This is a genomic window from Stenotrophomonas sp. HMSC10F07, from assembly GCF_001807895.1.
In the GTDB taxonomy this organism is placed as follows: domain Bacteria; phylum Pseudomonadota; class Gammaproteobacteria; order Xanthomonadales; family Xanthomonadaceae; genus Stenotrophomonas; species Stenotrophomonas sepilia.
The window spans coordinates 3,514-51,211 of sequence record NZ_KV791326.1; the positions used below are offsets into that span (position 1 = coordinate 3,514).

The following is a 47,698-nucleotide window of genomic DNA, read 5'->3' on the forward strand; positions in this document are numbered from 1 at the left end:
CGGCAGTAGATCCACGCCATGCGTGGATGCTTTGGCTTCCGGGCACGATCATCCACGCATGGCGTGGATCTACCGAGTCCCGATCAGCCGTTGTCGCGCAGGAACCGCGCCATCGAGGAAACGCCCGGCACGCGCGGCTCGAACTCGCCGGCCACGTCGATGAAGCCACGCATCACCGCGATCTCGCGCGGGCTGCGATTGAGGCTGTCGCGCGCTTCAGGATCGGCGCCGGCGCGCAGCAGGCGCTGCACCAGCAGCGGCAGGCCATGCAGCGCGGCCAGATGCAGCGGGCCGAAGCCACGCGGATCGCGTACGTCCAGGCTTACGTCCTCGTCCAGCAGGCGCTCCACTGCGGCCATCACCACCTGCTCGTCGCAGGCGGTACCCGGCTCGGCGCGCGCGCCCAGCAGCAGCAGCAGCGGCGTGACAGAACCAGCGGCGGCCTGGTCCGGTTCGGCACCGGCCAGCAGCAGGGTGTCGAGCAGCGCCAGCAGGCGCGAGCGGTCGCGGGCACTGAAACCGTACAGCGCGGCACAGTGCAGCGGACCCAGCTGCTGCGCGTCACCGGCATGCACGTCGGCACCCGCCGTGAGCAGGCGCGCGACGATGTCCGGAAGGCCCAGCGCGGAGGCCAGCATCAGCACCGTCACGCCACCCGGCAGGCGGTGTTCCAGCTTGGCGCCAGCGTCGAGCAGGGCCGAAACGATGTCCACCTGGCGCATGCTGACCGCCGCCGACAGCGGCGTCGCGCCACTGGCCGCCGCGTGCTGCGGATCGGCGCCGCGCGCCAGCAGCAGGTCGGTTACCGCCAGGTGGCCGCCACCGGCAGCACGCAGCAGCGCGGTGCAGCCCTGTGCGTCGACGGCGTCGACGGCGAAGCCCAGATCGATCAGGCGGCGCACGGCATCGACGTCACCGGCCATTGCGGCGGCCGGCAGATCGGCCTCGCGCAGGGTGCGGCGCGGCAACGGCCACACCCGCCAATCGAGCCAGTCGGCCAGATCGCGGCGACCGATCGACAGCGCCACGCCCAGCGGTGTCTGGCCGTCGGCGGCACGTGCTTCCGGCGAGGCACCATGCTGCACCAGCAGCTTAAGCGCGCCTTCGCGGGCCAATGCGGTGGCCAGGTGCAGTGCGGTCATGCCGTGGCTGTCGCGTGCTTCGCGATCAACGCCGGCCTTGAGCAGGGCCTGCTGCAGCCGCAGCCACCCCAGGCGCACCGCCAGCGACAGCGGCGGATCGCCCGCCGGCGAGGCGGCGAACGGATCGGCGCCACGCTCAAGCAGTTCCAGTGCCAGCTGTTCCAGGCCACGCGCGGCCTGGTCGTGCTGTGCGCAGGCAGCAAGGAAGCGCGCCAGGCCACCGCGGCCGGCCGGCGACAGGCCACGCTGCAGCATCACCTGCAACGCCGGCACTGCATCGATGCCGCGCGACAACAGCGCGAACATCGGCGTATCGGAGCAGGCATCACGCACATAGGGATCGGCGCCGTGGCCCAGCAGCCAGTCCACCGCACGCGGTTCCAGCGCCAACTCCGGATCGAGCAGCAGCCCGCCCAGTTCCTCCGGTTGGCACAGCCTGGCCAGCGCCGCCATGCCGTCGGTGTTGCCGAAGCCCAGGGCCTCGCGCAGCAGGGTCAGCGGCGGACGGTCCGGCAGCAGGCCGCTGGCACTGGCTGCTTCGCCACGATCGGCCAGGCCATCACTGACCGCAGCCGGCAACGGATAGGACGGGTCCAGCAGGGCTACGATCGCCCAGCGGCCGGCCTCGGCGGCGTAGTCCACCGCACGGCGGCCGACCGGATCGGTGGCATCGGCCGCGATGCCCAGTTCGACCAGGCGCTTGATCAGCAGCGGCGAGACATCCTCGGCCATCGCCGCCAGCTGCACCGCATTGCGGCCTTCGCCGTCCACCGCGACCAGGTCCGGCTTGTGCGGCAGCAGGTGTTCGATCACGGCGGCGCGACCGGCACGGGCCGCTTCCAGCCACGGCGTACGCCCCAGTGCATCGCGCGCCTCCAGATTGGCGCCCGCGCCGAGCAGCACGCCGATGATCTCGACATGGCCGGCCAGGGCCGCCTCATGCAACGCACTGCGGCGCTGGCGATCGCGGGCGTCGGCCCGTGCCTTGTGCTTGAGCAGCAGCTGCACGCCCGCCGGATCGTCATCCTCGGTGGCGGCGGCGGCCAGCAGCACCGGGGTGCCATCGGCCGGTTCGCAGCGTGCACCGCGTTCGAGCAGGAAGCGGGCCAGACGCCAGTTGCCCACCTGGCAGGCCACCGCCAGCGGCGACCAGCCATCACGGTTCAGCGCATCGACTTCGGCAGCGGCATCGCGCAGCAGCGCGGCCACCCCCGGGTCGGAACTGCGTGCGGCATGGTGCAGCGGGGTGTTGCCATCACTGTCGGTGGCACGCGAGTCGGCGCCGTTGGCGAGCAGGGTCATCACCGCTTCGGGGCGGCCATGCCAGCTGTCGCGGGTCGCCGCCAGCAGCGGGGTCATGCCCCGGTGCGGCGCATTCACATCGACGCCGCGGGCAATCAGTTCGCGCAGCAGGCGCAGGTCCGGCAGCACCGCGGCCAGCACCGCCAGGCTGCGCTGGTCACGCCAGTTCGGGTCCGGCAGCGCATACGGATCGGCACCGGCCTGCAGCAGCTGCAGGCCCCGGTCGATGCGGCCCTGGCGGGCGGCTTCATACAGCGCCGGTGTCAGTTCCTGCGGCGCCATCGCCTCCAGCGGCAGGGCGTCGGCCGCCGCTGCGAACATCGGTTCGGGTTCAGCGCTGGACGCCACCAACGGGCTGGAGCGCAACGACACCAGCGGCGCAGGCGCGACCCGCTGCAGCAGCAGGTGCAGCACCGGCGACAGCAGTACGACCGCCAGCGCGGCGGGCCAGCGCGCGCTTTCCGGCAACAGGCCCGGCCAGGCCGGCAGCACCACCAGCGCGGCCAGCGCAATGACCAGCGCGGCCACGCCGAGGCCACGCCAAGCAGTCAGGTCGCGCCCCGCCAGCGCCTGCCAGTGCTGGGCCAGGCTGCCATCCAGGCGTTCGACATCGTTCCACAATGGCCAGGTGCGCCAGGCCGCCAGCAGGCCGGCACTGACCAGTACGCTCAGGCCAAGCACTGCCGCCAGGCTGCCGCTGTCACGCAGCGCTGCGAGCGGCCAGGCCAGCAGCAGCGCCAGCAACAGCGGGGCGGCTGCCCACAATGCCAGCAGCGCCGGCAGGTCCTGGCGTGCGACCACCTTCAGCGGCAGCAGCGCGCGGCTGCGGCGCCACCACGATATCGCCAACGCGAACGCGGGCTGCGCCAGTGCGGCAAGGACCGCACCCGGAACGCCGCCCACGGCGGCGCCCAGCGCCAGTACCGCGCCCGCGGCGAAGGCAATTGACAGAATGCGCGGACGGGAGGCGTCAGTCATAGTGGCGCGGCATCAGGCTGGCCACCGTCGGCGGCACCTGCAGGTAGAACCCGCGCTCGCTCATTTCGCTGCGGACCTTTTCCGGGTCAGCCTGCGCCAGGCGGCGCTGGGCATCCAGGACCACCTCCAGCACGAAGGCGAGCGTCCCCAGCGAGGTGAGCAGCGGCGCGGGCAGCGCGCTGAAATCATCGCGTCGGGGAACGTAGACGTAGGTGTCCGGCTTGAGTTGGCTTTTATAGACGTAGGCGTGCATGTCCGCGGGACGATAACCCGGGAAGAGCCATGATTGTGTCGGAAAGCCGACACCGGGGAAAGCCGTCAGCCGACGATGGCGGCGCGATCGGCGGTGTTTCGCCTGCGGGGTTCAGCAATGTGGCGGCGACGTTCAGGCTGCGCCGCCGCCACACGGGCGCTTACTTGACCTTGGCGTAGGTGCCCTTCAGCGCGACACCCGCAAGGATGGCACCGGCGTAGCACTCGTAGTTGGTGCTGCTCTTGAACTCGTTCTTCTTGTAATAGCTGACGATGTCGACCACGGCGTTGGCGCCGCGCGACTTGGCACCGTCCTGCAGCGCGCGCAGTGCCGACAGCGCAACCCAGCGGCAGGCCTCGGCATCGCTCTTGTTGGCGGCGTTGGTCTTCTTGTTGGTCACGTCTTCGCCCAGGCGCTGCTGCACGCTGACCGGCTGGCCGGCCAGATAGAAACGCACGCTGCCGTCGATGCCGGCGTCCTTGGCGGCCTGCGAATTGACCAGTTCCTGCAGGGACTGTTCGACACGCGTGTCGCGGGCGGAAGCGGTGGAAGTCAGGGCCAGCAGCGCGGTAGCCGTGGCGATCATGAGAGTGCGGCGCATCGGAACATCTCCTTGTCGAGGGTGCGGGGGTAACGGGAACGGTGTGTTGGCGCAGTGGATCACTCGCTCCAGCGGCGGAACACCAGCGAGGTGTTGATGCCGCCGAAGGCGAAGTTGTTGCTCATCACGTACTCGGCCTGCAGTTCGCGGCCCTGCCCGGTGATGAAGTCGAGCTGGCCACAGCGCGGGTCGACCGCGGCCAGGTTCAGGGTGGGCGCGAACCAGCCGGCACGCATCATCTGGATGCTCACCCAGGCCTCGAACGCGCCACAGGCACCCAGCATGTGGCCGACGTAGCTCTTCAGCGAGCTGATCGGCACGCGGCTGCCGAACACCTGTGCGGTGGCCTGGGTCTCGGCGATGTCGCCGTGGTCGGTGGCGGTGCCATGGGCGTTGACGTAGTCGATCTGCGCCGCGTCCAGGCCCGCGTCCTCCAATGCCAGGCGCATGGCCTGGGCCATGGTGTCGGCACTGGGCTGGGTGACGTGCTGGCCATCGCTGTTGGTGCCGTAGCCGACCACCTCGGCAAGGATGGTGGCGCCGCGCGCCTGCGCGTGCTCCAGGTCTTCCAGGATCAGCGTGCAGGCGCCCTCGCCCAGCACCAGGCCATCGCGGCCGGCATCGAACGGGCGAGGCGTGGTCTGCGGCGCGTCGTTGCGCACGCTGGTGGCGAACAGCGTGTCGAACACCGCTGCAGCGGTGGCATCGAGCTGCTCGGCACCGCCGGCCACCATCACCGTCTGCTTGCCGCTGCGGATGGCTTCATAGGCCGCGCCCACACCCTGGCTGCCCGACGTGCAGGCGCTGGAGGTGGTGTACACGCGCCCGGACAGGCCGAAGAACACGCCGATGTTGACCGGCGCGGTGTGGCTCATCATCTTCAGATAGGTCGTGGCGCTGATGCCATCGGTGGTGAATTCGTTGAGCATGCGCCCGAATTCGCCGGTAGCCTCGTGGCTGCCGGACGAGGAGCCATAGGCCACGCCGGTACGGCCACTGCGCAGCACCGGATGCTCATTCAGGCCGGCCTCGCGCAGCGCCACCTCGGTGGCGCGCACCGACATGATCGCGACCTTGCCCATCGAGCGGGTGGTCTTGCGGTTGTAGTTCGGCGGCAGCTCGAAGTCCTGCGCCGGCGCGGCCAGCTTGGTGTTGAGCCCGGCATAGACATCCCACTCGGGCATCGCACGCACCGCGTTGCGGCAGCTGCGCAGGTGCGCTTCGATGGTCGGCCAGTCGTGGCCGAGTGGACTGATGGCAGCGGCGCCGGTAACCACCACGCGACGATCGGCGGCCATCAGAGCATGCCTCCGTTCACCGAGATCACCTGGCGGGTGATGTAGCCAGCCGGTTCGGACAGCAGGAACGCCACGGTAGCCGCCACTTCGTCCGGGCGGCCAACGCGGCCGGCGGGAATCAGCTTGAGCGCGTGTTCAACCACTTCGTCGTTGAGCATTTCGGTCTCGATCAGGCCCGGGGCCACGCAGTTGACGGTGATCTGGCGGCTGGCCAGTTCCAGCGCCAGGGCCTTGGTGGCGCCGATGATGCCGGCCTTGGCGGCACTGTAGTTGACCTGCCCGCGGTTGCCGGCCAGTCCGGAGACCGACGACAGGGTGACGATGCGGCCCGGCTTGCGCCGCCGCACCATCGGCATGATCAGCGGATGCAGCACGTTGTAGAAGCCATCCAGGTTGGTGTGGATGACCTGGTCCCAATCGTCCGCTGACAGCGCCGGGAAGGCGCCATCGCGGGCGATGCCGGCATTGCAGACCACGCCGTAGTAAGCGCCGTGCGCTTCGACATCGGCCTCCAGAGCGGCCCGCGCAGACGCGCGGTCGGCCACGTCGAACACCAGCACGCGGGCCTGCTGGCCCAGTGCCTGGATCTCGGCGACCACCGCCTGTGCTTCATCCACGCGGCTGCGGCAATGCACCACCACGTCGAAGCCATCGCGCGCGATGCGCAGCGCGATGGCCCGGCCGATGCCCCGGCTGGCGCCGGTCACCAGCACGCTTCGATTCCCTGTCATGCCTGTCCACTCTCCAGATAGGCCATCGCGTCGGCCGGTTCGAACACCGACACGTTGGCTGTCGCCCATTCTTCCTCGCCTGCCAGGATGCGGCAGGCGAACATCCCCAATCCATTGTCACCCAACAGCTCGCAGCGCGCCTGTACGCGCAGCCGCGAACCGCTGGGGAAGCTGCTGCGCGCGCTGCTGTAGCGGCGGCTGCCGAGCAGGAAGCCCAGCTGCGGTGGCCTGCCGGCCGCACGCGCTCGGCAACCGGCCCAGGCCGCGATGGCCTGCGCCATGTACTCGATGCCGACCCATGCCGGCACCTGGTCATCCTCGACGAACAGGCCGGCCTCGGGCACCACCAGTTCGGCCTCGATGGCGTCCTGGTCCCACTGCGTGATGCGCTCCAGCAGGCACATGTCCTGGCGGTGCGGCACCACGTCTTCGATCGCGTACAGCGTGTTCATCGACGCTCCAGTGCCAGCACGGCATTGCTGCCGCCGAAGGCGAACGAATTGCTCAGCACCCGCCGTGGCGGCTGCGCAAGGCGCGTGCCCGGTGCGACCAGCGGCAGCACCGGCAGTGCCGGGTCGGCCACGCCGTCCCACCAGTGCGGCGGCAGCAGCTGCTGCGGGTTCTCGGCCAGCACGATCCAGCACAGCGCCGCCTCGATGGCACCCGAGGCACCCAGCGTATGGCCGGTCAACGGCTTGGTCGAACTGGCCGGCACGTGGCTGCCGAGCACCTGCGACACGGCCAGGCTTTCCATCGCATCGTTGTGGCCGGTCGCGGTCCCATGCAGGTTCACATAGTCCACTTCGCCGGCGGCCCAGCCAGCACGCTGCAGCGCCTGCTGCAGGGCGTCGATGGCGCCCAGGCCCTGCGGGTCCGGGGCGGACATGTGGTGGGCGTCGGCCGACTCGCCCCACCCCGCCAGGCATACCGGGCCGGGTTCGCGGGTGAGCAGGAACAGCGCGGCGCCTTCGCCGATGTTGATACCCGTACGATGCTGCGAGAACGGATTGCAACGTTGGGCCGAGACCGATTCCAGCGCGCTGAAGCCGGCCACGGTGAAGCGGCACAGCGAATCGGCGCCACCGGCGATCACCGCATCGACGATGCCGGCGCGCAGCATGCGTGCGGCCGACATCAGCGCCTTGGCACTGGACGAGCAGGCAGTGGACAGGGTCCATGCCGGCCCCTGTGCGCCACTGCGCTGGCGCACGAACTGCGCGGCGGTGCCCATTTCCTGCTGGGCGTAATCAAAGCCCTGCGGCCACTGGCCCTGTTCGGCATGGCTGCGCAATGCCTGCTCGGATTCACCAATGCCCGAGGTGCTGGTGCCCAGCACCACCGCTACGCGCTCGGCGCCATGGCGGGCGATCGCCGCGGCCACTGCCGGCGCGATCTGAGCCAATGCCACGTCCAGCAGGGCATTGTTGCGCCCGCGCAGGGCCACCGGCAGGTCATCCAGCGCCGGCAGCGGCGTGCGTACTTCTCCCAGCGCCAGGGTGTGCCCCGGCAACAGGCTCTCGTTGTCGCTGAGCCCGCCCGGCGCGTCGGCGAACAGTGCCGACGTCACGGCGGCGCGGCCAGCGCCGAGTGCACAGACCACACCCAGGTCGTTCAGGTAGATCGGTGCGCTCATCGGTCCGGCCCGGCCATGTCGATCGATTCGATGCGCAGCGCATAGCCTTCGGCGCGGTTGTCCAGCTGCACGCTGCCATCGTCCAGCCGCTGCAGGTGCAGCCACACGGTGCCCTCACGCGACAGGCTGCGCTGATGGCCATCATCACTGACCTGCCAGCCCGCCGGCAGCACGGCGGCAATGGCCGCGGTCGGCCACAGCGCGAACTGCAGGTCATCCAGCACGCGCTCGGCGCGCACCTGCGGTGGCAGCCATGGCGCGCGCTGCTGGGTCAGCTGCTGGCCGTCCCATTGCAGGCGCACGCCGGTCTGGCCCATCGCCTGCACGGCCAGCTGCACCTGCTGGGCGTCGGCTTCCAGCAGCGCGTCGAGATCGCGCTCATGCGTGCCGAAGCGGAAATGCAGCTGCTGCTGCAGCGCCAGCGGCGCCGGCAAGCTGGCCGGCGACAGGCGCAGCGGCGGCAGCTCCACCTGTGGCTTGGGCATGCGCCCGGCACAGGCGGCCAGCAGCAGGCACAGCAGCAGGGCCGCAGTACGGAAGATCAGGCGCTGCACAGCTGCTCCAGCACGCGCATGCGGCGACCACTTTCATCGGCCACATAGGGGTTGTTGGTGTCCCAGGCATATCCGGCCAGGATGGAACTGATCATGTTGCGCACTTCGGGCTGCTGCTGCGGGTGGTAGATGATCTTCTGGAAGCCGCCTTCGTACCAGCTTTCCACGAAGCGACGGAAGGTCTTCACGCCGGCACGCAGCGGGATCGAGAACTCGGCCTCCCAGTCCACGGCCTGGCCGGCATAGCGGCGCTTGAGGCATTCACTGGCCAGCTGCGCGGACTTGAAGGCAATGGTCACGCCGGAGGAGAACACCGGATCGAGGAACTCGCCGGCGTTGCCCAGCAACGCGTAGCCGGGCCCCCACAGCGAACTGACGTTGGCCGAATAACCGGTGATGCGGCGCACCGGCAGCACCGCCCATTCGGCGTTGGCCAGCAGCCCGGTCAGGTTGGGGTCCTCGCCGACGATGGCCTGCAGCTTCTGCAGGTCGTCACCCTCGTAGCGCTCGAAGAACGACGGCTCGGCGACCACGCCCAGCGAACAGCAGCCGTTGGAGAACGGAATCGTCCAGTACCAGACGTCGATGTGCTCGGGGTGGGTGGTGATCAGGATCTTGTTGCGGTCGAAGTCCGCTTCGGCCGGAATGTTGTCGCGCACGTGGCAGAAGATCGCGCCGCGCACCGGGAAGTTGGACGGCGACTCCAGCTGCAGCAACCGCGGCAGCAGCCGCGCGAAACCGGAGGCATCGAGGATGAAATCGGCCTCGATGCGGTATTCACTGCCGTCCGGGCGGCGCACCGTCACCGCCGGTTGCTCGCCCGGCTCGACCGCAAGCACTTCGTCGCCGAAGCGCAGCGTGGTGCCCATGCGCTCGGCGCCGCGCGCCAGCACGTTGTCGAAGTCGGCGCGCTGCACCTGGTAGGTGGTGCCCCAACCCGGCGAGAACTTCTTCCTGAAGTCGAATGCAGTGCGCGCTTCGCCGTGCACGAAGGCGGCACCGTTCTTGTACTGGAAGCCCGCCTCGACCACATCCTGCAGCAGGCCGGCCGCCTCGATGTACTCCATGCTCTGCGGCAGCAGGCTTTCGCCGATGGAGAAGCGTGGGAACTGCTGGCGTTCCAGCATCAGCACCTGGCGGCCCTGCTGGCGCAGCATCGCCGCAGCCACCGAACCGGCCGGGCCCGCGCCGATGATCAGGATTTCAGTACGTTCGACAGCATCCACAGCAGTGTTCATCGGTGCGTCCTTGTTGCTCGATCAAGTGGAAAGAAGGAAGTCGGAAACAGGTTCAGGCCGGCGGCAGATCGTGCGGCGGCGGACGGAACAGCGGCGAGATCAGCCAGACCAGGCCGATGCCGAACAGCAGGGTCAGGCCGAACGCGCGCAACGCCGGGGTCTGCGACAGGCCCAGCAGGCCGAACGACAGCCAGGTGCTGGCCGCGCCCACGCACACGGCCAGCCAGGCACTGGCGTCGCCGCGGTGCTCGATCAGGAAAATGCCGTAGTCGATGCCCATGCCCAGCAACAGCATCAGTGCCAGCACGTTGAACAGCTGCAGTGGCTGGCCGAACAAGCCCAGCAGGCCCAGGGTCAGCGCACCGGCAATCAGGGTCGGCGCGAACACGCGCCAGGCCTGGCGGCGATAGCGCAGCCACAGCGCGCCGAACACCAGCACGATGCCGACCAGCAGCAGCCCGCCCATCAGCTTGCGGTAGTGGCCCAGCAGCTGCGAGAAGTCGGCGGTGCGGTCCACCCAGCGCACACCCGGCAGGCCTTCGGCCGCCCCGCGCAGGGTGGCCAGCGCATCAGCGCGCGACAGGTCATCGACCATCACCACGCTGATCATCTGCCCGCCGACCTCGCCCACCCACAGGTGGCGGAACGGCTGCGAGGCCGGCGAGGCCAGGAACGCTTCGGCGGTGAGTGGCGCGTCCGCGAACGGCGGTCGCTGCAGTGGCTCTCCCACGGCGTCGGACACGGCCGCAAGCACACCCGGTTCAACCTTCGCAGTCAGCGCCGCATCGGCCTGCTGGCGCGACGGCGACGGCAGCCAATCGCTGATCGCACGATAGCCACCAATGCGCTTGTCGTTGGCCAGTACACGCAGGCGTTCGGTCAACGCTTCCTCACGCTGCAGCAGCTGCGCCGCGTCGGTGCCCTGCACCAGGTAGAACTGCGCCGGGCTGGGCATGCCCAGCAGCTGGCTCAGCCGGATCTGCTGGGCCATCAACGCCGGCGGCGAGGACTGCAGGCTGCGCAGGTCGTCGTTGCTGTTCAGGCGGGCAATGCCGATGGCAGACAGCGCCAGCGTGATCACCACGAACACCGTCACCGGGCGACGGCCATGCAGGCGCGGGAAGCGCTCCAGCGTGTTGCCCAGCCACTGCGAGAAACGGGTCTTGCGGATCTCACCGCCATCCAGCCACGGGAACCAGAAAATCACCGTAAGGAAGGCGGCGGCCAGGCCGACCACCGAGAACAATGCCATCTGGCGCAGGCCCGGGAACGGGGCCAGGCCCAGTGCCAGGTAGGCCAGCGCGCTGGTCAGCAGGGCCAGCCACAGGCCGGGCAGCAGGTGCCGCAGCAGCTTCCAGCGACGATCAGCCGGTTCGGCCTGGCGCGAAGCGAACCAATGGATGCCGTAGTCCTCGGCCACGCCCACCAGCGACGCACCAAACACCAGGGTCAGCACATGCACCTTGCCAAATACCAGCACGGTCACCGCCAGCGCCACGCCACAGCCGATCAGCAGTGAGGCGGCAACCAGCAGGATCGGCCGCAGCGAACGGAACGCCAGCCACACCAGCAGCAGCACTGCGGCCAGCGAGCCCCAGCCGATCGTGTTGATCTCCTGGTTGGCCTGCACCGCCGCCGCTTCGGCGTGCAGCGGCACACCCGCATGCAGGATTTCCAGCTCGGGCGCCGCCGCCCTGGCGGCCAGCCCGGCACGTTCCAGCAGCCCGTCGAGATGGCGCTCGCCGTCAAGCTGGAACGCCGACCCCGGCGTATCGAACTGCAGTACGGCCCAATGCCTGCCCTCGGCTTCGAGCAGGCCGTCATCGCCCAGCCGCAACCCCGACCCCTGCGCCTGCTGCTGCCACCATTGCGGCCACAGCGAGAGCGGGTCTTGCCGCCAATCGGTCAGGCGCGGTGCGCCCATCGGACCGTACAGCGCAGCCAACGCCTGCTCGGCCAACGCGCCCGGCTCGCTGCTCTGCAGCTGCTCGCGCTGGGCCGGGGTCAGCAGGCGGTCGCGGTACGGCGCGTAGAACGCGCGCGCCTCGTCGAACCAGCCTTCGATCGAACCACTGGGCACCAGCAGAGCACGGTCGTTGTCCTTGGCCATCGCCGCAGCGAACGCCGCCTGTGCGCGCTTGGCGGCGGCGCCATCCTTGCTGCCCAGCAGCACCACCACCTGGCGCGAGCTGCCGTCGGCGATGCGCCGGGTGACGTCACTCAACAGGCGGTCATGCGCGTCCTGCGGCAGCAGGGCGAGGATGTCGGTGTCGATCCGCGACTGCTGGCTCCACAGGCGCCATTGCTGCGCACCCAACACCAGCAGGAGCACCAGCCAGGCGATGCCCAGCCAGTGCCACCAGCGCCGCAACCGGTCCGGCCCGTTCGATGCTGCCCCCTCACTCAAAGCGGCGTGCCTCGTCGGCGGTGAGCGTGGCCGGCGCTTCGCTCAGTGCACTGAACTGGATCTGCGTGCGGTCCTTGTTGGCCTCGACGATCTCGACCTGGCGCACGTAGCGGTCACCTTGCAGGGTCAGCGACTGGAACGCCTTGGCCAGCATCGCCGACTTCGGCGTCAGCCGCAGCCGCCAGCCCTGCCCTTCACGGCTGGCCGCCACGTTGAACTGGCCGGACAGCGCCTGCACGTCGCCACTCATCAGCGCGAACATGATCGCGTTCACCGAACGCATCGCCGGCTGCTGCCGTGCATCGAGCTCGACACGGGTGCTGCCATCGCGCTGGCGGCTGAGGATGCGGTCGGCGGTGACCACCACTTCGGAGGGGAACGGCTTGAGCGTGGTCCAGATCACGCCGTGCTGGCGCGCGACCACGAACTGGCCCTGCGAGCGCAGCGGGTTCTTGAAGCCGCTGACCTGCTTTTCCTGGCTGAACTGGCCGCGCAGCACGTCCGGCCGCGCCACCGCCTGGGTGATCGCATCGATGGCGGGGTCGGCGGCCTGCACCTGCGGTGCGGCAATGAACATCAGCGCGCACAGCAGCACGCTGGAAAGACGGACAAGCATGTTCACGGCGCAGGCACTCCCAGGCGTTCCCACAGTACCGGCGGGCACTGGTACAGCATTTCCTTGCTGGCCGCGTCCACCGCGACCTGGATGGTCATCGCGCGGGTCAGTACCTGGCCGCTCTGCGCATCGACGATTTCGTACTCGATCTTCAGCCGGTTCTCCCATTCCACGATGCGCGCGACCACGCGCAGGGCCTGGTTGAACAACAGCGGCCGCACGTACTTCACCCGCGCATCGACCACCGGCCACAGGTAGCCCGATTCGAGCATCTGTGGATAGTCGTAGTCATAGCGCCCGAGCAGCGCGCAGCGCGCGATCTCGAAGTACTTGAAGTAGTTGCCATGCCAGACCACGTTCATCGGATCGCAGTCATGGAAGGCAGGGGTCAACGCGATTTCGCCAACCCGTTCGATGGCCTCATTCACCGGCGTACAGCTCCCAACGTTGCGCGCGGATCTCCACCAGCAGTTCCCGCAGTTCGCGATCCAGCGCGCGGTCTTCTTCGACCAGGGCGATGCGCTGCCCCAGGTCGGCGTACATGTCGGCCAGACTGCCATGCAGCTGCGCATTCAGGCCAACCCGTTCGCGCAGCGCCAGGCCCTGGCGGGCAGCGATCAGCATCGCGGCCACCACCTGCTCGGTCAGCTCGATCACGCGCAGGCAGTCGCGCGCGGCAATGGTGCCCATGCTGACCTTGTCCTGGTTGTGGCACTCGGTGGAGCGCGAGAACACGCTGGCCGGCATGGTCTGCTTCAGCGCTTCGGCGGTCCAGGCCGAAACGCTGATCTGCAGCGCCTTCAGGCCATGGTTGATGGCCGCGCGCGGGCCGGTGGCCGCCGACAGGTTGGCCGGCAGGCCATGGCTGTAGCGGGCATCGACCACCAGCGCCAGCTGCCGGTCAAGCAGATCGGCAACGTTGGCCACGGTGTTCTTCAGGGTGTCCATCGCCAGCGCGATGTGGCCGCCGTAGAAGTGGCCGCCATGCAGGATGCGCTCGCCATCGGCATCGATCAGCGGATTGTCGTTGGCGCTGTTCAGTTCGGTTTCGATCAGCTGGCGCAGGAACGGCAGGCTGTCCTCCAGCACGCCGATCACGTGCGGCGCGCAGCGCAGCGAGTAGCGGTCCTGCAGGCGCTGTTCATTGCGCGGCGGACGCTCGCTGTGCAGGTCGCTGCGCAGACGCGCGGCGATGCGGCCCTGGCCCGGATGCGGCTTGGCCGCGAACAGGGTTTCGTCGAAGTGGTGCGCGTTGCCGTCGCTGGCCAGCACGTTGAACGCGGTCAGGCGCGTGGCCATGCGTGCCAGGTAGTCGGCGCGCTGCCAGGCCAGGCAGGCCAGGCCGGTCATCACCGCTGTGCCGTTCATGATCGCCAGGCCTTCCTTCGGCCGCAGCTTCAGCGGGGTCATGCCGATCTTCGCCAGCACCTCGGCCGCCGGCTGCACGCGGCCGTCGTGCAGCACCTCGCGCTCGCCGCACAGCACCGCCGCCACGTAGGACAGCGGGGTCAGGTCACCACTGGCCCCCACCGAGCCTTCGGCCGGGATCATCGGCAGCACATCGTGCTGCAGCAGCGTGGCCAGGCCTTCCAGCAGCGGCACGCTGACACCGGACATGCCGCGCACCAGCGAGGCCAGGCGCGCAGCCAGCACCGCACGGGTCTCGACCGGGTCCAGGTAACGGCCCAGGCCGCAGCCGTGGTAGGTGTACAGGTGGTGCGGCAGCTCGGCCACCAGCGCCGGCGGGATGTTCACCGTGCACGAGTCGCCATAGCCGGTGGTCACGCCGTAGATCACGCCATCCTCGCGCAGCAGGCGGTCGAGGAAGTCGGCACCACGCTGGATGTGCGCGCGGAACGCCGGCGCGTCGCTCAGTGCGGCCTCGCACTGGCGCTGGGCCAGGGCAACCACGTCTTCGATGGTCAACGGTGCATCGCCAAAGCGGCACACGGGTACGGCGTCAGTCGTCATGCGGAGCCTGATCCCAGAAGGGGAAGAAATTGAACCAGTCCAACGGGGACTGGATGACCTGGAGTTCCAGCCAGCGCGCGAAGCGCTGTGCCTGTTCGGCAAGTGCCGCGTCGCGCGAGCCACGCGGCAGCACGATGCGTTCGGCGAATTGTTCAAATGCCACGCGATAGCCCTCGCCCTGGTGCAGGCAGGCCATGGTGTAGACCGGGCAGCCCAGCGCCGCGGCCAGCACATAGGCGCCGATCGGGAATGGCGCGCGATGGCCGAGGAAATCGGCGGTGACGCTGCGGCCGCCCTGCACCGGCGTGCGGTCGCCGACGATGGCGACGAAGCCACCGGCCGCCACGCGCTCGGCCAGCATCACCGCGGTGGCCGGCCCCATTTCGGTGACCTGCACCAGCTCCACCGCCGCCAGCGGGTCCAGCCGCTGCAGCAGGCGGTTGAAGCGCTGCGCATGCGCGGTGTGCACCAGCACGGTGATGCGGAACCCCGGCACCTGTTCGGCCAGCACCTGGCACAGTTCCAGGCAGCCGATGTGCGCGGTGAGGATCAGACCGCCTTCGCGGCGCGCGATCTTCTGCAGCACCAGGTCGCGGTGCAGGTGAATACGGTTGGCCGGGTAGCGCCCGCCCAGGCCGAGGATCTTGTCCAGCATCGTGTCGGCGAAGGCGAAGAAGTGGCGCAGGCTGTCGCGCCGGGTCGGCGCGCGGCCGAGCACACCGCTGTATGCCTGCAGCCGCTGCAGGTACTGCATCGAGGCCTGTCGCCCCACACGGTTGCCCAGCCAATGGCAGGCCACCACCGGCCACGCGCACAGGCGGAATGGCCAGCGCCCGAACCAGCGGTGCACCCAGCACAGGAACAGCACGCCGGCCACCGACGTCGATTCGCCGATATCGGCCCAGTGCGGGGCATCCTGCACGGTCGCCATCTCAGCGCTGCCCCTGCAGGCGGCGCCACAGCAGCCGCGGTGCGCGCCAGAGCATGCCGAAGAACAGGCGGGTGTGCATGCGGCTGATGCGCACGTTGTCGCGCCACACATCGAAGTGCGACACGCCATCGGCGGGATAGGTCACGCGCGTGGCCAGGTGCTCGACCGGCAGCTGGCGCCAGTACAGGCGCACCATCACTTCAGTATCGAAATCCATGCGCCGGCCGATGGTCTCTTCACCGATCAGGCGCAGCACCGGTGGCAGTGGATACACCCGGAAGCCGCACATGGTGTCGCGCAGGTGCAGCGACAGCGTGTTGATCCAGACCCAGACGTGGGTGGCGTAGCGGCCATACAGGCGTGCCTTGGGAACACTGGCGTCGTAGGCCGGAATGCCGCAGATCACCGCGTCGGGATGCACACGCGCGGCCTCGATGAAACGTGGCAGGTCAGCGGTATCGTGCTGGCCGTCTGCGTCGATCTGCAGCACGTGGCTGTAGCCACGCGCGCCGGCTTCAGCAAAACCGGCCAGCATCGCCCCACCCTTGCCCTGGTTGGCGTCCAGGCGCAGCAGGTCGACGCCCTGGCGCTGTGCCAGCGTGCGCAGCACCGCCGCGCACGCATCATGCGAACCATCGTCGACCAGCAGGCAAGGCAAGCCAGCGGCCTGCACACCGTCGACCACCGCCACGATGGCGTGCTCGTGGTCGTAGACGGGAATCACCACCAGTGGCGCAAACGCGGCACCGGCAACGGCCGGGTCAGTCCGCATCGGCGAACACCACCCTGCCGCTGGCATGTACACCGTGGCTGGAGGTATAGCGGAAGGCCAGCACGTTGCGTGCGGCATCCCAGTCCAGCTGCAGGGTCAACTCATCGCCCGGGCGGGCCACGTGCTGGAACTTCACCGCGTCCATGCGCAGGAACGCGCGCGGCATCGCAAATGCCTGGCGGCCGAAACGCATCGCCCAGTCCAACTGCGCAACACCGGGCAGGATCGCCGCCTGCGGGAAGTGGCCCTGGAACGGCCGCAGCGCCGGGTCGAGGATCATGCGCAGCGTGGCGCTGGCGGCGTCGCGGCGGTCCCAGACCGGCACCGGCATCAGTGGCTGGAACAGCGCCGCCAATGCCGCCTGGGTCACCTTGCCCTGCGCGTTGATCGGCAACGCCTGCACCAGGCGCCAACGGCGCGGCCGGGTCACCGCGTCATGCGCATGCGCCAGGCGCGCGCCCAGGCGTTGGCCCAGCGCACGGCGCGCGGCGTCGCCGCCCTCCAGCAGCGCCGGATCGGCCGGAACCACCACGGCGGCCAGCTGCTCGCGCTGCCCGGGCAGCACCAGCACGCGCACGTCATCCACTTCGGCGTCTTCGCGCAGCGCGCGTTCCAGCGCATCCAGCGAGACGCGGCGCTCTTCGATCTTGACGATGCGGTCGGCGCGGCCCAGCAGCCGGAAACGGCCATCGGCCAGGGCTTCCACGCGGTCCTGGGTGCGCCACCAGCCGGGGGTTTCCAGATGCGCCGAGGCCACCGCCAGGCAGCCGTCGTCGATCCGCCACTGCACACCCGGCAGCGGCTGCCACGGCGGCAGGTCGGTGTCCCAGCGGCGCCAGGCGATACCGCCGGTCTCGCTGCTGCCATAGACCTCGGTCGGGGCCACGCCCAACCACTGCCGCACGTGTCGCGCCGCGTCCTCCGGCAGCGGGCCACCGGAGGAGAACACCGCGCGCAGGCGGCCATGCAGGCTGGCCCAGTCGAGCTGCTCGGGCAGGCGCTTGAGATGGGCCGGCGTCGCCACCAGCACCGTGTCGGTACCGGCCAGCGCACCCACCAGGTCTTCGTGGAAGAACCGACGCGGATGGATCAGGCGGCCGGCGGCCAGCGGCCACAGCACGCGGAACAGCAGCCCGTAGATGTGCTGGTGGGACACCGTGCCGTGCACCTGCGCGCCATCCAGCTGCGCACCGAACGCGGCCTGCAGCGCTTCCACCTCGCGCGCCAGCTGGTCCAGGCGCTTGCCGATCGCACTGGGCTGGCCGGTGCTGCCGGAGGTGAACACGCACAGCTCGCAGGCGCGCTCGTCCAGCGCCTGCAGTTCGTCGTCCAGTGTGGCGTCCAGCGCCGCCAGCGGGCGGTAGTCGGCCGCCACGTCGCCCGCGAAACCGCTCACCTGCGGCTGCAGCGCCTGCAGCGTGGCCGGCAGGTTGTCAGCGGCCAGGAACACCCGCTTGCCGGCATGCCAGGCGCCGAACAGCGCCGCAGCGAAGGCCACGGCGTCATCGAAATACAGGGCCCAGTCGCGGCCTTCAGCCGCCGCAAAGGCGGCGCGCCAGCCCCGTACGCGCTGGCGGAAGCAGGCGTGGTCAACCATGTCTCCATCGCACAGGCCGACGCTGCGCTGCGGCCGCGCCTCCAGCAGCAGCCGGTCCAGGGCAATCCACTCAGCCATGCGCGTGCGCCGCCTTCACCCGCCGCCGCACCAGCCACTCACCTGCGAACAACACGCCCATCATCACGTACGCCAACAATCCGTTGTAGAGCATCCAGGCCCGGTCCGACGCGTACAGCGCGGTCAGCAGGGCCAGGCTGCCGTTGAGAACGAAGAAGCCGCACCACACCTGGGTGACGCGGCGGGTATAGGCCACCGCGAACGGGGGCAGGTCCGGCTCCTGCAGCCGCGCCAGGCGCTCCACCAACGGCGGCCCGAAGCGCAGGCTGGTGCCGAACACCGCCAGCATCACCGCATTGACCAGCGCCGGGTACAACTTCAGCGGCAGGGCCTGGTTGAGCACGGTGGCCAGCACCGCCAGCAGGCCGGTGCCGGCGGCGGCGGCCCACCACAACGGCTGGCGCGTGCTCAGCGCACGCAGCAGGGCCAGGGTGAACAGCAGCAGCGACAGCCAGCGCGGCTCGAAGCGGCCCATCGCCAGGTACACCAGCAGCGGGTAGGCAAGCGAAATCGCTGCCACCACGACGGTACGTGCGCGAGCCATGGCGAAGCCGCCGGCGCTGCGGTCAGGCGGCTGCCTGGTCCGGCAGCAGTCCATACACGACATCAACGATGTCCTGCACGGTGCGCACGGCCTTGAACGCTTCCGGCTGCAGGTTGCGGCCGAGCAGTGGCTTGAGCTGCACGATCAGGTCGACCGCATCGATGCTGTCGATGTCCAGGTCGTCGTAGAGCCGGGCCTCGGGGGTGATCCGGGCGGTTTCAATCTCGAAGCTGTCGGTCAGGATGCTGACGATGCGTTCGAACAGTTCATTCTTGGTCATGGCTATTCCTGGCGCCGTTACGACTGGCGGGCGGCGACGAACTCGCCGAGCGCGCGCACGCTGGAGAAATGGCGACGGGTTTCTTCCGAATCGGCCGAGAGGCTGACACCGTACTTCTTCTGCAGCGCCAGGCCCAGCTCCAGCGCGTCGATCGAATCCAGGCCGAGGCCCTCGACGAACAGCGGCGCGGTCGGATCGATGTCCTCCGGCGTGATGTCCTCCAGCGAAAGGGAGGAAATGATCAATTCCTTGATCTCGTGCTCAAGTGCTTGCACGGGGCGGATCTCCAGACAGGTCGAAATAACGAGAAAGGTGCTCGGTGACGCGGCGGGCTGCCAAGGCATCCCCCCTTGGCGAGTCGTCATCGGCCAGGAAGGGCGCGATCGGGATATCTTCGCCGATCTGCAGCCGAACGTGAAAGCGACGTGAGGGGACACGATACCACTTCTGTCCCTTGGTCAACGTGGGCGGGGTGCAGGTGATCCGCACCGGGGTGATGTCCAGCCGGCCACGGACGGCGATGTTGGCGGCCCCGCGCTGCAGCCGCGGCGGCTGGCCCGGCACGCTGCGGGTGCCTTCGGGGAAGATCACCAGGGTGCCGCCGGCGTGCACCGCCGCCACGCAGTCATCGACCAGGCCAGCGCCATCGTCATTGGAGATGTAGCCGGCCGCCCGCACCGGACCGCGCATGAACGGGTTGCAGGCCACGGCCCGTTTCACCACGCAATCGGCGTTGGGCAGCAGCGAGATCAGGCAGACCACGTCGATCAGGGTCGGGTGATTGGCCAGCACCAGCAAACCGTCGCGCTGCAGGCGTTCACCGCCCTCGATCTGGTAGGTCATCACCCCCAGCGCGCGCATCAGGCGCAGATGGCTGGCAAAGGCAACCTGAACCACGCGGCGGGCCCGGCGGCGACGGACCACCGGGTCGCGCATCAGCAGCAGCACCGGCATCACCAGCACGCCCAGCAGCAGGCCGCCCATGCCGAATGCGGCAAAGCTCAGGCCGGTGCCGAGCACCCGCCAGGCATGATCGAGACGGCGCAGCGCCTCAGCCACGGCGCCCCCAGCGCCAGCGCTGGCCTTGCGCCACGTGCTCAAGCGCCGGCGCACCGGACAGCAGGAAGCGGTGCAGGTCCAGCGCGTGCGGCAGCGCGCCCGGGGCGGTGGCAGGGGCCTCCGGCGCCGCCTCCCACTGCAGGGAGAGGGTCGGCTGGCCCGGCATCGGCGCCGTCAAACGCCAACACCAGGCAAAGAACGGGTCGGGTTCGTCGGCGAACGTCGAGTAAATCTCGGGAAGGCGCGACTCATACACCACGACCCGCACTTCGCGGGCGCCATCGGCGAGCAGACCGGCCGCTTCCAGGCAGGCGGTCTCGACCGTGGCCTGGCCGGCGGCCAGCGCCAGGTAGTTGCCACGGTGGCCGCGCGCGATCGAGTACAACGCCGCGATCGCGTTGTGCACCGACAGGCCGAACCCCGTCGGTGACAAGGGCTGATCACTGGCCAGCGCCCCCAGCAGCTCCATCGAACGGGCCACGTCGCCGTGGCGGCTGGCGAACACCAGCGGGACCTGGTTGTCCGCCCCCTGCCCATCCTCGCACCAGCAGGCAGCCTGGATCGCCATCCGGCCCAGCCGCTCGATGCGGCGGCGCTGCATTGCCGGGATCTCGGCCAGCGCCGGCGTGTCTTCGCCAACCGGCGGATACGGCGCATCGGCCCAGCCCAGCCACTGGCTACGCTCGCTCAGGCCGGGCGCCCAGGCAGCCCAGTCGACGATGGAGAATTCGATCATTTAGCGAAGGTGCTTCAACGGGAGAACAATAGGCACGAGCCATTACGGCGACGCGCGGCGGCCCCCCATTCCTGCAGCCGTGCGTCCGTCCAGGACGTCGCCGGCCGCCCCCCTGGCTGCCGGAAAGGAGCGCACGCTAGCACGTCCTGCACGGGGTGTGCAGGTTTCACATTCCCCAACACGGGAGCCGGCACCGGCGCCCCCCCCGCTTCAATCGATCAGTGGTAACCGGTATCGGCGTGCACCTTGCCGCGGAACACCCGGTACGACCACGCCGTGTAGCCGAGGATGACCGGCAGCAGAATGACCAGCCCGACCAGGGTGAAGCCCAGCGAGGAGGCCGGCGCGGCGGCCTGCCACAGGGTCATCGACGGTGGCAGCAGGTAGGGCCACATCCCCAGCACCAGGCCGAGGAAGCCGAGTACGAACAGGGCCAGGCTGAGCAGGAACGGCGGCAGGTCACGGCGCGGGTGGGTGGCACTGCGCCACAGCGCAGTGGCTACCGCCAGGGTCAACAGCGGCACCGGCGACAGCCACCAGAAGTTGCCGTCGCTGAACCAGCGCGCCATCAACCGCGAATCGAGGAACGGCAGCCAGCTGCTGACCAGGCCCATCGCCGCGATCACCGCCACCACCAGCGGCCGGGTCATCTGCCGCGCCAGCGCCTGCACGCGCCCTTCGGTCTTCAGGATCAGCCAGGTGCTGCCCAGCAGCGCATAGCCGGCCACCAGCGCGGCACCGGTCAGCATCGCGAACGGGCTGAACCAGGCGAACGGCCCGCCCTGATAGACACCGTCCACCAGCGGGATGCCCTGCACCAGGGTGCCCAGGATCACGCCCTGGGCGAACGTCGCCAGCAGCGAACCGAGGCCGAACGCCACGCTCCACAGCCGGCGTGACCGATGTGCCTTGAAGCGGAATTCAAAGGCCACGCCACGGAACACCAGCGCCACCACCAGCACCAGCACCGGCAGGTACAGCGCCGACAACAGCACCGCATAGGCCCTGGGGAAGGCCGCCAGCAGGCCGGCACCACCCAGCACCAGCCAGGTCTCGTTGCCGTCCCAGATCGGCGCGGCGGTGTTCATCATCAGGTCCAGCTGCTCCTCGTCCTCGGCGAACGGGGCGAGGATGCCGATGCCAAGCACGAAGCCGTCCAGCACCACGTACATCAGCACGCCGAAGCCGATCACCGCGAACCACGCCACCGGCAGCCAGGTCATCAGGTCCATGTCAACGCTCCTCCAGCGGTTCGTCGGCTGCCGACAGCGGGCGCGCCGGGGTGTGGCTGCCGTGGTCCAGCGACGGCCCTTCGGCGTAGGGCTGCGGTCCGTGGCGCAGGATCTTCACCAGGTACCAGATGCCCCAGCCGAACACGAAGGCATAGCCAACCACGTAGACACCCAGCGACAGCGCGGTCATCCACGCGCTCTGCGGGCCGACCGCATCGGCGGTGCGCAGCAGGCCATACACCACCCATGGCTGGCGCCCCATCTCGGTGACGAACCACCCCGACAGCAGCGCGATGAAACCGCTGGGCAGCATCCAGTTCCAGCCGCGCAGCAGCCATGGCGAATCGAGCAGCTTGTTGCGCCACAGCTGGAAGGCCGACACCCAGGCCAGCAGCAGCATCAGCGTGCCCAGCCCGACCATGATGCGGAAGGCAAAGAACACCGGCGTCACCGGCGGCCGCTCGCTGGCCGGTACCGCGGTCAGCGGGTCGAAGGTGCCGTCCAGGCTGTGGGTCAGGATCACGCTGCCCAGCTTCGGGATGGCCACTTCGAAATCGTTGCGCTCCTCCTTCTCGTTGGGCAGCGCGAACACCACCAGCGGTACGCCCTCGCCTTCCCGGGTCTCATGCCAATGCGCTTCCACCGCCGCGATCTTCATCGGCTGGTGCTTGAGCGTGTTCAGGCCATGCATGTCGCCGACGAAGATCTGCACCGGCACGGTCAGCGCGGCGAATGCCACAGCGGCGATCAGCATGCGCCGGCCCGCTTCCACGTGCGTGCCCCTGCGCAGGTACCACGCACCCACGCCACCAATCACGAAACAGGTGGTGATGAACGAGCCCAGCGCCATGTGCGCGAGGCGGTAGGGGAACGAGGGATTGAACACCACCTGCCACCAGTCCACCGGATGCACGATGCCGTTGACCATCTCGTAGCCGGCCGGCGTGTGCAGCCAGCTGTTGGACGACAGGATCCAGAACGTGGAGAACAGCGTGCCCAGCGCAACCATGCAGGTGGACAGGAAATGCAGGCGCGGCGAGACCCGGCCCCAGCCGAACATCATCACGCCGAGGAAGCTGGCTTCGAGGAAGAACGCGGTCAGCACCTCGTAGGTCAGCAGCGGGCCGATGACCGTGCCGGCCACCTCGCTCAGCCGCGGCCAGTTGGTGCCGAACTGGAACGCCATGACGATGCCGCTGACCACGCCCATGCCGAACGACACCGCGAAGATCTTCTGCCAGAAGAAATACAGCTCGCGCCACACCGGCAACTTCGTGCGCAGCCAGCGCCATTCGATGAAGGCCAGCCAGCTGGCCGTGCCGATGGTGAAGGCGGGGAACAGCACGTGGAAACTGATGACGAATCCGAACTGGATCCGGGACAACAACAACGCGTCCAAGGGACGCCTCCTGCCTGCGACCGGTGGGATACCGGACCACTTTAGGAGGATTTCGTTAAGACGGGATGCGACCGGGTGACGCGCTGCTTCACTTTGTCGCAGGGGTCAACCGTTCTGGTAGCTGCCAACCTTGGTTGGCACACACGCCCAAGCGCCGACCAAGGTCGGCATCCACCCACCGCGATTGGAGCGGCCCCTTGCCCGGCGGGTGCCTCAGTGCCAGAAATACCAGGCCGCCGCAGCCAGCAGGGCGCCAAACAACAGCACCTGCACCACCACATAACCCACGCCACCGTCGCGCGACTCAGCGGCAATGCGCTTCTGCAGCGCCTCGCTCACATCCGGCGTGTCTTCCTGCTGCGCCTGCTCACGCAACGCCTGTGCCAGCGCGCGCGCTTCCGCATCGCGAGGGTCGGTCGGTGGGTTCACAGCAGCTCTCCGGCGGTGGCATGCCGCGTCAGTTCCTGCTTCAGGGTCTGGCGCGCGCGGTGCAGGTGGCTCTTGATGGTACCGCGCGCCAGCCCGGTCACCTGTTCGATCTCGGCCAGATCGAAATCCTCCAGGTAATGCAGGCCGACGATCAGGCGCTGCGGCGGACTCAGCCGTTCCAGTGCCGCGCTGAGCTGGCGCCCGGCCTGCAGCGCCTCGCTCAACTCGGCGGGCCCGGGGCCTTCATCGCCGATGCCCAGTTCCTCCGGCGCCTCCACCGCCACCATCCACTGCGCCTCCAGACGCCGCCGGCGCAGGTGCTGCAACGCCGTGGTGTAGGCCACCCTTGAGACCCAGGTGCGCAGCGAGGATTCAAAGCGGAACCGGTGCAGCTGGCGGAATACCGCCAGGAAGGTTTCCTGCAGCAGGTCGGCCACCTGGTCGCGGTCGCCGACCATCCGCCCGATCAGATGCGCGCAGGTACGTTGATGGGCCTGCACCAGCTGCGCGAACGCCGGTTGCGAGCCGTCGATGATGGCGATGACCAGGGCGCGGTCGTCGCCCGCGTCCAGCGAGGGCTCAACGCGGACATCGCGGCGGCGTCCCCGCCATGCAGCCAATGCTCCGCCCAGCAGGCTCATGCGCGGGGCGCCCCCTGTGCCCGTGGCATGCCTGCCTCAGCCCTTGCGCGCGGCAGGCCGGGTGAAGTGCCAGGCCAGCAGCTGGCCGAGGCCGGCACTGCCGACCAGCGCGGCAGCGGCACCAAAGGTCAGGTCGCGGGCCCCGATGGCTTCCAGCAGGGCCATGGCCAGGGCCAGGCAGACCAGGCTGATGCCCCAGCGCAACGCCCCCTGGCGGCGGCGCTCTTCTTCCAGCCCGGCCAGCGAGCGGATCACTTCCTCGGGCACGTGCGGGGCGACCAGCTTGCTGCGTGCGCGCGCATCGGCAATGGCATGGATCGCGTAGGCGATGCAGACGAATAGGGTGATCGGGATCAGTTCCTGCATGGTCGGGCTCCTGTTCGATGGATGATGCGGGTACAGGAGAATGGATGCGCGACCACGGCAACCGGTTGCACTAGCTGTCCGCCGACGTTTCGCTGGCGCCGGTCGTGTCCGCCGGGTCGGGGAAATAGGTCTCCACCTGAAAATCCAGCTGCAGGTCCGCCATCAGCCGCAGCAACTGCGGATCCAGCTCGAAACCCGCCCATGCCGTCTTTCCAAAGATGCCAACACGCAGGCCGATCCCGGCCCCCTCCTGCAGCAGTTCCCTGATCACGTCGGCGCGTGCCCGCAGGAGATCGATCAACGCCGGCCAGGCATCCATCAGCCAACCGTCCTTTCCCCTCTGCAGTACGAACACCACGCGGGTCGCCGCATGAACCCGGATCAAGGTACCGTCGCGATCCCGATATCCGGTCCCGACATCACGGGAAAACGCCGGTTCCAGATCCAGCCGGGCGGCAATTCCGGCGCCGGCCTCTGTCGGGTGCTGCACCCCCAGAGAGATCCTGTAGTCGTAGCAGTACATATCGGTTCCATCCGAACGGAATGACCATCATGCCGCACACGCCGTCGCAGCGACCCGGGCGGTGCCGTTTTGCCGATTCCGCTGCCATGACCTGTGGCCCCTGCCCCCGGCCCGGACGGCTGCTACCCTTGCCCGGTTTCCTCTTCTGGTGCCGTCCGCCCATGTCCCGAGTGCTGCCCCTGTCCCTCCTGCTGTCGGCCGTGCTGGCCGCACCGGCCGCGCATGCCGCGCCGACGCCGATCACCATCGAACAGGCCATGGCCGACCCGGACTGGATCGGTCCGCCGGTCGAGAAGGCCTGGTGGTCGTGGAACAGCCAGCAGGTGGAATACCAGCTCAAGCGCAACGGCAGCCCGGTGCGCGACACCTTCCGCCAGCCGGTGGCCGGCGGCGTGGCCGCGCAGGTGGCCGATGACCAGCGCGGTACCCTGGACGTCGCCGATCCGGTCTACGACCGCAGCCGCAGCCGCAGCGCCTTCGTGCGCAATGGCGATGTGTTCGTGCGCGACCTGCGCAGTGGCGCGCTGACCCAGCTGACCCGCAGCAACGAGCGCGCGGGCAATGTGAACTTCGCGGCCGACAACGGCGTGATCTGGCGCGTCGGCCAGAACTGGTTCCACTGGACCGCCGCCAGCGGCGTGCAGCAGGTGGCCAGCCTGAAGGCCGAGAAGGACCCGCGCACGCCGCCGAAGGCCGACGTGCTCCGCGACCAGCAGCTGCGCACGCTTGAAACCCTGCGCCGCGACCGCGAGCAGCGCGAGGCATTGAAGGACCAGGACCAGCGCTGGCGCCAGGCGGATCCGACCCGCGCACCGGGCCCGGTCTACCTGGGCGCCGACGTCGAGATCGGTGACAGCGTGCTGTCGCCGGACCTGACCCACCTGATCGTGGTGACCAAGCCGAAGGACTTCGACGACGGCCGCACCAGCAAGATGCCGCTGTACGTGACCGAGTCGGGCTACGAGGAAACCGAGGACACCCGCACCCGCGTCGGCCGCAACGGCTTCGAGCCACACACCCTGTGGTACGTGGACGTGCGCACCGGCAAGGCCGAGAAGGTCTCGCTGTCCGGCCTGCCGGGCATCAGCACCGACCCGCTGGCCGAACTGCGCCGCAAGGCCGGCAAGGATGCACTGAAGGGCGAGCGCAGCGTGCAGGTGATGAGCGACTTCATGGGCGGCGGCATCCGCTGGAGCGCCGACGGCCAGCAGGCCGCGGTGATGCTGCGTGCCAACGACAACAAGGACCGCTGGATCATCAGCGTCAACGCCGCCGACGGCCGCGTTCAGAACCGCCACCGCCTGACCGACAACGCCTGGATCAACTGGGGCTTCAACGATTTCGGCTGGATGGCCGATGGCCGCACGCTGTGGCTGTTGTCCGAGGAATCGGGCTTTTCGCACCTGTACACCCAGGCCGGCACCGCCAAGCCGCAGGCGCTGACCAGCGGCAAGTGGGAAACCTCGGCACCGGTGCCGTCGGCCGATGGCAAGGGCTTCTACTTCCTGTGCAACCAGCAGGCGCCGCATGACTACGAAGTCTGCGCGGTCGACACCGGCAACCGCCAGGTGCGCGAGCTGACCAGCCTCAACGGCGTGGAAGACTTCTCGCTGTCGCCGGACGGCCAGCAGCTGCTGGTGCGCTACTCCGGCGCCTACCTGCCGCCGCAGTTGGCGGTGCTGCCCAGTGCCGGTGGCCAGGCGCGCGTGCTGACCGACACCCGCACCGCCGACTACAAGGCACGCCAGTGGATCCAGCCGAAGCTGGTGGCAGTGCCGTCCAAGCATGGTGCCGGCGTGGTCTGGGCCAAGTACTACGAACCGGAGAACAAGGAACCGGGCCGCAAGTACCCGATCGTGATGTTCGTGCACGGCGCCGGCTACCTGCAGAACGTGCACCAGCGCTACCCGGCCTATTTCCGCGAGCAGATGTTCCACAACCTGCTGGTGCAGAAGGGCTACATCGTGCTGGACATGGACTACCGCGGCAGCGAGGGCTACGGCCGCGACTGGCGCACGGCGATCTACCGCAACATGGGCCACCCTGAACTGGAAGACTACAAGGACGGCCTGGACTGGCTGGTCGACACCCAGCAGGGTGACCGCGACCACGCCGGCATCTACGGCGGTTCCTATGGCGGCTTCATGACCTTCATGGCGCTGTTCCGTGCGCCGGGCACCTTCAAGGCCGGCGCGGCGCTGCGCCCGGTGGTGGACTGGCACAACTACAACCACGGCTACACCAGCAACATCCTCAACACCCCGGACATCGACCCGGAGGCGTACCGCGTGTCCTCGCCGATCGAGTACGCGCAGAACCTGCAGGACAACCTGCTGATCGCCCACGGCATGATGGATGACAACGTGTTCTTCCAGGACTCGGTGAACCTGACCCAGCGCCTGATCGAACTGCACAAGGACAACTGGTCGATCGCCCCGTACCCGCTGGAACGCCACGGCTATGTGCGTGCCGATTCCTGGCTGGACCAGTACAAGCGCATCCTCAAGCTGTTCGAGCAGAACCTGAAGTGACAAATGCCGCAGCCACGATCCGGATCGTGGCTGCGGTCATCCTGGATGACCGCGGCCGGGCGCTGGTGGTGCGCAAGCAGGGTGCGCGCCGCTTCATCCAGCCCGGTGGCAAGCCCGAACCCCGCGAGGCGCCCCTGCAGGCGCTGGCCCGCGAGCTGGACGAGGAACTGGGCGTGCAGCTGCGCGCCGATGCCGCCATCGCGCTGGGCACGTTCGAGGACTGGGCTGTGAACGAGCCCGGCCACCGCGTGCAGGCACAGGCGTGGTGGGTGCAGGTGGACGGTGCGCCGCAGGCGCGCGCCGAAATTGCCGAACTGGCCTGGGTGCCGCTGCAACCGCCGCATGGCCTGCCCTTGGCACCCTTGAGCGAACACCATATCCTGCCGGCCGTCGCCACCCGGGCGACGGCCCGCTGAGCAGGCGGGCGCCGACTGCAAGGACATCGGATGTCAATGTCGATCCCGTCGATCCCCTCGCCGCTTTCCCCGGCGTATCACGCCTGGGTGCGCCCGGTCGCACAGGCTTCGTTCTGGCTGTCACTGCTGCTGACGATCTACTTCGTGCTGCAGGGACTGGTGCTGTGGCCGCTGCAGAACCTCAGGCTGTGGCGCCTGGTGGAAAGCGAAGTGCAGCAACAGCAGCTGCACAGCCTGGTCTGGCTGCTGGCGCACCCGGTGGCCGCGTCAATGGTCGTCGCGCTGTTGTGCCTGGCCTCGACCGTGTCCAGCTGGGGCCTGCTGCGTGAACGTCGCTGGGGCCTGTGGAGCTTCGTGGTACTGCTGCTGCTGAGTGCCCTGACCAACTTCGCAGCCGCCTGGTGGCTGGACCTGTTCATGGGCGACTTCATTCCGCTGCTGGCCGATGACCCGGCCCTGCTGCAGGAGCTGCAGCTGAAACGCTGGCTGATCACGCTGACCGTGGTCGGCATGTCGTTCGTGCTTCTCGGCCTGCAGGGCTGGCTGGCCTGGCGACTGCTGCGCCCCGACGTGCGCGCGCGCTTCCACTGAGTTCTGCCGGGCGTGGGCCACGGCCTCCGGCAGCACCCGGCGTTTTGCCTTTGATCGTCAAGGAGACGACATGCTCTCACTCGCACCGTACCGCCACTGGCTGGCCTGGGCGCTGCTGCTGGCCGCGCCGGTGGCCGCCGCACAATCACCGCAATGCGGCCTGTTCAAGGCCGACGAAGGCAGCGGTACGCTGCGTATCAGCTCGCCGAACCGCGGCGAGCAGAAGCACTTCGGCAGCGCACCGACGCCGGTCGCGTTCCAGCAGATCGACGGAAAGCTGCAGCTGGTGAACCTGGAGTACGGCCTGCCCAGCGTGCTGCAAGTGCGCGATCGTGGCCGCACGGTCGAGGTGGATGGCACGGTCTACACCCTGCAGGCCCCCGCACAATGCGCCGCAGCCGCCACCCCGGCTGAAGGCAGCTGCCTGGCCGATGCGGCGGCGTGCCTGGACAACCGTCGCGAAGCGACCCCGGCCGCGCTGGAAGCAGGGTGCCGGGAAGGCGTGCCCGGCATGTGCCTGCAACTGGCTGATCGTTGGCACGAGGAAGCCAAACCTGCGGTCGAGGCCGATCCCGCCCTGGCAAAGGCGGCGCTCGACGCCGCCCTGTCCGGCATCAGACTCCCCGCCGCCTGTGACGACGGTGGCTTCGACCAGGGAACCCCGGCGTGTGCCGCCGCACTCGAGGCCGACCCCGCAGTGCAGGAGAAGCTGGTCAAGGCCGCGATGACCGCAGCCATGACCGAAGCCATGGTGACGATGACGGCGCCGACCGTGCCGGTGATCATTCCGGCTGAGCAGCGGCAACAGTTGCTGCGGCTGTGCCGCGAGGTACCGGACGGCAGTTTCTGCACCCGCGTGGCCGAGCTGTCCTGGGAGGCGGGAGATCCCCAGCAGGCGGTGCAGGCCCTGGCTGCGGCCTGCACCTCCGGCAATGACACCGCTACCTGCGAGCGCCTGCCAGCGCTGCAGGCGGTGGGTGCATCGTTGCAACCGCAGCCGGCAACGGTCCTGCCCTGCGGTGATTACCGGTCCGACGGCGGCCTGATGGACACGCTGGATTTCGGCGACGACGGCCTGGTCGGTGTGGGCTGGAACAGCCACCTTCGCGCGCGCGTCGAAGAGGGCGACATCCGCATCCGCCACGACAGGGGCGGCGACTTCGTGCTGCGCCCGCTGCCCGGCGGGCAGTTGCTGGGCCTGGATACCTGGACCCGCTTCCAGGTGTTCACCCCCACCGGCAAGGGTGCCACCCGGTGCAGCGCACCCAAGCAGTACACGGTACTGCCGCTGCCACAGGACTGCCCACTGGCGCTGGCCAACGAGGACGGCGCCGACGCCTGCTGTGCGCAGGGCAAGCTGCAGGGCTGCAACATACTCGGCAACCGGCTGGCGCTGTCCGGGCACTGGCTGCAGGCCGCAGAGCACTACACCACGGTCTGCCGCGCCGGCGTCCGCGAAGGGTGCGAGAACCTGGTCACCGCGCAGGGCAATGGGGCGGACGTGGATGCACGCGCCATCCTGGGGCAACTGTGCGAGGCCGACCGCAGCGGCCTGCATGTGGCCTGCGATGTGCTCGGAACCCAGAACTGGGAGCTGATCACGCTGGGCGGTGCCCTGCAGAAGGCGGTTGATGAAGCGGCCGTGGACGACGCTCCGGCGCCGCGCACTACCAACCGCAAGCGCTGAGCCTGCCAGGGCCTGTCCGCGGCGTTGGCCGGGCCCTGCGGTAAAGTACGCGCCATGAACGAATTCGAGCGCGTTCGCGCCTACCTCACCGAGCTGCAGGACCGCATCTGTGCGGCGATCGAGGCCGTCGATGGCCGGGCCCGCTTCCAGGAAGACCTGTGGCAGCGTGCCGAGGGCGGTGGCGGGCGTACCCGCGTGCTGCGCGACGGTGCGGTGTTCGAGCAGGCCGGCATCGGCTTCTCCGACGTGGCTGGCAGCCGCCTGCCACCGTCAGCCTCGGCCAACCGCCCGGAACTGGCGGGCGCCTCCTGGCGCGCCACCGGCGTGTCGCTGGTGTTCCACCCGCTCAACCCGTACGTGCCGACCACCCATGCCAACGTGCGCTTCTTCCAGGCGCAGCGCGACGGTGAAGTGGTGGCCAGCTGGTTCGGCGGCGGCTTCGACCTGACCCCGTTCTATCCGTTCGACGAGGACGTGCAGCACTGGCACCGGGTCGCACGCGATCTGTGTGCGCCGTTCGGCGACGAACGCTACGCCGCGCACAAGCGCTGGTGTGATGAGTACTTCTTCCTGCGCCACCGCAACGAAACGCGCGGCGTCGGTGGCCTGTTCTTCGACGACCTGCACGGCGACTTCGAGCGCGATTTCGATTATCTGCGCGCGGTCGGCGATGGCTTCCTCGACGCCTACCTGCCGATCGTGCAGCAGCGCAAGGACACACCCCATGGTGAACGCGAACGCGAGTTCCAGCTGTACCGCCGCGGCCGCTACGTGGAATTCAACCTGGTCTACGACCGCGGTACCCTGTTCGGGCTGCAGAGCGGTGGCCGCAGCGAAAGCATCCTGATGAGCCTGCCACCGCGGGTGCGCTGGGAATACGGCTTCTCGCCCGAACCGGGCAGCCCCGAATCGCGCCTGGCAGACTATCTGGTGCCGCGCGACTGGCTCTGAGGGGTGCCGTCGCGCGGGGCGTGGGCTCGGCGCTGGTCAGCTGCCCTTCCGCGCGATGATGGTGATGTGCCCGGTGGTCTCCAGCAGGGCAATCTGCACGTCTTCAATCTGCAGCCCGCCCTGCTGGCGCAGCGCGGCATCGAAGTCGGCGCGGCTGATCAGCTCGCGGCGAAGTACCGCCTCGAACAGGCGACCATCGCGCGCGATTACGGTGGGTTCTCCTTCGATCAACCGCTCCATCCGCCGGTTCCGGGTGGTCAGCCAGCCCACCCCGTAGTTCAGCAGGATCAGGGTCGCCGCCAGCAGCAGGCCGCCGCCCAGCGAGGTGTCAGCGCCCAGCAGCGCGTTCTGCACCGCGTTGCCCAGCAGCACGATCAGCAGCACGTCGAAGGGCGTGATCTGCCCCAGGGCCCGCTTGCCGCCCAGCCGGACCATGCCCAGCACCACGACATACACCACCACCGCGCGCAGGATGAATTCCCACCACGGCATGGCCAGGGCGAACAGGTCGGGCATGGTCTTCCCCTGCGGAACGGTGGCCCAGCCTAGCACCTGGGGTCAGATCCCTTTGCCCGGCGGGTAAAGGGATCTGACCCCCAGTGTGTTCCATACGCGCAAATAAAAAGCCCCGCTGACCAGGGGGAGGTCAACGGGGCCGGGGAACGGGCACTTGGGGAGGAGTCCCCGTTCCGAGATCTGCTCCAGGGGATGGGAGAGATCCACAACAGGCATTGCGCCTGTCGGGAGTTATAGAAGCACTCCGAACACTAACGGTTCGTGAAGGGGCCCCATTTAATGAATTTCAATCGGGGCAACATTCATGGTCGAGTCAGAAACCCCCGACTCATGAACACATTCACGTCGTTTTCGGCCTGAATTCCGTCAGTGCGCCTCATCCCAGTTGCTGCCGACGCCGGTATCGACCACCAGCGGCACTCGCAGTTTGGCCGCTTGCGACATGCGCTCCACCACCTGCAAACGCAGGTCTTCAACGAAACTGCTTTCGGTTTCGAAGACCAGTTCATCGTGCACCTGCAGGATCATCCGCGCTGGTGCCCCGCTGTCGCGCAGCCACTGGTCCACATCCACCATTGCACGCTTGATGATGTCGGCGGCAGTGCCCTGCATCGGCGCGTTGATCGCGGCGCGCTCGGCACCGGCACGCAGGCCCTGGTTGCGGGCGTGGATGTCGTTCAGGTACAGGCGGCGGCCGAACAGGGTTTCCACGTAGCCCTGGTCACGGGCCTGCTGGCGCATCCGCTCCATGAAGTCGCGCACGCCCGGATAGCGGCTGAAGTACAGCGCCACGTAGTCCTGTGCCTGGCCACGGTCGATGCCCAGATTGCGGGCCAGGCCGAAGGCGCTCATGCCGTACATCAGGCCGAAGTTGATCGCCTTGGCGGCGCGGCGCTCGTTCGGGGTCACCTCCTCCAGCGTGCGCCCGAACACCTCGGCGGCGGTGGCACGGTGCACGTCGGCGCCCTGCTCGAAGGCGCGCACCAGGCCCGGATCCTCGGACAGGTGGGCCATGATCCGCAGCTCGATCTGCGAATAGTCGGCGGCCAGCAGCTGGAAGCCCTCCGGCGCCACGAACGCGCGGCGGATGCGGCGGCCGTCCTCGGTGCGGATCGGGATGTTCTGCAGGTTCGGGTCCGATGAGGACAGGCGGCCGGTGGCGGCACCGGACTGGTGGTAGCTGGTATGCACCCGGCCGGTGTCCGGGTTGACCATCTCCGGCAGCTTGTCGGTGTAGGTGCTGCGCAGCTTGGCCAACCCGCGGTAGTCGAGGATCACCCGTGGCAGCTCGTGCTGGTCGGCAATTGCCTCCAGTGCCTCTTCATTGGTGCTGGGCTGGCCCTTCGGGGTCTTCACCACCGCCGGCAGCTTCAGCTCGTCGAACAGCACCGCCTGCAGCTGCTTGGGCGAATCCAGGTTGAAGCTGCGGCCGGCCAGCTCGGTGGCCTTCTGCTGCGCGGCCAGCATGCGCGAGGACAGGTCCTGGCTCTGGCGGCGCAGTTCGTCGGTGTCGATCCGCACGCCGTTGGCTTCAATGCTGGTCAGCACCGGCACCAGCGGCATCTCGATGTCGCGGTACACGCTGTCCAGCGCCGGCTCGGCCAGCAGCTGCGGCTGCAGCGCGCGATGGAGGCGCAGGGTAATGTCGGCGTCCTCGGCCGCATAGCGGCTGGCTTCGTCGATGCCCACCTGCGAGAACGGAATCTGCTTGGCGCCCTTGCCGGCCACGTCCTCGAACTTGAGGGTGGTGTAGCCCAGGTAACGCAGGGCCAGCGAATCCATGTCGTGGCGGGTGGCGGTGGAGTTGAGCACGAAGCTCTCGAGCATGGTGTCGTCGTGGTAGCCCTGCACCTCCACGCCGTGGCGGCGCAGCACATGCAGGTCGTACTTGCCGTGCTGGCCCAGCTTCTTCTTCGCCGGGTCCTGCAGCACCGGCCGCAGCGCATCCAGCACCTGCTGCATCGGCAGCTGGGCCGGCGCACCCGGGTAATCGTGGCCGACCGGAATGTAGGCCGCCCTGCCCGGCTCGACAGCCAGGCTGACGCCGACCAGGCGCGCGCGCATCGCGTCCAGCGCATCGGTTTCAGTATCGAAGCTGATCAGCTCGGCCTGCTGCAGGCGCTCGACCCAGGCCTGCAGCTGCCCGCTGGTCAGCACGGTCTCGTATTCACCCGGCGCGGACAGTGCCGGATCCAGCGTGCCGGCGGCGGGCGCCTCGACGCTGCCACGCGCGAAGCCGGCCGCAGTGCCGCGCAGGCTCGGGGTCGCCTCGCTGGCGGCCACCGGTGCCGGCACAGGCGCGCCCAGCTCCTTCAGCGCCTGGGTGAAACCATAGCGCGTATATAGCTCGGTCAGCGCCGGAACATCCTGCTCGCGCAGCGCCAGCGTGGTCGGGCTGGCCTCCAGTTCCACATCGGTGCGGATCGTCACCAATTCGCGGTTCAGCGGCAGGCGTTCCAGCGCAGCGCGCAGGTTCTCGCCGATCTTGCCCTTCATGGTCGGCGCGGCCGCCATCACCCCGTCCAGGTGCTGGTACTCGGCCAGCCACTTGGCAGCGGTCTTCGGCCCGCACTTCTCCACGCCCGGCACGTTGTCGACCGCGTCGCCCATCAGCGCCAGCAGGTCGATGATCTGATCGGCGCGCACGCCGAACTTGTCCATCACCGCCGCGTCGGAATCCATGCGGCTGCCGGTCATGGTGTTGACCAGTTCGATGCCCGGCCGCACCAGCTGGGCAAAGTCCTTGTCACCGGTGGAAATGGTCACCTTCAGATCCTGCGCCAGGCCCTGCAGCGCAAGCGTGCCGATCACATCGTCGGCTTCCACGCCGGGGATGCGCAGGATGCTGATGCCCAGCGCTTCGACGATGCGGCACATCGGCTCGACCTGGCTGCGCAGTTCATCGGGCATCGGCGGGCGATTGGCCTTGTACTGGTCGTACAGGTCATCACGGAAGGTCTTGCCGGGCGCATCGACCACGAACGCGACGTAGGCCGGGCGCTCCTTCAGCGTCGAACGCAGCATGTTGACCACGCCGAACAGCGCGCCGGTGGGTTCACCCTGTGCATTGGACAGGGGCGGCAGCGCGTGGAACGCGCGGTACAGGTAACTGGACCCGTCGATCAGGACTAATCTGCTCATGCGCCGATTCTACGCGCCCGTGCCTGCACCGCGGCGACACGGCGCGCACACCGCGATGGGGCATAATCAGGGCTCTTTCCAGGCAAAGGCCCCCGCCGATGAAGACCCTGATGCTGGCTTCCCTGCTCCTGCTCGCTGGCTGCGCCAGCATGGGTGGCGCGGGTGCTCCCCCGGTGGACGTCAAGGGCGCGGATGTGTCCAGGCGTACCATGGACAACGGCGATGTCATCGAGGAATACCGTGTGTCCGGCCAGCTGCGCATGGTCAAGGTGACCCCGTCGCGCGGTGCCCCGTTCTACATGTACGACAAGAACGGCGATGGCCGATTCGACAACGACAAGGATGGCGTGTCGCCGGTCTACTGGAAGCTGTACAGCTGGTGAGGTGACCGGGTCGGATCCCTGCGATCCAGTAGATCCACGCCATGCGTGGATTCACCCCAGCCCCCTACAAAAAACAACGCCGGCGCGCATCCTGCGGCCGGCGTCGGGTCCCTCCCCGGGAACGCTTGAATCTGCGGGTATGGATCAGCGGATGACCAGTACCGGCAGCGTGCTGCGTGCCAGCACCTCGGCAGTCTGGCTGCCCAGCAGCACGCGGGTCACGCCACGGCGGCCGTGCGAGGTCATCACGATCAGGTCGCTGTTGCGCTCGGCCGCCGTCTCGATGATGCCGTCGGCCGCGTAGCGGTCCAGCACGTGCACCGGGTTGGCGGTGATGCCCTGCTCGGCGGCCTTGGCCAGCGCCGGCTGCAGCACCTTCTGCGCGCCTTCCTCGCGGTCAGCCTTGTATTCCGGGCTGTTCATGTAGCCCACGCTCCAGCCCATGGCGTCGTACATGCCGACGGCCCACGGCTCGGAGACAGTCACGATATCGACCTCGGCGTTGAGGTCCTTGGCCAGCTCCAGGCCCTTGGCCAGGCCCTTGTCGGCCAGCTCGGACCCGTCGGTGGCAATCAGGATGCGCTTGTACATGGTGGGGCTCCGTGGCGGTCTGCCAGATGGGAACGCCACCATTGCACACCGGATGTGGAGGCGGCGCCTTGAGCAGGATCAATCCGGCGCTGTGCAGGGGCCCGTGCGCACCGTCGCGTGGTCCGAGGGACGCGCTCGGCCGGCCCACTTCTGTAGAGCCGAGCCCATGCTCGGCTCCACAACAATGTCGCTCAGGCGATCTGCACCACGCGTGCGTTCTGGCACAGCGGATAACTGGACACGAATTCGGCAATCGCATCACGCATCGCCTCGAACGATTCGCCGTACATGTACAGTGCGGTTTCGGTCGGGCCCTGCCACCAGCTGCAGATCTCGCCCAGGCCATCGATGTTCCCGGACAGCTGCTCGAATACGTGGTTGGAATCGCACTGTTCGTAGACCTCGTCCGGCAGGTTCAGGCCATCCAGGTAGATGCCCAGGCCCTCGGTCACGCCGAAGCTGCGATCAGCTTCGCCTGCCCCCTGGATCTTCGACCCCTTCGGCGCACCCAGCTGCTCCAGCAGGTCGATCAGCTTGGGCACCCCGGCCACGTCGACCAGTGCCACTTCGATATCGCCGTATTCGACCTCGCCGTCGTCGGACATCGCGGTGCCGCCACCGGTGATCTCGCCGACATTGGCCGCCTGCAGCAGCGCATCGAGCGGGTCTTCGAACAGCTCGTGGCGATGTTCGGGCTGCAGCCGGGCATTCAAGGTCACGGTGACGTGGAGCGCGGGTTCGGTCATGGGGCGTTCCTGGAAGAAGTGCCGCCTATTGTAGAGCCGAGCCCGTGCTCGGCTGCTTTTCCCGCCAGAAGCAGCCGAGCATGGGCTCGGCTCTACAACAGCCCGTCAGCGCAGGAACGGCGCCACCTTGCGCTTGAGCAGCTCGACCAGCACCGGGTCCATGTAGTCGTAGTCGTCGGGAATATCCAGGCAGATCACCCGCTTGCCGTTCAACCAGGCCTTGTAGCGGCTGGACAACCGGTTGCGATGCGCCTTCTCCATCACGAACACCAGGTCGGCCCACTGCAGCAGCTCGGGGCTGAGCACTTCCTCGGCGTCGGCCAGCAACCCGGCCGAGGCGGTTTCGATGCCCGGCCAATCGGCAAACACCTGCTCGGCAGTGGGGCTGCGCAGGCGGTTCTGGCTGCAGAGGAAGAGCACGTTGCGGGTCATGGCTGCAGCGTATCGGGGTAGGATCCCTTTTCCAACGGAAAGGGGCTCTGACCCCATCCAGGTGCTTTCAGACAAGTTGCATGGCCGGAAGACCTTCAGCAGACCATCATGTGCTTTTCCACCATCCAGATGCGCATGATCACCAGGGATGACCTGTTAACGACGTTCGCGGAGGTAGCCGAGGCCCACGGCTGCTACTTCAGCAAGTACGTAGTCGCGACGTACATGCTCTATTGCTGCATAAGGAACGCCGAAGGACATGACCTCGCGATCGCATCCAGGAATGTCGATGATCCGGAATTCGCCGCCAGCGTTGTGCTGAACGCACCGCACCATCTTTCACATGATGGGCCAACGATCTTCGAGATTCCTTCCAACGCCTATGGGTTCACTCATGCGATGGCGGTTCCCAGCACCTATCACGGGCTTCTGAATCGGATCGAGAAGCGCACGGAGCTGTTCCTATGCCTGCCGATCTTCCGGTGTGAGTTCAACGGCAACGAATCAGCAGAGGATTTCAGGTGGTCCACACATCACATCGTTGACGTCAACAACTGGCATAGGACCAGGCAGCCGAAGATAAGCGTGTACCTCGACAATCCCCGCACTGGCGGCGGAACGGACAAGGACGGCGCCATCGTGAGCCTGGAGACGTTGATGGCCGAGATCGACAACCTCAACGGAGTGAGCAGCGGCTTCATCGAGATCACCAACTATCGCAATGAGGTGATCGAGGTGTTGTCGCCGGAGGAAGGCCACTACGTATTGATCCGCAACCGCCAGGACGAAGAAGCGATGGACCGAGCGCGGTTGGTGGCAGCCGTAGAGACGTTCACCACCGGCTGACGACCGACCGCGTTTGTAGAGCCGAGCCCATGCTCGGCTGGGTTTTCCCGGTACAAGCAGCCGAGCATAGGCTCGGCTCTACAGGTATCCCGCCCCTCGACGGTGATCAGATCACCGTCAGGTTGGCGTAGGCCATCACCAGCCACTTGCTGCCGGCGTCGGCGAACTCGACCTGCACGCGGGCGTGGGCGCCGTTGCCTTCGTAGTCGGTCACCATGCCTTCGCCGAACTTGGGATGGGTGACCAGTGCGCCGAGCTTGATCGGTGGCAACTCGATGGAGGCATGGCCCATCACCCGGCTGCTGCCCAGCGAGGCCGGTCGCGAGACCTGCACCTTCGGGCGCACTTCGTGCAGCAGCTCGCGCGGAATCTCGCGCAGGAAGCGCGATGGCAGGCTGTAGTTATCCTGGCCGTGGATGCGGCGCGATTCGGCATAGCTCAGCACCAGTTTCTGGCGCGCGCGGGTAATGCCCACGTAGGCCAGCCGACGCTCTTCTTCCAGACGCCCACTTTCCTCCAGCGAACGTGCGCTGGGGAACAGGCCTTCCTCCAGGCCGGCCAGGAACACCAGCGGGAATTCCAGGCCCTTGGCCGAGTGCAGGGTCATCAGCTGCACGCCGTCCTCGCCCGCCTGCGCCTGGCCCTCGCCGGCCTCCAGCGCGGCGTAAGCCAGAAACGCGACCAGCTCATCCATGTCCTCACCCACTTCCTCGATGTCGTCGACGCGGCGCACGAAGCGCGAGGCGACCGAGACCAGTTCGTCGAGGTTGTCGGTACGCGATTCCGAGTCCAGCGCGTTGCGGCTTTCCTTGCTCCAGTGCTCGCGCAGCTGCGAGCGGGCCAGCACGTGGTCCACGCGCTCGGCCAGGGTCATGTGCACGGTCTGCGCCTGCAGCTCGTTGACCAGCCCCAGGAAGCCGGCCAGTGCATTGCGCGCGCGTGCGGCCAGCGCGCTGCCCTGGGTGACCAGCATGGTGGCTTCCCACAACGAAATACCCTGCGCGCGCGCCTCGCGGCGCACTTCGTCCAGCGTGCGGTCGCCGATGCCACGCGTCGGCGTGTTGACCGCGCGCTCGAAGGCCGTGTCGTCGTTGCGGTTGGACAGCAGGCGCAGGTAGGCCAGCGCGTCCTTGATTTCGGCACGCTCGAAGAAGCGCATGCCGCCGTACACGCGGTACGGCACCTGTTCGCTCAGCAGCGCTTCTTCCAGCGCGCGCGACTGCGCATTGCTGCGGTAGAGCACGGCCACTTCGGTGTAGCTGCCACCATCACGCACCCACTGGCGGGCGCGCTCGACGATGTAACGCGCTTCGTCCATCTCGTTGTACGCCGCATACAGGTCGATCGGCTCGCCGTCGCCACTGTCGGTCCACAGCTGCTTGCCGATGCGGTCCGGGTTGTGCGCGATCACCGCGTTGGCAGCGCCGAGGATGTTGGCGGTGGAACGGTAGTTCTGCTCCAGGCGGATGGTCTGTGCGCCCGGGAAGTCGCGCAGGAAGCCCTGCACGTTCTCGACCTTGGCGCCACGCCAGCCGTAGATGGCCTGGTCATCGTCGCCGACCACGAACACGTGGCCGGAATCGCCGGCCAGCACGCGCACGAAGGCGTACTGGATGGCGTTGGTGTCCTGGAACTCGTCCACCAGGATCTCGCGGAAGCGGGCGCGGTAATGCGACAGCAACGCCGGGTTGTCGCGCAGCAGTTCATGCGCGCGCAGCAGCAGCTCGGCGAAGTCGACCAGGCCGGCGCGGTCGCAGCGTGCCTGGTACTCGATGTAGGCCTGGCGCATGGTTTCCAGCCACGCATCGTGCGGTTCGGGCTGGATGTGCTGCGGGCGGCGGCCTTCGTCCTTCTGCGCGTTGATCCACCACGCGATCTGCTTGGGCGGGTACTTGCCGTCGTCCAGCTCCAGCGCCTGCACCACGCGCTTGACCAGCCGCAGCTGGTCGTCCGAGTCCATCACCTGGAAGCCTTCTGGCAGCTTGGCGTCCTGCCAGTGCAGGCGCAGCAGGCGGTTGGCCAGGCCGTGGAAGGTACCGATCCACATGCCACGGCTGCCATGGGGCAGCTGGGCGTCGATGCGGTGGCGCATTTCGCCGGCCGCCTTGTTGGTGAAGGTCACCGCGAAAATGCCGTGGGTCGGCACGTCATCGACTTCATGCAGCCAGGCGATGCGGTGGGTGAGTACGCGGGTCTTGCCGGAACCGGCACCGGCCAGCACCAGGTGGTGGCCGGGGGGAGCGGAGACGGCTTCGCGCTGGGCCGGGTTCAGGCCATCAAGCAGGTGGGAGACATCCATGCCTCCATTTTACGGCATCGCCGTCGCGGCTCCTGCGACCACCTGGCTGGCCAGCGCCAGCGCCTGCTGGCGCAGTTCAGGCACCGCCAGGCTTTCCCACAGGCTGCCGATGCGCAGGCTGCCGAGCACGCCCAGCCGTGCCTGCGGCTGGCCACCGGCAGCACGCAAGCGGTCGCCCGGCACCGTGCTGTCCAGGCCCAGCCCATGCGGGCCGGGGCGTGCCAGGCCCTCGGCCTGCAGCTGCTGCAGCAACGGATTGCGCAGCGCACTGGCGCGGGTTTCCACGCCGGTGGCGTTGACCACGCCGCCGATCGTCCAGTGCTGTTCATTGCCGTTGGCATCGCGACCCGACAGCCGCAGGGCATCGCCTTCGCGGCCGACGCGTTGCAGGCGGGACCGGTGAATGCGCAGTTGGCCGCTTTCGATCAGCGCCTGCAGCTGTGCGTCGACCTCTTCGGCGATGCGGTGGCGATGCACGTCCCAGTAGCGCACCACATGGCGCAGGAAGCGGCGCTGGTCGGCCGCGTCGAGGCTGCACCACAGCGCCTGTCCATGCGGACGGATGCGGTCCATCACGCCCTGCCACGGCAGCCCGTCGGCCTGCGCCTGGCGAGCGAACCCGCGCAATGCGCGCAGGCGCTGGCGCAGGCGCATCGGCAGCAGCGTGGCCGGGTCGAACGTGGGCAGGCCGCCATGCGCATGCGGAAGCGGCAGCAGGCCATGGCGCGAGATCACGTGCAGCGGGCCGGTGTGGCCGGCGGCAACCAGCGCCAGCACGGTGTCGGCCATGCTCAGGCCGGAGCCGACGATGGCCACGGCCTGCTCACCGGCCAGGGTACGCACGCCGTCGTAGTCCCAGGCCTCGATCACATCATCGGCGGGCAGTGCCTCGGCACCGGCCACCGGCAGCGGCCGCATGCTGTTGCCGGTAGCGAGCACCGCCTGCACGGCGTGCAGCGTCTGGGCATCGCCAAGTGTCAGCCGGTAGCCATGGTCATCCGGCTGCAGGCCCAGCACCGGCTGCGCGATCACCTGCAGCTGCGCCGGGCTGGCCGCAGCGGCCTCCTGCAGGCGCTGCTGCAGGTAGGCCGCAAAGTAGTGGCGGCATACATAACGCTCGCCCAGCACCTCGCGCGCCTCGCCCGGGTAGGCGTTGGCGGCCATCAGGTAGTCGAGGAAATCGCCGGGCTGGTCGGCAAACGCACTCATCTTCGCCGCCGGCACGTTCAGCAGGTGCTCCGGCCACGGCGTGGCATAGGCGATGCCCTGGGCCAGCTGCGAAGCCGGTTCGAGAATGGCCAACGCCAGTGGCGCCTTGGCTTGGCGCAGTACCTGGATCGCCACCAGCACCCCGGCCGCACCACCACCGATGATTGCCAGGTCCAGTTCGCCATTACGCGGTGAATCAGTCATGCGCCGATTGTAGGCCATCGGCGATGACGGGCCGGGTTGCCGAAGTGGGCGATTGCCGCCGCCTCACATCAACGCATCGGCCAGCCGTGCGATGCCTTCGCGGCTGCGCCGCCACGTGGGGCGGCTGCGCCACTGCTGCAGGTCCAGCTGCCGCGACTCGCGCAGGTAGCCATCCTCGATCGCACACAGCTGCTGCACCAGCGCGCGGTCGTAGCAGACCAGGCCGATCTCGGCATTCAGCGCGAATGAGCGGATGTCCATGTTGATCGAGCCGAGCACGGCGATGTCCTCGTCCACGCTCATGTGCTTGGCGTGCAGGAACTGCGGCTCGTACAGCGCGATGCGCACGCCACAGCGCAGCAGCTCGTCGTAGTACGCCTCCTGCGCCCACGAGGTCAGCCGCTGGTTGTTGCTGGCCGAGAGGATCAGCTGCACCTGCACACCGGACAAGGCCGCAATGCGCAACGCGCTGAGCGTAGCTTCGTCAGGCACGAAATACGGCGTGACCATCACCAGCCGTCGCCGTGCCAGGTGGATCAGCGCCGCCACCGCATCGCGCGCATTGCTGTACGGATAGGCCGGGCCGCTTGGCAGCAGCTGGGTGGCGATGTCGTCGCTGCACTCGGGCACATCGACTATCACGTCCAGGCGCTGGCCGGTTTCCATGTACCAGTCGCTGGCGAACACCGCTTCCAGGTGCGCCACTGCCGGGCCACGCACGCGCGCCACCAGCTCGCGGTTCGGGTGGCCGGGCACGAACTGCGGGCCGGCCAGGTTCTGCGAACCGACATAGGCCACTTCGTTGTCGATCACCGCGATCTTGCGATGGTTGCGCAGGTCCATGCGCCCGCTGCGGCGCCAGCGCAGGCCACCGGGCAGCATCGCGCGTACCTCGATGTCGCGCGCCTGCAGGCGCTTGCGATAGGCGCGCAGGCCGCGCTTGGCGCCCACCGCGTCGAGCAGCACGCGGCACTGCACGCCGCGTGCAGCCGCTCGCTGCAGGGCCTCGACAATGGCCTCGCCGACCGCGTCATCGAACATCAGGTAGTACAGCAGGTGCACGCGGTCTTCGGCCTGGTCGATGTCGGCAATCAGCGTGTGCAGCGATTCGTCGTAGTCGGTCAGCAGGTCGACGGCGTTGCCGTGCACCGGCATGAAATCGCCCTGGCGCTGCACCAGCGGCACGATTTCGGCGCTGGCGGTGTCCGGCTGCGGTGTCCAGCGCAGGCGATGCTGCAGCGCCTGTTCCTCGCGGATGACCTGCGAGGCCTCGGCCTGGCGGCGGATGCGCTCGCGCGACAGCCACGGGTGGCCGAACAGCAGGTACAACGGCAGCCCCAGCAGGGGCACGAAGCCGACCAGCAGCAGCCAGCTGCGCGCCGCCCCCGGCGTGGTGCGGGTGGGAATCCAGCACAGCGCGACCAGCCGGATCAGCCAGTCGATCAGCAGCAGGTAGGAACCCAGCAACCACTCGAACAGCATCGTGTCGCCCGTCGGGAGGTGATGGGCCATTTTGCCCAGCGGCCTTTATAGAGTCGAGCCATGCTCGACTGCCTTTCGGCCCGACCGCAGAGCAGCCGAGCGTGGGCTCGGCTCTACAGAATGGCTCAGTGCCGCACCGGCACCTCGCACAGCTGTCCTACCGAATCGGCATGGCGGCGGCCGTTGAGCGCCATGCAGGCAATGGCCGAACGGTCGGCACCCACATCTGGATGCCGGGCAAGAAAAAACCCGCCACAAGGGCGGGTTTCTTCGCGGGGATCAGCAATCCGTGCGGATTACTTGATCTTGCCTTCCTTGTACAGGACGTGCTTGCGCACGACCGGATCGTACTTCAGGAATTCCATCTTCCCCGGGGTGTTCTTCTTGTTCTTGTCCGTGGTGTAGAAGTGGCCGGTACCGGCCGAGGAAATCATACGGACCTTATCGCGCTTGCCTGCCATGATGCTTTACTCCTCAGACCTTTTCGCCGCGCGCACGCAGCTCAGCCAGAACGGAATCAATGCCGTTCTTGTCGATGGTGCGCAGTGCATGCGCGGAAACACGAAGCTTGACCCAGCGGTTCTCGCTGGCCACCCAGAAACGGCGCTCGTGCAGATTCGGCAGGAAACGACGACGGGTCTTGTTGTTGGCGTGCGAGACGTTGTTACCCGTCTGCACTCGCTTGCCGGAAACCTGGCATACGCGGGACATTGCGCACCTCGATAGTAGTAGTTGTCAGCCCGTAGCCCGGGAGACGGCGGCCTCGATGGTTGCCCACCACACGTCAAGAGAATCAAAGGGTTACGCTGGCGTTGGGCGGCCCGGGGACGTGCTCCCGGGGACGCCGCCCGGTAGAAAACCGGACACAGCGAGCCGCGCATTATGCACCGGTTCAAGCACTTGCGCAAGTTACCCACAGGCGGGGACTGAACCGGCAGGACCGGGGCACTCCGCCAACCGGCATACTGGCCCGGACCACTGCGGAGCTTGCCATGCGGCTGCTGGCCCTGACCTACGGAACCGAAGGCGACACACGTCCCCTGGCCATGCTCTGCCATGGGCTGATCGGCGCAGGCCACGCGGTGACACTGCTGGCCGATGGCGGCACCCTGGGCAGCGCGCAGGCACTGGATGTGCCCCACGCGGCCCTTGAAGGTGACATCCATGACGACGTGGTCGCACTGGTCTCGCGTGGCAACGGCGTTGCCGCCGCCAGTACCGGCCTGGCACGGATGGCGCTGCAGCATGTCAGCGGCTGGATGCGCCAGGCCGATGCCGCCGCCGAAGGCTGCGATGCGATTCTGACCGGTGGCCTGGCGGCCTTCGTCGGCATGAGCGTGGGCGAACGCCGCAGGATTCCCGTCATCGGCAGCGGCATGATTCCGCTGACCCCGACGCGCGCCTTCCGCTCCCCGTTCCTGCCGCCCGGACGCTCGCCGGGCTGGTTGAACCGGGCCAGCTACGGGTGGGTCAACGGCCTGATCTGGCGCCAGTTCCGCCGGCCGATCAACGCGGCACGCCAGCAGTTGGGGCAATCGCCGCGCCGCGCGCTGTGGTCCGGCCTGCCGATGCTCTATGGCATCTCACCGCAGCTGCTGCCGCCACCGGCGGACTGGCCGGCCGACCACATCGTCTGTGGCCAATGGCGGCTTCCTGATGTGCCCTGGGCGCCCCCGGCCGATCTGCAGGCCTTCCTCGATGCCGGGCCGCCGCCGGTCTATCTGGGCTTTGGCAGCATGACCGGATTCGATCGCGAGCGCGTACTGCCGGCCCTGCTGCAGGCGCTGGCACCGCGCCGGGTGCTGCTGTTTCCAGGGTGGGCCGGATTGCCGACGGGTGCGCTGCCAGCAGATGTGTTCGTGCTCGGCCCGACGCCACACGAAGCACTGTTCCCGCATTGCGCACTCGCCATCCACCATGGTGGCAGCGGCACCACGCATTCGGCCTGCCGCGCCGGCATTCCCTCGCTGGTGATGCCGTTCGCTGCGGATCAGTTCTTCTGGGCCGATCGCCTGTGTCGGTTGGGCGTGGCACCGGCACCGTTGTCACCGAAGCGACTGGATGCAGCAACGCTGGCAGCAGCCATCACCTTCGCAGAAGCCGACGCAACACGCGCGCGCGTGGCGGCCCTGGGCGTGGCGATGAGCCATGAGGACGGGGTGGCCTGTGGCGTGGCGATGATCGAGCGCTGGTTACGGCCGATGTAACAGCGGGCAAGCCTCAGCGCAGGTGCGGAATCACCTGGGCCAGCAGATGGGCATCCTTGAGCGCACCGTGCAGGCCCCGGTTGCCGGGGATGCGCAGGCGCTGCAGCACATCGTCCAACTTGTTGCCCTGGCCGGGCCAGCGCCCGCGCGCCAGCTTCAGGCTGCAGGTGATGCGGCAGTGCTGGGCCAGCGTGCCGGGAATGCCGGCCAGGCGCAGCTCGTTGTCCAGGAAACCCACGTCGAAGGTGGCGTTGTGCGCGACCATCTCGCTGCCGCGCAGGAAGTCCAGCAGTTCGGCGGCCTTGCTGGAGAACAGCGGTTTGCCCACCAGCATCGCATCGCTGATGCCATGCACGCGCTGTGCGCCCCAGTCCACCTTGCGCTGCGGCTGCAGGTAGGTGTGGAACTGGCGGCCGCTGAGCTGGCCGTCGATCAGTTCGACGGCACCGATTTCGATCACCCGGTGCCCCAGGCGGTGGGAGATGCCGGTGGTTTCGGTGTCCAGTGCGACGATGCGATTCATGCGTGGCGATGGTTCCTGTTGCGTGCCGCGATGATTTTCGCATGCCTGCAGCAGGAAGCCCTCCCTGTAGCCGAACCCGTGCTCGGCTCACGCGCGAAGCGCGGGCCTTGAGCGTTGGAGCGAGAAGCAGCCGAGCGTGGGCTCGGCTCTACAGGTGCGTGTGCATCACCCCAACGCTTCCACCACCCAATCGATGAACACCCGCAGCCGCTGGCTCATGTGCCGGTTCGGCGGGAACATCACATGCATCGGCATGGGTGGAAGCCGCCAGTCCTGCAGCAGCGGCAGCAGTTCGCCACGCGCCACATGCGGCGCGGCCATGTAGCTGGGCAGCGCGACCACGCCCAGCCCCGCCAGCGCCGCCGCCAGATAGGCGTTGCCGTCGTCGAAACCGACCGTGTAGCGGCCCTGCACTTCTACGCGCTCATCGCCGCGCTGTGCGCTGAATACTCTCGCCCGGCCACTGCGCGGGCTGAGGAAGCCGACCATGTGGTGATCGGGGCCTTCCAGCGCGCGCGGGTCGGTCGGCAGGCCGAAATGCTGCACATAGCCGGGGCTGGCGTGGAAACCGATCGGCAGCGCCGCCAGCGGCCGCGCCACCAGCGCCGGGTCGGCCGGGGTGCCGCCGCGGATCACGCAGTCGACGTTGTCGGCGATGACGTCAACCTCGCGGTCGCTGACGCCGATGTCCAGCTGGATCTCCGGGTAGCGCGCCTGGAAATCCGGCAGTGCCGGCACCAGCCGCAACCGCGCGTAGGGTCCGGGCACATCCACCCGCAGGCGGCCGCGCGGCTGGCTGGCTGCGTCACCCAGCCCGCCCTCCACCTCTTCCAGCTCGGCCAGCAGGCGGGCGATGCGCGGGTAGTAGGCCGCACCGTCGGCGGTGACGCTGACCCGGCGCGTGGTGCGGTTGAGCAGGCGCAGCCGCAGGTGTGCCTCCAGCTGCTGCACCAGCTGGGTGACCGTGGTGCGGCTGATCTGCAGGGTCTGCGCGGCGCGGGTGAAGCTGCCGGTTTCCACAACCCGGGCAAAGGCCCGCATCGCCTCGAAACGGTCCATGGCGGGCCATGATTGTTTGGGATTGGCAATCAATCTAGGCCGATCATCGCGGTTTATCCAGACAGGACTGGCGCGGAGGATGGCGTTCTCTCCCACGGATTCCTTCCCATGTCACAGCGTGATGTCGTTTTCCCCACCGGCCGCCAGGCCCTGTACGAGCGCAACCGCTACTCGCCGGCGATCCGATCCAGCGGTTTCCTGTTCGTCTCCGGCCAGGTCGGCAGCCGCGAGGACGGCTCGCCCGAACCGGACTTCGAAACCCAGGTGCGCCGCGCCTTCGAGAATCTCAATGCGGTGTTGGCTGCCGCCGGCTGCACCTTCGATGACGTGATCGACGTGACCGTGTTCCTGGTCGATCCGGAGAAGAACTTCGAGAAGGCCTGGGCGATCGTGCCCGAGTACTGGGGCGAGGCGCCGCACCCGACCCTGACCGGTATCGGTGTGACCTGGCTGTATGGGTTCCAGTTCGAGATCAAGGTGATCGCGAAGCTGCCGTGACCTTCGTTGTAGAGCCGAGCCCATGCTCGGCTGATCGTGCGACAGCAGCCGAGCATGGGCTCGGCTCTACAGAAG

48 protein-coding genes are annotated in these 47,698 nt (G+C 68.2%); 9 read left to right on the forward strand and 39 right to left on the reverse strand.

Annotation, left to right across the window (positions count from 1 at the left end; translation table 11 throughout):
• Nucleotides 1–83: 83 nt before the first annotated feature.
• The 27 genes from HMPREF3114_RS02135 to HMPREF3114_RS02265 form a co-directional block, all read right to left on the reverse strand.
• The gene (locus HMPREF3114_RS02135; RefSeq protein ID WP_005420279.1) at nt 84–3,422 is read right to left on the reverse strand and encodes an ankyrin repeat domain-containing protein; all 3,339 of its coding nucleotides are present in this window, start codon (nt 3,420–3,422) and stop codon (nt 84–86) included.
• The gene (locus HMPREF3114_RS02140; RefSeq protein ID WP_053498363.1) at nt 3,415–3,675 is read right to left on the reverse strand and encodes a YcgL domain-containing protein; all 261 of its coding nucleotides are present in this window, start codon (nt 3,673–3,675) and stop codon (nt 3,415–3,417) included. Before HMPREF3114_RS02140 ends, HMPREF3114_RS02135 begins: the two co-directional genes overlap by 8 nt.
• Nucleotides 3,676–3,835: 160 nt before the next feature.
• A complete protein-coding gene (locus HMPREF3114_RS02145; protein ID WP_005420284.1) occupies nt 3,836–4,276 on the reverse strand; it encodes a hypothetical protein in 441 nt (146 codons plus the stop codon).
• Nucleotides 4,277–4,335: 59 nt separating this feature from the next.
• Entirely contained in the window at nt 4,336–5,574 is a 1,239-nt protein-coding gene (locus HMPREF3114_RS02150; RefSeq protein ID WP_005420285.1) for a beta-ketoacyl-ACP synthase, read from the reverse strand.
• Nucleotides 5,574–6,305: a 3-ketoacyl-ACP reductase FabG2 gene (locus HMPREF3114_RS02155; RefSeq protein ID WP_049416034.1), complete on the reverse strand. Its 732-nt coding sequence runs from the start codon at nt 6,303–6,305 to the stop codon at nt 5,574–5,576. Before HMPREF3114_RS02155 ends, HMPREF3114_RS02150 begins: the two co-directional genes overlap by 1 nt.
• Entirely contained in the window at nt 6,302–6,757 is a 456-nt protein-coding gene (locus tag HMPREF3114_RS02160) for a hotdog family protein (protein ID WP_005420287.1), read from the reverse strand. The genes HMPREF3114_RS02155 and HMPREF3114_RS02160 overlap by 4 nt, the downstream gene beginning before the upstream one ends.
• Nucleotides 6,754–7,938: a beta-ketoacyl-ACP synthase gene (locus HMPREF3114_RS02165; protein ID WP_053498361.1), complete on the reverse strand. Its 1,185-nt coding sequence runs from the start codon at nt 7,936–7,938 to the stop codon at nt 6,754–6,756. The genes HMPREF3114_RS02160 and HMPREF3114_RS02165 overlap by 4 nt, the downstream gene beginning before the upstream one ends.
• Complete coding sequence (locus HMPREF3114_RS02170; protein WP_053498359.1) at nt 7,935–8,492, reverse strand: DUF3261 domain-containing protein; 558 nt, start codon at nt 8,490–8,492, stop codon at nt 7,935–7,937. The genes HMPREF3114_RS02165 and HMPREF3114_RS02170 overlap by 4 nt, the downstream gene beginning before the upstream one ends.
• Nucleotides 8,480–9,730 carry an NAD(P)/FAD-dependent oxidoreductase gene (locus HMPREF3114_RS02175; protein WP_053498357.1) on the reverse strand — a complete coding sequence of 417 codons (1,251 nt, stop codon included), beginning with the start codon at nt 9,728–9,730 and terminating at the stop codon, nt 8,480–8,482. Before HMPREF3114_RS02175 ends, HMPREF3114_RS02170 begins: the two co-directional genes overlap by 13 nt.
• A 52-nt stretch (nt 9,731–9,782) precedes the next feature.
• Nucleotides 9,783–12,137: an MMPL family transporter gene (locus HMPREF3114_RS02180; RefSeq protein ID WP_053498355.1), complete on the reverse strand. Its 2,355-nt coding sequence runs from the start codon at nt 12,135–12,137 to the stop codon at nt 9,783–9,785.
• Nucleotides 12,130–12,753, reverse strand: coding sequence for a LolA family protein (locus tag HMPREF3114_RS02185; RefSeq protein ID WP_176746367.1), 624 nt, complete (start codon nt 12,751–12,753; stop codon nt 12,130–12,132). Before HMPREF3114_RS02185 ends, HMPREF3114_RS02180 begins: the two co-directional genes overlap by 8 nt.
• Before the next feature lie 2 nt (nt 12,754–12,755).
• A complete protein-coding gene (locus tag HMPREF3114_RS02190; protein WP_080375077.1) occupies nt 12,756–13,181 on the reverse strand; it encodes an acyl-CoA thioesterase in 426 nt (141 codons plus the stop codon).
• A complete protein-coding gene (locus tag HMPREF3114_RS02195; RefSeq protein ID WP_053498353.1) occupies nt 13,174–14,724 on the reverse strand; it encodes an HAL/PAL/TAL family ammonia-lyase in 1,551 nt (516 codons plus the stop codon). Before HMPREF3114_RS02195 ends, HMPREF3114_RS02190 begins: the two co-directional genes overlap by 8 nt.
• Nucleotides 14,714–15,655, reverse strand: a complete 942-nt coding sequence (locus HMPREF3114_RS02200) for an LpxL/LpxP family acyltransferase (protein WP_053498351.1) — start codon at nt 15,653–15,655, stop codon at nt 14,714–14,716. Before HMPREF3114_RS02200 ends, HMPREF3114_RS02195 begins: the two co-directional genes overlap by 11 nt.
• A 1-nt stretch (nt 15,656) precedes the next feature.
• The gene (locus tag HMPREF3114_RS02205) at nt 15,657–16,427 is read right to left on the reverse strand and encodes a glycosyltransferase family 2 protein (RefSeq protein ID WP_053498350.1); all 771 of its coding nucleotides are present in this window, start codon (nt 16,425–16,427) and stop codon (nt 15,657–15,659) included.
• Nucleotides 16,417–18,102: an ApeI family dehydratase gene (locus HMPREF3114_RS02210; protein WP_053498349.1), complete on the reverse strand. Its 1,686-nt coding sequence runs from the start codon at nt 18,100–18,102 to the stop codon at nt 16,417–16,419. The genes HMPREF3114_RS02205 and HMPREF3114_RS02210 overlap by 11 nt, the downstream gene beginning before the upstream one ends.
• Nucleotides 18,095–18,646, reverse strand: a complete 552-nt coding sequence (locus tag HMPREF3114_RS02215) for a COG4648 family protein (protein WP_049416044.1) — start codon at nt 18,644–18,646, stop codon at nt 18,095–18,097. Before HMPREF3114_RS02215 ends, HMPREF3114_RS02210 begins: the two co-directional genes overlap by 8 nt.
• A gap of 22 nt (nt 18,647–18,668) precedes the next feature.
• Complete coding sequence (locus HMPREF3114_RS02220; protein WP_005420312.1) at nt 18,669–18,926, reverse strand: acyl carrier protein; 258 nt, start codon at nt 18,924–18,926, stop codon at nt 18,669–18,671.
• Between the two features lie 17 nt (nt 18,927–18,943).
• Nucleotides 18,944–19,201, reverse strand: a complete 258-nt coding sequence (locus HMPREF3114_RS02225) for a phosphopantetheine-binding protein (RefSeq protein WP_005411610.1) — start codon at nt 19,199–19,201, stop codon at nt 18,944–18,946.
• Nucleotides 19,188–19,985 carry a lysophospholipid acyltransferase family protein gene (locus HMPREF3114_RS02230; RefSeq protein ID WP_005420313.1) on the reverse strand — a complete coding sequence of 266 codons (798 nt, stop codon included), beginning with the start codon at nt 19,983–19,985 and terminating at the stop codon, nt 19,188–19,190. Before HMPREF3114_RS02230 ends, HMPREF3114_RS02225 begins: the two co-directional genes overlap by 14 nt.
• On the reverse strand, nt 19,978–20,721 hold the full coding sequence (locus HMPREF3114_RS02235; protein ID WP_053498347.1) for a beta-ketoacyl synthase chain length factor: 744 nt from the start codon (nt 20,719–20,721) through the stop codon (nt 19,978–19,980). Before HMPREF3114_RS02235 ends, HMPREF3114_RS02230 begins: the two co-directional genes overlap by 8 nt.
• A 218-nt stretch (nt 20,722–20,939) precedes the next feature.
• On the reverse strand, nt 20,940–21,953 hold the full coding sequence (gene cydB / locus HMPREF3114_RS02240; RefSeq protein WP_053498345.1) for a cytochrome d ubiquinol oxidase subunit II: 1,014 nt from the start codon (nt 21,951–21,953) through the stop codon (nt 20,940–20,942).
• Between the two features lies 1 nt (nt 21,954).
• Nucleotides 21,955–23,352 carry a cytochrome ubiquinol oxidase subunit I gene (locus HMPREF3114_RS02245; protein WP_005420319.1) on the reverse strand — a complete coding sequence of 466 codons (1,398 nt, stop codon included), beginning with the start codon at nt 23,350–23,352 and terminating at the stop codon, nt 21,955–21,957.
• Nucleotides 23,353–23,565: 213 nt separating this feature from the next.
• Nucleotides 23,566–23,781: a hypothetical protein gene (locus HMPREF3114_RS02250; RefSeq protein ID WP_053498343.1), complete on the reverse strand. Its 216-nt coding sequence runs from the start codon at nt 23,779–23,781 to the stop codon at nt 23,566–23,568.
• Nucleotides 23,778–24,422 (reverse strand): RNA polymerase sigma factor, encoded by a 645-nt coding sequence (locus HMPREF3114_RS02255; protein WP_005420322.1) that lies wholly within the window; start codon nt 24,420–24,422, stop codon nt 23,778–23,780. The genes HMPREF3114_RS02250 and HMPREF3114_RS02255 overlap by 4 nt, the downstream gene beginning before the upstream one ends.
• Before the next feature lie 36 nt (nt 24,423–24,458).
• Nucleotides 24,459–24,788, reverse strand: coding sequence for a hypothetical protein (locus tag HMPREF3114_RS02260; RefSeq protein WP_053498340.1), 330 nt, complete (start codon nt 24,786–24,788; stop codon nt 24,459–24,461).
• 70 nt (nt 24,789–24,858) lie between these two features.
• On the reverse strand, nt 24,859–25,311 hold the full coding sequence (locus HMPREF3114_RS02265) for a hypothetical protein (RefSeq protein WP_053498339.1): 453 nt from the start codon (nt 25,309–25,311) through the stop codon (nt 24,859–24,861).
• A 161-nt stretch (nt 25,312–25,472) separates the two neighbouring features.
• On the opposite strand from HMPREF3114_RS02265, the gene HMPREF3114_RS02270 reads away from it, so the two are divergent.
• From HMPREF3114_RS02270 to hemF, 5 genes are all read left to right on the forward strand, one after another.
• Complete coding sequence (locus HMPREF3114_RS02270) at nt 25,473–27,842, forward strand: S9 family peptidase (protein ID WP_065177831.1); 2,370 nt, start codon at nt 25,473–25,475, stop codon at nt 27,840–27,842.
• Nucleotides 27,839–28,258: an NUDIX hydrolase gene (locus HMPREF3114_RS02275; protein WP_053498334.1), complete on the forward strand. Its 420-nt coding sequence runs from the start codon at nt 27,839–27,841 to the stop codon at nt 28,256–28,258. The genes HMPREF3114_RS02270 and HMPREF3114_RS02275 overlap by 4 nt, the downstream gene beginning before the upstream one ends.
• A gap of 30 nt (nt 28,259–28,288) precedes the next feature.
• Entirely contained in the window at nt 28,289–28,849 is a 561-nt protein-coding gene (locus HMPREF3114_RS02280) for a hypothetical protein (RefSeq protein ID WP_032954647.1), read from the forward strand.
• A gap of 70 nt (nt 28,850–28,919) precedes the next feature.
• On the forward strand, nt 28,920–30,536 hold the full coding sequence (locus tag HMPREF3114_RS02285) for a hypothetical protein (RefSeq protein WP_053498332.1): 1,617 nt from the start codon (nt 28,920–28,922) through the stop codon (nt 30,534–30,536).
• A gap of 54 nt (nt 30,537–30,590) precedes the next feature.
• The gene (gene hemF / locus HMPREF3114_RS02290) at nt 30,591–31,487 is read left to right on the forward strand and encodes an oxygen-dependent coproporphyrinogen oxidase (RefSeq protein WP_049415973.1); all 897 of its coding nucleotides are present in this window, start codon (nt 30,591–30,593) and stop codon (nt 31,485–31,487) included.
• A gap of 36 nt (nt 31,488–31,523) precedes the next feature.
• Here the strand turns inward: hemF and HMPREF3114_RS02295 are convergent, their stop codons facing one another.
• Nucleotides 31,524–32,003 (reverse strand): DUF421 domain-containing protein, encoded by a 480-nt coding sequence (locus HMPREF3114_RS02295; RefSeq protein WP_053498330.1) that lies wholly within the window; start codon nt 32,001–32,003, stop codon nt 31,524–31,526.
• Nucleotides 32,004–32,369: 366 nt separating this feature from the next.
• Nucleotides 32,370–35,144 (reverse strand): DNA polymerase I, encoded by a 2,775-nt coding sequence (gene polA / locus HMPREF3114_RS02300; RefSeq protein ID WP_053498328.1) that lies wholly within the window; start codon nt 35,142–35,144, stop codon nt 32,370–32,372.
• Nucleotides 35,145–35,242: 98 nt separating this feature from the next.
• Between polA and HMPREF3114_RS02305 the strand changes: the two genes are divergently transcribed.
• Nucleotides 35,243–35,527 (forward strand): DUF2782 domain-containing protein, encoded by a 285-nt coding sequence (locus HMPREF3114_RS02305; protein ID WP_049443782.1) that lies wholly within the window; start codon nt 35,243–35,245, stop codon nt 35,525–35,527.
• A 144-nt stretch (nt 35,528–35,671) separates the two neighbouring features.
• Here HMPREF3114_RS02305 and HMPREF3114_RS02310 read toward each other — a convergent pair whose 3' ends face one another.
• The 3 genes from HMPREF3114_RS02310 to HMPREF3114_RS02320 all read right to left on the reverse strand — a co-directional run bounded on the left by HMPREF3114_RS02310 (nt 35,672) and on the right by HMPREF3114_RS02320 (nt 37,296).
• Nucleotides 35,672–36,118 carry a universal stress protein gene (locus HMPREF3114_RS02310; RefSeq protein ID WP_005420335.1) on the reverse strand — a complete coding sequence of 149 codons (447 nt, stop codon included), beginning with the start codon at nt 36,116–36,118 and terminating at the stop codon, nt 35,672–35,674.
• A 191-nt stretch (nt 36,119–36,309) separates the two neighbouring features.
• A complete protein-coding gene (locus tag HMPREF3114_RS02315; protein ID WP_053498326.1) occupies nt 36,310–36,864 on the reverse strand; it encodes a hypothetical protein in 555 nt (184 codons plus the stop codon).
• Between the two features lie 105 nt (nt 36,865–36,969).
• Complete coding sequence (locus HMPREF3114_RS02320) at nt 36,970–37,296, reverse strand: low molecular weight protein tyrosine phosphatase family protein (protein WP_053498324.1); 327 nt, start codon at nt 37,294–37,296, stop codon at nt 36,970–36,972.
• Nucleotides 37,297–37,404: 108 nt separating this feature from the next.
• Between HMPREF3114_RS02320 and HMPREF3114_RS02325 the strand changes: the two genes are divergently transcribed.
• Nucleotides 37,405–38,142: a hypothetical protein gene (locus HMPREF3114_RS02325; RefSeq protein ID WP_229766016.1), complete on the forward strand. Its 738-nt coding sequence runs from the start codon at nt 37,405–37,407 to the stop codon at nt 38,140–38,142.
• A gap of 106 nt (nt 38,143–38,248) precedes the next feature.
• On the opposite strand, the gene uvrD is transcribed toward HMPREF3114_RS02325, so the two are convergent.
• From uvrD to rpmB, 5 genes are all read right to left on the reverse strand, one after another.
• Nucleotides 38,249–40,441 (reverse strand): DNA helicase II, encoded by a 2,193-nt coding sequence (uvrD, locus tag HMPREF3114_RS02330; protein ID WP_053498322.1) that lies wholly within the window; start codon nt 40,439–40,441, stop codon nt 38,249–38,251.
• Between the two features lie 9 nt (nt 40,442–40,450).
• Nucleotides 40,451–41,872, reverse strand: coding sequence for an FAD/NAD(P)-binding protein (locus HMPREF3114_RS02335; RefSeq protein ID WP_053498321.1), 1,422 nt, complete (start codon nt 41,870–41,872; stop codon nt 40,451–40,453).
• Between the two features lie 45 nt (nt 41,873–41,917).
• On the reverse strand, nt 41,918–43,336 hold the full coding sequence (cls, locus tag HMPREF3114_RS02340) for a cardiolipin synthase (protein ID WP_053498319.1): 1,419 nt from the start codon (nt 43,334–43,336) through the stop codon (nt 41,918–41,920).
• A gap of 296 nt (nt 43,337–43,632) precedes the next feature.
• A complete protein-coding gene (gene rpmG, locus HMPREF3114_RS02345; RefSeq protein ID WP_169411268.1) occupies nt 43,633–43,800 on the reverse strand; it encodes a 50S ribosomal protein L33 in 168 nt (55 codons plus the stop codon).
• A gap of 10 nt (nt 43,801–43,810) precedes the next feature.
• Nucleotides 43,811–44,047 (reverse strand): 50S ribosomal protein L28, encoded by a 237-nt coding sequence (rpmB, locus tag HMPREF3114_RS02350; protein WP_005411638.1) that lies wholly within the window; start codon nt 44,045–44,047, stop codon nt 43,811–43,813.
• Between the two features lie 281 nt (nt 44,048–44,328).
• Between rpmB and HMPREF3114_RS02355 the strand changes: the two genes are divergently transcribed.
• The gene (locus HMPREF3114_RS02355; RefSeq protein ID WP_053498317.1) at nt 44,329–45,543 is read left to right on the forward strand and encodes a glycosyltransferase; all 1,215 of its coding nucleotides are present in this window, start codon (nt 44,329–44,331) and stop codon (nt 45,541–45,543) included.
• A 13-nt stretch (nt 45,544–45,556) separates the two neighbouring features.
• On the opposite strand, the gene dnaQ is transcribed toward HMPREF3114_RS02355, so the two are convergent.
• The gene (gene dnaQ / locus HMPREF3114_RS02360) at nt 45,557–46,066 is read right to left on the reverse strand and encodes a DNA polymerase III subunit epsilon (protein WP_005420353.1); all 510 of its coding nucleotides are present in this window, start codon (nt 46,064–46,066) and stop codon (nt 45,557–45,559) included.
• Nucleotides 46,067–46,231: 165 nt separating this feature from the next.
• Nucleotides 46,232–47,125: a LysR family transcriptional regulator gene (locus HMPREF3114_RS02365; protein ID WP_070488939.1), complete on the reverse strand. Its 894-nt coding sequence runs from the start codon at nt 47,123–47,125 to the stop codon at nt 46,232–46,234.
• A gap of 108 nt (nt 47,126–47,233) precedes the next feature.
• On the opposite strand from HMPREF3114_RS02365, the gene HMPREF3114_RS02370 reads away from it, so the two are divergent.
• On the forward strand, nt 47,234–47,623 hold the full coding sequence (locus HMPREF3114_RS02370) for a RidA family protein (protein WP_053498809.1): 390 nt from the start codon (nt 47,234–47,236) through the stop codon (nt 47,621–47,623).
• The last annotated feature ends 75 nt before the right edge of the window (nt 47,624–47,698 follow it).

Excerpts from the sequence above, each read along its gene's own strand:
- HMPREF3114_RS02135 (WP_005420279.1), bottom strand. The coding sequence starts at position 3,422 with ATGACTGACGCCTCCCGTCCGCGCATTCTGTCAATTGCCTTCGCCGCG.
- HMPREF3114_RS02140 (WP_053498363.1), bottom strand. The coding sequence starts at position 3,675 with ATGCACGCCTACGTCTATAAAAGCCAACTCAAGCCGGACACCTACGTC.
- HMPREF3114_RS02145 (WP_005420284.1), bottom strand. The coding sequence starts at position 4,276 with ATGCGCCGCACTCTCATGATCGCCACGGCTACCGCGCTGCTGGCCCTG.
- HMPREF3114_RS02150 (WP_005420285.1), bottom strand. The coding sequence starts at position 5,574 with ATGGCCGCCGATCGTCGCGTGGTGGTTACCGGCGCCGCTGCCATCAGT.
- HMPREF3114_RS02155 (WP_049416034.1), bottom strand. The coding sequence starts at position 6,305 with ATGACAGGGAATCGAAGCGTGCTGGTGACCGGCGCCAGCCGGGGCATC.
- HMPREF3114_RS02160 (WP_005420287.1), bottom strand. The coding sequence starts at position 6,757 with ATGAACACGCTGTACGCGATCGAAGACGTGGTGCCGCACCGCCAGGAC.
- HMPREF3114_RS02165 (WP_053498361.1), bottom strand. The coding sequence starts at position 7,938 with ATGAGCGCACCGATCTACCTGAACGACCTGGGTGTGGTCTGTGCACTC.
- HMPREF3114_RS02175 (WP_053498357.1), bottom strand. The coding sequence starts at position 9,730 with ATGAACACTGCTGTGGATGCTGTCGAACGTACTGAAATCCTGATCATC.
- HMPREF3114_RS02185 (WP_176746367.1), bottom strand. The coding sequence starts at position 12,753 with ATGCTTGTCCGTCTTTCCAGCGTGCTGCTGTGCGCGCTGATGTTCATT.
- HMPREF3114_RS02195 (WP_053498353.1), bottom strand. The coding sequence starts at position 14,724 with ATGACGACTGACGCCGTACCCGTGTGCCGCTTTGGCGATGCACCGTTG.
- HMPREF3114_RS02200 (WP_053498351.1), bottom strand. The coding sequence starts at position 15,655 with ATGGCGACCGTGCAGGATGCCCCGCACTGGGCCGATATCGGCGAATCG.
- HMPREF3114_RS02205 (WP_053498350.1), bottom strand. The coding sequence starts at position 16,427 with ATGCGGACTGACCCGGCCGTTGCCGGTGCCGCGTTTGCGCCACTGGTG.
- HMPREF3114_RS02210 (WP_053498349.1), bottom strand. The coding sequence starts at position 18,102 with ATGGCTGAGTGGATTGCCCTGGACCGGCTGCTGCTGGAGGCGCGGCCG.
- HMPREF3114_RS02215 (WP_049416044.1), bottom strand. The coding sequence starts at position 18,646 with ATGGCTCGCGCACGTACCGTCGTGGTGGCAGCGATTTCGCTTGCCTAC.
- HMPREF3114_RS02220 (WP_005420312.1), bottom strand. The coding sequence starts at position 18,926 with ATGACCAAGAATGAACTGTTCGAACGCATCGTCAGCATCCTGACCGAC.
- HMPREF3114_RS02235 (WP_053498347.1), bottom strand. The coding sequence starts at position 20,721 with ATGATCGAATTCTCCATCGTCGACTGGGCTGCCTGGGCGCCCGGCCTG.
- cydB (WP_053498345.1), bottom strand. The coding sequence starts at position 21,953 with ATGGACCTGATGACCTGGCTGCCGGTGGCGTGGTTCGCGGTGATCGGC.
- HMPREF3114_RS02255 (WP_005420322.1), bottom strand. The coding sequence starts at position 24,422 with ATGAGCCTGCTGGGCGGAGCATTGGCTGCATGGCGGGGACGCCGCCGC.
- HMPREF3114_RS02260 (WP_053498340.1), bottom strand. The coding sequence starts at position 24,788 with ATGCAGGAACTGATCCCGATCACCCTATTCGTCTGCATCGCCTACGCG.
- HMPREF3114_RS02265 (WP_053498339.1), bottom strand. The coding sequence starts at position 25,311 with ATGTACTGCTACGACTACAGGATCTCTCTGGGGGTGCAGCACCCGACA.
- HMPREF3114_RS02270 (WP_065177831.1), top strand. The coding sequence starts at position 25,473 with ATGTCCCGAGTGCTGCCCCTGTCCCTCCTGCTGTCGGCCGTGCTGGCC.
- HMPREF3114_RS02280 (WP_032954647.1), top strand. The coding sequence starts at position 28,289 with ATGTCAATGTCGATCCCGTCGATCCCCTCGCCGCTTTCCCCGGCGTAT.
- HMPREF3114_RS02285 (WP_053498332.1), top strand. The coding sequence starts at position 28,920 with ATGCTCTCACTCGCACCGTACCGCCACTGGCTGGCCTGGGCGCTGCTG.
- hemF (WP_049415973.1), top strand. The coding sequence starts at position 30,591 with ATGAACGAATTCGAGCGCGTTCGCGCCTACCTCACCGAGCTGCAGGAC.
- HMPREF3114_RS02295 (WP_053498330.1), bottom strand. The coding sequence starts at position 32,003 with ATGCCCGACCTGTTCGCCCTGGCCATGCCGTGGTGGGAATTCATCCTG.
- polA (WP_053498328.1), bottom strand. The coding sequence starts at position 35,144 with ATGAGCAGATTAGTCCTGATCGACGGGTCCAGTTACCTGTACCGCGCG.
- HMPREF3114_RS02305 (WP_049443782.1), top strand. The coding sequence starts at position 35,243 with ATGAAGACCCTGATGCTGGCTTCCCTGCTCCTGCTCGCTGGCTGCGCC.
- HMPREF3114_RS02310 (WP_005420335.1), bottom strand. The coding sequence starts at position 36,118 with ATGTACAAGCGCATCCTGATTGCCACCGACGGGTCCGAGCTGGCCGAC.
- HMPREF3114_RS02315 (WP_053498326.1), bottom strand. The coding sequence starts at position 36,864 with ATGACCGAACCCGCGCTCCACGTCACCGTGACCTTGAATGCCCGGCTG.
- HMPREF3114_RS02320 (WP_053498324.1), bottom strand. The coding sequence starts at position 37,296 with ATGACCCGCAACGTGCTCTTCCTCTGCAGCCAGAACCGCCTGCGCAGC.
- HMPREF3114_RS02325 (WP_229766016.1), top strand. The coding sequence starts at position 37,405 with ATGTGCTTTTCCACCATCCAGATGCGCATGATCACCAGGGATGACCTG.
- uvrD (WP_053498322.1), bottom strand. The coding sequence starts at position 40,441 with ATGGATGTCTCCCACCTGCTTGATGGCCTGAACCCGGCCCAGCGCGAA.
- HMPREF3114_RS02335 (WP_053498321.1), bottom strand. The coding sequence starts at position 41,872 with ATGGCCTACAATCGGCGCATGACTGATTCACCGCGTAATGGCGAACTG.
- cls (WP_053498319.1), bottom strand. The coding sequence starts at position 43,336 with ATGCTGTTCGAGTGGTTGCTGGGTTCCTACCTGCTGCTGATCGACTGG.
- rpmB (WP_005411638.1), bottom strand. The coding sequence starts at position 44,047 with ATGTCCCGCGTATGCCAGGTTTCCGGCAAGCGAGTGCAGACGGGTAAC.
- HMPREF3114_RS02355 (WP_053498317.1), top strand. The coding sequence starts at position 44,329 with ATGCGGCTGCTGGCCCTGACCTACGGAACCGAAGGCGACACACGTCCC.
- dnaQ (WP_005420353.1), bottom strand. The coding sequence starts at position 46,066 with ATGAATCGCATCGTCGCACTGGACACCGAAACCACCGGCATCTCCCAC.
- HMPREF3114_RS02365 (WP_070488939.1), bottom strand. The coding sequence starts at position 47,125 with ATGGACCGTTTCGAGGCGATGCGGGCCTTTGCCCGGGTTGTGGAAACC.
- HMPREF3114_RS02370 (WP_053498809.1), top strand. The coding sequence starts at position 47,234 with ATGTCACAGCGTGATGTCGTTTTCCCCACCGGCCGCCAGGCCCTGTAC.